Origin of the sequence: Kitasatospora sp. NPDC093679 (genome assembly GCF_040683455.1) — a bacterium.
Classification (GTDB): Bacteria; Actinomycetota; Actinomycetes; order Streptomycetales; family Streptomycetaceae; genus Kitasatospora; species Kitasatospora arboriphila.
In genome coordinates this window covers 1-54,587 of the sequence record NZ_JBFBDW010000054.1, presented here as the reverse complement: position 1 = coordinate 54,587, position 54,587 = coordinate 1, and the positions used below count along the sequence as shown (strand labels likewise).

56 protein-coding genes (1 of these 56 running past the window's edge) are annotated in these 54,587 nt (G+C 75.8%); 23 read left to right on the top strand and 33 right to left on the bottom strand.

Features of this window, described 5'->3' with window-relative positions:
- Positions 1-571, bottom strand: the 5' portion of a protein-coding gene (locus AB0O09_RS31660) for a DUF4239 domain-containing protein (protein WP_363547691.1). 266 nt of this gene lie to the left of the window's left edge; the window shows 571 of its 837 coding nt (coding positions 1-571); the start codon lies at positions 569-571; the stop codon falls past the left edge of the window.
- A 2-nt stretch (positions 572-573) separates the two neighbouring features.
- On the bottom strand, positions 574-1,041 hold the full coding sequence (locus tag AB0O09_RS31655; protein ID WP_363547688.1) for a carboxymuconolactone decarboxylase family protein: 468 nt from the start codon (positions 1,039-1,041) through the stop codon (positions 574-576).
- 331 nt (positions 1,042-1,372) lie between these two features.
- Here AB0O09_RS31655 and AB0O09_RS31650 point away from each other — a divergent pair, with 331 nt between their 5' ends.
- Positions 1,373-1,912 carry an EF-hand domain-containing protein gene (locus AB0O09_RS31650; protein WP_363547684.1) on the top strand — a complete coding sequence of 180 codons (540 nt, stop codon included), beginning with the start codon at positions 1,373-1,375 and terminating at the stop codon, positions 1,910-1,912.
- 90 nt (positions 1,913-2,002) lie between these two features.
- On the opposite strand, the gene AB0O09_RS31645 is transcribed toward AB0O09_RS31650, so the two are convergent.
- From AB0O09_RS31645 to AB0O09_RS31620, 6 genes are read right to left on the bottom strand one after another with little or no spacing between them, the layout of a single operon-like run.
- Complete coding sequence (locus tag AB0O09_RS31645) at positions 2,003-2,410, bottom strand: hypothetical protein (RefSeq protein WP_363547681.1); 408 nt, start codon at positions 2,408-2,410, stop codon at positions 2,003-2,005.
- Positions 2,407-3,339: a Gfo/Idh/MocA family oxidoreductase gene (locus AB0O09_RS31640; RefSeq protein WP_363547678.1), complete on the bottom strand. Its 933-nt coding sequence runs from the start codon at positions 3,337-3,339 to the stop codon at positions 2,407-2,409. Before AB0O09_RS31640 ends, AB0O09_RS31645 begins: the two co-directional genes overlap by 4 nt.
- A complete protein-coding gene (locus AB0O09_RS31635; RefSeq protein WP_363547675.1) occupies positions 3,336-4,520 on the bottom strand; it encodes an Ldh family oxidoreductase in 1,185 nt (394 codons plus the stop codon). Before AB0O09_RS31635 ends, AB0O09_RS31640 begins: the two co-directional genes overlap by 4 nt.
- Before the next feature lie 52 nt (positions 4,521-4,572).
- Positions 4,573-5,850: a M20/M25/M40 family metallo-hydrolase gene (locus AB0O09_RS31630; RefSeq protein WP_363547672.1), complete on the bottom strand. Its 1,278-nt coding sequence runs from the start codon at positions 5,848-5,850 to the stop codon at positions 4,573-4,575.
- Positions 5,847-6,824, bottom strand: a complete 978-nt coding sequence (locus AB0O09_RS31625) for a sugar phosphate isomerase/epimerase family protein (protein ID WP_363547669.1) — start codon at positions 6,822-6,824, stop codon at positions 5,847-5,849. Before AB0O09_RS31625 ends, AB0O09_RS31630 begins: the two co-directional genes overlap by 4 nt.
- A complete protein-coding gene (locus tag AB0O09_RS31620; protein ID WP_363547666.1) occupies positions 6,821-7,840 on the bottom strand; it encodes a hypothetical protein in 1,020 nt (339 codons plus the stop codon). Before AB0O09_RS31620 ends, AB0O09_RS31625 begins: the two co-directional genes overlap by 4 nt.
- A 221-nt stretch (positions 7,841-8,061) precedes the next feature.
- On the opposite strand from AB0O09_RS31620, the gene AB0O09_RS31615 reads away from it, so the two are divergent.
- On the top strand, positions 8,062-9,228 hold the full coding sequence (locus AB0O09_RS31615; RefSeq protein ID WP_363547663.1) for a DegT/DnrJ/EryC1/StrS family aminotransferase: 1,167 nt from the start codon (positions 8,062-8,064) through the stop codon (positions 9,226-9,228).
- Positions 9,225-10,355: a DegT/DnrJ/EryC1/StrS family aminotransferase gene (locus AB0O09_RS31610; protein ID WP_363547660.1), complete on the top strand. Its 1,131-nt coding sequence runs from the start codon at positions 9,225-9,227 to the stop codon at positions 10,353-10,355. The genes AB0O09_RS31615 and AB0O09_RS31610 overlap by 4 nt, the downstream gene beginning before the upstream one ends.
- Here AB0O09_RS31610 and AB0O09_RS31605 read toward each other — a convergent pair.
- The 7 genes from AB0O09_RS31605 to AB0O09_RS31575 form a co-directional block, all read right to left on the bottom strand.
- Positions 10,292-11,995: a fatty acid--CoA ligase family protein gene (locus AB0O09_RS31605; protein ID WP_363547657.1), complete on the bottom strand. Its 1,704-nt coding sequence runs from the start codon at positions 11,993-11,995 to the stop codon at positions 10,292-10,294. The two genes, AB0O09_RS31610 and AB0O09_RS31605, sit on opposite strands and share 64 nt — an antisense overlap.
- A 43-nt stretch (positions 11,996-12,038) precedes the next feature.
- Positions 12,039-13,625 (bottom strand): CoA transferase, encoded by a 1,587-nt coding sequence (locus tag AB0O09_RS31600; protein ID WP_363547654.1) that lies wholly within the window; start codon positions 13,623-13,625, stop codon positions 12,039-12,041.
- Positions 13,622-14,410 (bottom strand): methyltransferase domain-containing protein, encoded by a 789-nt coding sequence (locus AB0O09_RS31595; protein WP_363547651.1) that lies wholly within the window; start codon positions 14,408-14,410, stop codon positions 13,622-13,624. The genes AB0O09_RS31600 and AB0O09_RS31595 overlap by 4 nt, the downstream gene beginning before the upstream one ends.
- A gap of 81 nt (positions 14,411-14,491) precedes the next feature.
- Positions 14,492-15,853, bottom strand: coding sequence for an NAD(P)/FAD-dependent oxidoreductase (locus tag AB0O09_RS31590; RefSeq protein WP_363547650.1), 1,362 nt, complete (start codon positions 15,851-15,853; stop codon positions 14,492-14,494).
- Entirely contained in the window at positions 15,850-17,463 is a 1,614-nt protein-coding gene (locus AB0O09_RS31585; protein WP_363547646.1) for a class I adenylate-forming enzyme family protein, read from the bottom strand. Before AB0O09_RS31585 ends, AB0O09_RS31590 begins: the two co-directional genes overlap by 4 nt.
- Positions 17,460-18,437 (bottom strand): UbiA family prenyltransferase, encoded by a 978-nt coding sequence (locus AB0O09_RS31580; protein WP_363547643.1) that lies wholly within the window; start codon positions 18,435-18,437, stop codon positions 17,460-17,462. Before AB0O09_RS31580 ends, AB0O09_RS31585 begins: the two co-directional genes overlap by 4 nt.
- A gap of 219 nt (positions 18,438-18,656) precedes the next feature.
- Positions 18,657-18,959, bottom strand: a complete 303-nt coding sequence (locus AB0O09_RS31575) for a hypothetical protein (RefSeq protein ID WP_363547640.1) — start codon at positions 18,957-18,959, stop codon at positions 18,657-18,659.
- Positions 18,960-19,356: 397 nt separating this feature from the next.
- Between AB0O09_RS31575 and AB0O09_RS31570 the strand changes: the two genes are divergently transcribed.
- Positions 19,357-20,706 carry a DUF3533 domain-containing protein gene (locus AB0O09_RS31570; RefSeq protein ID WP_363547637.1) on the top strand — a complete coding sequence of 450 codons (1,350 nt, stop codon included), beginning with the start codon at positions 19,357-19,359 and terminating at the stop codon, positions 20,704-20,706.
- A 413-nt stretch (positions 20,707-21,119) separates the two neighbouring features.
- On the opposite strand, the gene AB0O09_RS31565 is transcribed toward AB0O09_RS31570, so the two are convergent.
- Positions 21,120-21,947: a TIGR04222 domain-containing membrane protein gene (locus AB0O09_RS31565; protein ID WP_363547634.1), complete on the bottom strand. Its 828-nt coding sequence runs from the start codon at positions 21,945-21,947 to the stop codon at positions 21,120-21,122.
- A gap of 191 nt (positions 21,948-22,138) precedes the next feature.
- Positions 22,139-23,536 carry a helix-turn-helix transcriptional regulator gene (locus tag AB0O09_RS31560; RefSeq protein ID WP_363547631.1) on the bottom strand — a complete coding sequence of 466 codons (1,398 nt, stop codon included), beginning with the start codon at positions 23,534-23,536 and terminating at the stop codon, positions 22,139-22,141.
- A gap of 346 nt (positions 23,537-23,882) precedes the next feature.
- Between AB0O09_RS31560 and AB0O09_RS31555 the strand changes: the two genes are divergently transcribed.
- The 3 genes from AB0O09_RS31555 (at position 23,883) to AB0O09_RS31545 (ending at position 28,335) form a co-directional block, all read left to right on the top strand.
- The gene (locus AB0O09_RS31555; protein ID WP_363547629.1) at positions 23,883-27,077 is read left to right on the top strand and encodes a M28 family peptidase; all 3,195 of its coding nucleotides are present in this window, start codon (positions 23,883-23,885) and stop codon (positions 27,075-27,077) included.
- A gap of 249 nt (positions 27,078-27,326) precedes the next feature.
- A complete protein-coding gene (locus tag AB0O09_RS31550) occupies positions 27,327-27,857 on the top strand; it encodes a protein phosphatase (protein ID WP_363547626.1) in 531 nt (176 codons plus the stop codon).
- Positions 27,858-28,029: 172 nt separating this feature from the next.
- Positions 28,030-28,335 carry a hypothetical protein gene (locus AB0O09_RS31545; RefSeq protein WP_363547623.1) on the top strand — a complete coding sequence of 102 codons (306 nt, stop codon included), beginning with the start codon at positions 28,030-28,032 and terminating at the stop codon, positions 28,333-28,335.
- A gap of 94 nt (positions 28,336-28,429) precedes the next feature.
- Here the strand turns inward: AB0O09_RS31545 and AB0O09_RS31540 are convergent, their stop codons facing one another.
- Positions 28,430-29,299, bottom strand: a complete 870-nt coding sequence (locus AB0O09_RS31540) for a hypothetical protein (RefSeq protein WP_363547620.1) — start codon at positions 29,297-29,299, stop codon at positions 28,430-28,432.
- 62 nt (positions 29,300-29,361) lie between these two features.
- Positions 29,362-30,288: an NAD-dependent protein deacetylase gene (locus tag AB0O09_RS31535; RefSeq protein ID WP_363547617.1), complete on the bottom strand. Its 927-nt coding sequence runs from the start codon at positions 30,286-30,288 to the stop codon at positions 29,362-29,364.
- A 338-nt stretch (positions 30,289-30,626) separates the two neighbouring features.
- Here AB0O09_RS31535 and AB0O09_RS31530 point away from each other — a divergent pair, with 338 nt between their 5' ends.
- Together AB0O09_RS31530 and AB0O09_RS31525 are read left to right on the top strand one after the other, a co-directional pair.
- Positions 30,627-31,604: a helix-turn-helix domain-containing protein gene (locus AB0O09_RS31530; protein WP_363547615.1), complete on the top strand. Its 978-nt coding sequence runs from the start codon at positions 30,627-30,629 to the stop codon at positions 31,602-31,604.
- A gap of 97 nt (positions 31,605-31,701) precedes the next feature.
- Positions 31,702-32,532 carry an MBL fold metallo-hydrolase gene (locus AB0O09_RS31525; protein WP_363547612.1) on the top strand — a complete coding sequence of 277 codons (831 nt, stop codon included), beginning with the start codon at positions 31,702-31,704 and terminating at the stop codon, positions 32,530-32,532.
- On the opposite strand, the gene AB0O09_RS31520 is transcribed toward AB0O09_RS31525, so the two are convergent.
- Positions 32,493-33,479: a helix-turn-helix domain-containing protein gene (locus tag AB0O09_RS31520; RefSeq protein WP_363547609.1), complete on the bottom strand. Its 987-nt coding sequence runs from the start codon at positions 33,477-33,479 to the stop codon at positions 32,493-32,495. The two genes, AB0O09_RS31525 and AB0O09_RS31520, sit on opposite strands and share 40 nt — an antisense overlap.
- 189 nt (positions 33,480-33,668) lie before the next feature.
- Between AB0O09_RS31520 and AB0O09_RS31515 the strand changes: the two genes are divergently transcribed.
- From AB0O09_RS31515 to AB0O09_RS31505, 3 genes are read left to right on the top strand one after another with little or no spacing between them, the layout of a single operon-like run.
- Positions 33,669-34,349 carry a DJ-1/PfpI family protein gene (locus tag AB0O09_RS31515; RefSeq protein ID WP_363547606.1) on the top strand — a complete coding sequence of 227 codons (681 nt, stop codon included), beginning with the start codon at positions 33,669-33,671 and terminating at the stop codon, positions 34,347-34,349.
- 40 nt (positions 34,350-34,389) lie between these two features.
- Positions 34,390-34,728 carry a hypothetical protein gene (locus AB0O09_RS31510; protein ID WP_363547603.1) on the top strand — a complete coding sequence of 113 codons (339 nt, stop codon included), beginning with the start codon at positions 34,390-34,392 and terminating at the stop codon, positions 34,726-34,728.
- Between the two features lie 56 nt (positions 34,729-34,784).
- On the top strand, positions 34,785-35,531 hold the full coding sequence (locus tag AB0O09_RS31505; protein WP_363547600.1) for a 2-phosphosulfolactate phosphatase: 747 nt from the start codon (positions 34,785-34,787) through the stop codon (positions 35,529-35,531).
- 46 nt (positions 35,532-35,577) lie between these two features.
- On the opposite strand, the gene AB0O09_RS31500 is transcribed toward AB0O09_RS31505, so the two are convergent.
- The gene (locus tag AB0O09_RS31500) at positions 35,578-36,348 is read right to left on the bottom strand and encodes a maleylpyruvate isomerase family mycothiol-dependent enzyme (RefSeq protein ID WP_363547597.1); all 771 of its coding nucleotides are present in this window, start codon (positions 36,346-36,348) and stop codon (positions 35,578-35,580) included.
- Positions 36,349-36,433: 85 nt separating this feature from the next.
- Positions 36,434-37,060, bottom strand: coding sequence for a DinB family protein (locus AB0O09_RS31495; RefSeq protein ID WP_363547594.1), 627 nt, complete (start codon positions 37,058-37,060; stop codon positions 36,434-36,436).
- Positions 37,061-37,166: 106 nt separating this feature from the next.
- Here AB0O09_RS31495 and AB0O09_RS31490 point away from each other — a divergent pair, with 106 nt between their 5' ends.
- The 3 genes from AB0O09_RS31490 (at position 37,167) to AB0O09_RS31480 (ending at position 40,073) form a co-directional block, all read left to right on the top strand.
- On the top strand, positions 37,167-38,909 hold the full coding sequence (locus AB0O09_RS31490) for an FUSC family protein (protein WP_363547591.1): 1,743 nt from the start codon (positions 37,167-37,169) through the stop codon (positions 38,907-38,909).
- On the top strand, positions 38,906-39,427 hold the full coding sequence (locus AB0O09_RS31485; protein ID WP_363547589.1) for a MarR family transcriptional regulator: 522 nt from the start codon (positions 38,906-38,908) through the stop codon (positions 39,425-39,427). The genes AB0O09_RS31490 and AB0O09_RS31485 overlap by 4 nt, the downstream gene beginning before the upstream one ends.
- Before the next feature lie 202 nt (positions 39,428-39,629).
- Positions 39,630-40,073: a hypothetical protein gene (locus tag AB0O09_RS31480; protein WP_363547587.1), complete on the top strand. Its 444-nt coding sequence runs from the start codon at positions 39,630-39,632 to the stop codon at positions 40,071-40,073.
- 36 nt (positions 40,074-40,109) lie between these two features.
- On the opposite strand, the gene AB0O09_RS31475 is transcribed toward AB0O09_RS31480, so the two are convergent.
- From AB0O09_RS31475 to AB0O09_RS31465, 3 genes are all read right to left on the bottom strand, one after another.
- Entirely contained in the window at positions 40,110-40,625 is a 516-nt protein-coding gene (locus tag AB0O09_RS31475; RefSeq protein ID WP_363547584.1) for a GNAT family N-acetyltransferase, read from the bottom strand.
- Positions 40,626-40,647: 22 nt separating this feature from the next.
- Positions 40,648-41,208, bottom strand: a complete 561-nt coding sequence (locus tag AB0O09_RS31470) for a GNAT family N-acetyltransferase (RefSeq protein ID WP_363547581.1) — start codon at positions 41,206-41,208, stop codon at positions 40,648-40,650.
- Between the two features lie 99 nt (positions 41,209-41,307).
- Complete coding sequence (locus AB0O09_RS31465) at positions 41,308-41,502, bottom strand: hypothetical protein (RefSeq protein WP_363547578.1); 195 nt, start codon at positions 41,500-41,502, stop codon at positions 41,308-41,310.
- A gap of 278 nt (positions 41,503-41,780) precedes the next feature.
- On the opposite strand from AB0O09_RS31465, the gene AB0O09_RS31460 reads away from it, so the two are divergent.
- Complete coding sequence (locus tag AB0O09_RS31460) at positions 41,781-42,191, top strand: YrdB family protein (protein ID WP_363547575.1); 411 nt, start codon at positions 41,781-41,783, stop codon at positions 42,189-42,191.
- Positions 42,192-42,206: 15 nt separating this feature from the next.
- Here AB0O09_RS31460 and AB0O09_RS31455 read toward each other — a convergent pair whose 3' ends face one another.
- Positions 42,207-42,503 carry an immunity 53 family protein gene (locus AB0O09_RS31455; protein WP_363547572.1) on the bottom strand — a complete coding sequence of 99 codons (297 nt, stop codon included), beginning with the start codon at positions 42,501-42,503 and terminating at the stop codon, positions 42,207-42,209.
- A gap of 258 nt (positions 42,504-42,761) precedes the next feature.
- Between AB0O09_RS31455 and AB0O09_RS31450 the strand changes: the two genes are divergently transcribed.
- From AB0O09_RS31450 to AB0O09_RS31440, 3 genes are all read left to right on the top strand, one after another.
- Positions 42,762-44,117, top strand: a complete 1,356-nt coding sequence (locus tag AB0O09_RS31450; protein WP_363547569.1) for a hydrolase — start codon at positions 42,762-42,764, stop codon at positions 44,115-44,117.
- An 84-nt stretch (positions 44,118-44,201) separates the two neighbouring features.
- Positions 44,202-44,789, top strand: a complete 588-nt coding sequence (locus tag AB0O09_RS31445; RefSeq protein WP_363547566.1) for a WHG domain-containing protein — start codon at positions 44,202-44,204, stop codon at positions 44,787-44,789.
- The gene (locus tag AB0O09_RS31440) at positions 44,786-45,664 is read left to right on the top strand and encodes an alpha/beta hydrolase (RefSeq protein WP_363547564.1); all 879 of its coding nucleotides are present in this window, start codon (positions 44,786-44,788) and stop codon (positions 45,662-45,664) included. The genes AB0O09_RS31445 and AB0O09_RS31440 overlap by 4 nt, the downstream gene beginning before the upstream one ends.
- Before the next feature lie 244 nt (positions 45,665-45,908).
- Here AB0O09_RS31440 and AB0O09_RS31435 read toward each other — a convergent pair whose 3' ends face one another.
- The gene (locus tag AB0O09_RS31435) at positions 45,909-46,892 is read right to left on the bottom strand and encodes an ROK family protein (protein ID WP_363547561.1); all 984 of its coding nucleotides are present in this window, start codon (positions 46,890-46,892) and stop codon (positions 45,909-45,911) included.
- A gap of 97 nt (positions 46,893-46,989) precedes the next feature.
- Between AB0O09_RS31435 and AB0O09_RS31430 the strand changes: the two genes are divergently transcribed.
- Both AB0O09_RS31430 and AB0O09_RS31425 read left to right on the top strand, forming a co-directional pair.
- Positions 46,990-48,018: a LacI family DNA-binding transcriptional regulator gene (locus tag AB0O09_RS31430; protein WP_363547558.1), complete on the top strand. Its 1,029-nt coding sequence runs from the start codon at positions 46,990-46,992 to the stop codon at positions 48,016-48,018.
- Between the two features lie 172 nt (positions 48,019-48,190).
- Positions 48,191-48,622: a GNAT family N-acetyltransferase gene (locus AB0O09_RS31425; protein WP_363547555.1), complete on the top strand. Its 432-nt coding sequence runs from the start codon at positions 48,191-48,193 to the stop codon at positions 48,620-48,622.
- 70 nt (positions 48,623-48,692) lie between these two features.
- Here AB0O09_RS31425 and AB0O09_RS31420 read toward each other — a convergent pair whose 3' ends face one another.
- Together AB0O09_RS31420 and AB0O09_RS31415 are read right to left on the bottom strand one after the other, a co-directional pair.
- On the bottom strand, positions 48,693-49,184 hold the full coding sequence (locus AB0O09_RS31420; RefSeq protein WP_363547553.1) for a diadenosine tetraphosphate hydrolase: 492 nt from the start codon (positions 49,182-49,184) through the stop codon (positions 48,693-48,695).
- 47 nt (positions 49,185-49,231) lie between these two features.
- Positions 49,232-49,999 (bottom strand): SDR family oxidoreductase, encoded by a 768-nt coding sequence (locus tag AB0O09_RS31415; protein WP_363547550.1) that lies wholly within the window; start codon positions 49,997-49,999, stop codon positions 49,232-49,234.
- A gap of 158 nt (positions 50,000-50,157) precedes the next feature.
- On the opposite strand from AB0O09_RS31415, the gene AB0O09_RS31410 reads away from it, so the two are divergent.
- The gene (locus AB0O09_RS31410) at positions 50,158-50,991 is read left to right on the top strand and encodes a helix-turn-helix transcriptional regulator (protein ID WP_363547549.1); all 834 of its coding nucleotides are present in this window, start codon (positions 50,158-50,160) and stop codon (positions 50,989-50,991) included.
- A gap of 178 nt (positions 50,992-51,169) precedes the next feature.
- On the opposite strand, the gene AB0O09_RS31405 is transcribed toward AB0O09_RS31410, so the two are convergent.
- The 3 genes from AB0O09_RS31405 to AB0O09_RS31395 form a co-directional block, all read right to left on the bottom strand.
- On the bottom strand, positions 51,170-51,682 hold the full coding sequence (locus AB0O09_RS31405; protein ID WP_363547547.1) for a universal stress protein: 513 nt from the start codon (positions 51,680-51,682) through the stop codon (positions 51,170-51,172).
- Between the two features lie 4 nt (positions 51,683-51,686).
- Complete coding sequence (locus tag AB0O09_RS31400; protein WP_363547544.1) at positions 51,687-52,937, bottom strand: SLC13 family permease; 1,251 nt, start codon at positions 52,935-52,937, stop codon at positions 51,687-51,689.
- Between the two features lie 234 nt (positions 52,938-53,171).
- The gene (locus AB0O09_RS31395; protein ID WP_363547542.1) at positions 53,172-53,372 is read right to left on the bottom strand and encodes a helix-hairpin-helix domain-containing protein; all 201 of its coding nucleotides are present in this window, start codon (positions 53,370-53,372) and stop codon (positions 53,172-53,174) included.
- Between the two features lie 145 nt (positions 53,373-53,517).
- On the opposite strand from AB0O09_RS31395, the gene AB0O09_RS31390 reads away from it, so the two are divergent.
- Entirely contained in the window at positions 53,518-53,817 is a 300-nt protein-coding gene (locus AB0O09_RS31390; protein ID WP_363547539.1) for a hypothetical protein, read from the top strand.
- Between the two features lie 86 nt (positions 53,818-53,903).
- On the opposite strand, the gene AB0O09_RS31385 is transcribed toward AB0O09_RS31390, so the two are convergent.
- The gene (locus tag AB0O09_RS31385; protein ID WP_363547536.1) at positions 53,904-54,431 is read right to left on the bottom strand and encodes a TIGR00725 family protein; all 528 of its coding nucleotides are present in this window, start codon (positions 54,429-54,431) and stop codon (positions 53,904-53,906) included.
- Between the last annotated feature and the right edge of the window lie 156 nt (positions 54,432-54,587).

The window sequence follows — 54,587 nt, the reverse complement described above, 5'->3', positions numbered from 1 at the left end:
GGAGCAGCGTCGGCAGTTGCTGGCCGCTCTGGGTGATCCTGGCCCGGCGTTGGCCGGCCACCTGGCCGACGCTGTCCACCGCCTGGTCGTAGAAGGTCTGTTCGGAGTGCGAGACCGGCTGGTAGGCCTGCAGCGACTGGTAGACCGCCTCCAGTTTGGCGGCGGTGCGGTTGTAGTCGCCCTGGCCGGACCGCATCAGCGGCCACTGCTGTTCGACCACGGCGTGCACGTAGCCGTCGACGGCGCGGTTCACCCGGTCCCGGTCGGCGGCCGGGAAGGCCTGGGCGTCGCGGACGATCTGTGCGGCGGCGGTGGCCTCCGAGGCGACCACGGTCTCCGCGTTCTCCAGCTGCGTCCACAGCGTCACGATGACGAAGGCCAGGATCACGCCGTAGATGGCGCCGAACATGCTGAGCACCACGCCCACCATGTCGTTGTGGTCCCCGCTCGCGGTCTGCGGGTAGCGGCGCCGGGTGAGGGCGCTGCCGAGCACGGCGAGCACCACGATGCCGCCGACCACGACGGCGCCGAGGGTGAACGTGGAGAGGTTGTTGAGCAGCCAGACCTCCACCGTCAGACTCCCGCGGCGGCCACCGGCCGGGAGGTCACGGCGATCCGGTTGTAGGTGTTCACCACGGTCGCGGCCCAGGCGACGAAGGCCGCCTCCGGCTCGGAGAGCACGGGACGCGCGGCGCGGTGCAGGGCGCGGCCCGCGTCGTGGTCGTGCACCAGGGTCACCGCCTCGGCCAGCGCCAGCGCGGCCCGCTCGCGCTCGGTGAACAGCTCGGACTCCCGCCAGACCACCAACTGGGCCAGCCGGTCGTCCTTCTCGCCCGCCCGGCGGGCGGCGTTGGTGTGCAGGTCCACGCAGTACACGCAGCCGTTGATCTGCGAGCAGCGCAGGCGGACGAGTTCCAGCAGGATCGGCTCCAGGCCGGCGGCCGCGGCGGCCTCCTCGACGGCGCCGTGCAGGGCGTTCACGGCGGCGAAGGCCTGCGGGCCGAGGCCGATCAGGGGCAGCGGGGGGAGTGCGTCGGTCACGGACCGAGAGTAAGCGCCGCAGCGGCTGCGGGAGCTGTCGGACCGTCAGTGATCACCCGGGCGGGCAGGGCGGTGCGGCGGCGTTGACCGGGTCGCCGATTCGAGCGGCCGGCCCGTGGTTGCGCGGGCGCCGGGCGGGATGGGCCGTCAACGAAGTTTCATGCTCACCCGGTTGGCGGTATGTGTGCGATCGGTCTTCCGCCGTGCCGGTAGTGTGACGTTCCGTGGCCGCACCGATACGTGCCGTCACTTCACAGATCAGCCGGGCGCCACCGCCGGCCCTGTCCCTGGGCCGGCAGCCCGTGCGAGACACCCCTTGGAGAACTCCGAGATGACCACTTCCGTGCAGCTCCAGCGTGCCCAGAAGCGCTTCGACCTCTGGGACGTCAACGGCGACGGCCGGATCGACCGCGCCGACTGGGACGCCGAGGCCCGGCGCATCCTGCAGGCCTTCGGAGAAGCCCCGGGCACCCCGGCCGCCCGTTCCCTGATGGATGCCTACCTCGGCATGTGGGGCTTCTTCGCCGACAAGGCCGGCATCGACGAGCAGACCGGCGCGCTCACCCCGGAGCAGTTCAACCACATCGCCGAGGAGCACATCTTCGAGAACGGCGGCGCGGGCTTCGGCCGGGTCGTCAGGCCGACCATCCAGGCGATCGTCGAGCTGGTCGACGTGGACGGCGACGGCCAGGTCAACCCGGCCGAGTTCAAGAGCTGGCTGGACGCGATCGGGGTCCAGGACGTGAACCCGCTCGAGGCCTTCGCCCAGATCGACACCAACGGCGACGGCCAGCTGTCCGTCGAGGAGCTCGTCCAGGCCGTCCGTGCCTACCACATGGGCGACATCGACGTGCCGCTGCTCGGCCGCTGACCCGCACCGCGGCCCGGGCCGGGGCGGCGCCCCCCGGCCCGGGCCGCGGCATGCCGTCCCGGGCTCCCGGGCTCCCGGGCCGGCGGCGCGTCAGGAACCGGACGGGACGAACCGGACGGGGAGCTCCGGCCGAAGGTCCAGCTTCGCACCGGTCAGCAGGTGGTCCGCGGCGATCAGGACGTTGTAGTGGTTGGGGAAGTGGCAGGCGTCGAAGCCGAGCACCGTGCCCACCCGGTGGTCCCCGACGAACACCTCGTCGCCGCGGTCCAGCACCCCGGCCGCCGCGATCTCCGCGAAGCCGAGGAAGCCGACCCGGTCGATCCGGGCGCCCGCCGCGGTGTCCCGCTGGTCGGTGGTCACCAACTCGTGCACCTCGCCCCGCCGGACGCACCGGCTGGCGAACGGTTCCAGGCTCATCCCGCGGTCCTCGCGGCTGTGCAGCAGCACCTTCACCAGCGTGCCGGTGACCGTCCGCTTCGGCCCGTCCTCGTGCGTCACCGCGCCTCCACCCGCTCGGCCCGGTAGGCGGCCTCGACCACCCGCAGGGCGTCCAGCCCGTCGGGCCCGCGCCCCGGACCGGCGGCGTCCGGCTCGCCGAGGACCAGCCCCGCGAACTCCGCGAGCACCCCCTCGTACTCGTGCCAGAGCGACTGCTTGAAGCCGGGATGCCCGGCCAGCATGTCCGCCCCGAGCACCGTGCCGTCCGCCAACTCCACCGCCACGTCCTTGCATTCACCGAGGAAGGACCAGTCCAGCTCGATCCGGGCGGTCACCCCCTCGGCGCCGGCGAGGGCGAGCACCGCCTGCCGGTCGACGCCCTGCGCGTCCCGGACGACGTCGGCGGACGCCAGCCGCATCGGCCCGGCCAGCAGTCGCACCAGGTCGTAGGCGTTCGGGCCGTTGTCGGCCACGCAGCCGCCGCCGCAGCGCTCCGGGTCCAGGTACCAGCGGTCCCGGCCGACGTGCTCCTCGATCCGCTCCAGGTACCGGACGGTCAGCGAGCGGACGGGCACCGCCTCCGGGATCCGGGCCCGCAGGCCGGTGACCGCGGCGTTGTACCGGCGGTGGAAGGCGGTGAAGAGCGGCACCCTGCGCTGCGCCGCGATCGCGGCCAACTCCTCGCCCTCGGAGGCCCGCAGGGCGAGCGGCTTCTCCACGCAGACCGGCAGCCCGGCGCGCAGCGCGTCCCGGCAGACCGTGGTGTGCAGGTCGTTGGGCACGGTGACCACCACCGCGTCCAGGCCGCCCGCGGCGAGCATCGCCCGGTGGTCGGTGTGGCAGCCGATCCGGCCGGCGAAGGGGCGCAGCAGCTCCCGGTCGAGGTCGCAGACGGCCGCCAGCCGGACGTCCGGCACCCGGTCGAGCGCCGCCAGGTAGAACCGGGAGATCACCCCGAGGCCGACCAGGCCGATCCGCAGCCCGCTCACCGCCCGACCTCCGCACCGGGGCCGGCGTCCGTGCCGATCCCGTCCTGCGCGCCGGGCCGGGCCCCGGTGGCCACCGGGCGGAGGCCGAACCGGTCGGCGATCCCGGCGAGTTCGCCGAGCAGGGCGGGGGAGAGCGGCACCCCGTCGCGGTGCGCCTCGGCCGTGCGCCGGGCCTCGTGCCAGCCCGGGTAGGCGACCGGGCCGGCGCCGTCGGCGGGCGGGCAGGCGAGCACCGTGGAGAACAGGGTGTGCGCGTCCAGCCCGGCCCGGGTACCGTCGCGCAGGGCGGCGGGGGCGATCGCCAGGGCGAACAGGCCGATGTCGTCGTCCCGTCCGGTCGGCCCGCCGTCGCCGTCCAGCGCCTCCGGCTCGGGGCCGAGACCGGCTCCGGGCAGCAGGGCGGCGAGCACCTCGACCATCAGGCCGAGTCCGAATCCCTTGTGCTCGCCGCCGGAGCCGGCACCGAGCCACAGCAGATGGGCGTCACCGCGGTCGAACGCGGCGGGGTCGGTCACCGGGCGGCCCTCCTCGTCGGCCAGCCATCCGGGCGGGATCGGCTCGCCGGCCCGGGCGGCCGCCCGGACACGTCCGGTCGGGACCGCGGTGGTGCTCATGTCGAGGACGTACGGCGGGAGTTCACCGGCCGGGGCGGCGACGCTCCACGGGTTGGTGCCGAGCAGTGCGACCGCGCCGCCCGGCGGGCGGGCGATCCGCTGGCGGCCGCAGTTGGAGGCGAGCAGGCCGATCATGCCGCGGCCGCAGACCCGGGCCGCGTGGTGGCCGGCGCAGCCGACGTGGGTGGCGCGGCGGACGGACACCAGGCCGATGCCGTACCGCTCGGCCCGTTCGGCGGCCAGGTCCATCGCGGCGCCGGCCTGCCACAGGCCGAGGGCGCGGCCGGCGTCGACCAGGACGGCGGCGCCGCGGTCGGCCAGCACCTGCGGTTCGGCGGCGGGATCGGCCCGCCCCTCTGCGAGCAGCGGCAGGTAGAGCCGGGAGAGGTTGGTCAGTCCGTGCGAGGTCAGGCCGGCGGCGTCGCCGTGGCAGAGCGCCTCGGCGGAGGCCAGCGCCCGGTCGGCGGGCAGGCCGTGGGCGGTGAACACCTCGGTGGTGAAGCGGATCAGGTCGGGGTACGGGACGCGGACGGTGGTCGGGGCGGGCGCGGACGCCACAGGGGTCACGGACTTGCTCCTGGTGTCGGGTGGTGGTCGGCCGGGGGCCCGGGGTGCCGGCTCAGCGGCGGGCGAAGGCGACGAGCAGCCGGGCGACGGCTGCGGCGAAGCCGTCCAGCTGGTCGAGGTCGGCGAACTCGCCCTCGGCGTGCGCCCGGTTGGTGCCGAGGTCGCCGGGGCCGAGCACGACGGTGAAGGCGTCCGGCAGGCCGGCCGCCCAGATGGCGTCGCAGGTGAAGGCCGGCTCGTGGGACGGCCAGCGGTCGATGCCGGCCTGCCGCAGCAGGGACTCCAGGCCCGGGTGGGCGCCGTCCAGGGTCGGCAGGCCGCGCTTCAGCCAGTCCAGACCGGTGACCTCGGCGCAGTCGGCGGCCGTCCGGGCGAACTCCGGCACGCCGGCGAACTCGCGGCGGAAGGCGGTGAGGCCGGAGCGGACGGCGCTCTCCACCGCGGCTTCCGTCCGCCGTCCCGAACCGGCGTCCTGGTAGGGGATGTTGAGCAGCAGCTCGCCGCGGCCGTAGACCCGGTTGTGCAGCGGCCCGGTACCGATCCCGGCGATGCAGACCCGCTCCCGGGGCGCCGCGGCGGTGCCGAGTTCGCGGGCCAGGTGCTGGGCGAGGTAGCCGAGCAGCACGGTGGCGTTGTGGCCGTCGCCGGGGCGGTCGTCGACGGCGTCCTCGCCGCGGACCCGCAGCCGGGCGGTGGCGGCGGCGGTGGCCCGGGGCAGGTAGCGCAGGCCGGTGGGCTCGCAGAACACGTTGAGCGCGCCGACGTGGCCCGCCTCGACCAGGACGCGGGTGCCGAAGGTGCCCATCGCGCCGCCCTCCTCGCCGGAGACGGCCTGCACCAGCACGCCCGTCCCGGTGCCGACCAGCGGCTCGGCGGCGCGGGCGGCGCGGATCCCGGCGAGCAGGGCGACCGCCGGGCCCTTGGCGTCGATCGCGCCGCGGCCGAGGAAGCGCCGGCCGTCGAAGGAGACCGGGCCGTGGCCGGTCACGGTGTCCAGGTGGACGTTGAACATCACGGTGCGCGCCCGGGGCAGCGGCGGGCCGAGGCGCAGCACCAGGTTGGGCTGGCAGGCGAGGAAGCCGTCCTGCGCGGCGGCGGCCCGGCGGACGGTGAGCGGGACGTCCGGCCGGTCCAGGTCGGCGGCCGCCGCCGGGCCGTGGTGCACGGTCTCCAGCCCGATCCGGGCCGCGGCGCAGGCGTAGTGCAGCTGCGCCTCGGCGAGCCGGGGCGGCGGTGCGCCGGGCCCGGTCTCCAGCGGGCCGGCGGTGGGCAGCTCCAGCAGGTCCAGCAGCAGGGCGTGGTCGGCGGGCAGCAGGCGGTCCTCGCTCATCGGGCGGCCGCCCCGCCGGGGAGGGACGCGGGGACGGCCCGGCGGCCGCCCGGGAGCGCCACCGCGGGGATGCCCCGCAGGCCGCCGGGGACGGCACGCCAGCCCGGGGCGGACGGCAGCTGCTGCTCCACCAGCCGGGCCAGGGCGCGCCCCGCGCGGACGAAGCCGCCGTCGGCCGTGCCGTCCGCGGCGGTGAGCCCCTCGTGCGGCCGGACATGCAGGTGCGGCTCCAGCGACCAGGCGCCGCTCCAGCCGTGGTCCAGCAGCAGCCGCAGGGTGTCGGCGACCCGGGCGGCGCCCTCGCCGGGCGGCACGTACCGCGTCCGATCCGCGCCGCCGACGGCGTCCTTGACGTGCACGTGAGCCACGTGGTCGGCGACCTCCAGCAGCATCCGGTGGCTGTCGTAGCCGTACGGGACGCCGTTGCCGGTGTCGAGGAGCAGCCGCAGGGCCGGGCTGTCCACGGTGGTGACCAGGTCGAGCATCCGCTCGGCCGAACCGCCCGCCCAGCCGCTGCAGTTCTCGTGCAGCAGGACGATGCCCAGGCCGTCGGCGAGTTCGGTGAGGGCCCGCATCCGCTGCAGCACCAGGCGGCGCCACTCGGGCTCCGGCAGGCCCGCGTTGGGGTAGGACATCACCCGGACGAACCGGGTGCCGAGGGCGGCGCAGCGCGGTCCGAGGGCGGTCAGCTCGTCGAGGTCGCGGTCGAAGGGGTCGGCGACGGTGCCCGCCCAGTTGCCGATCCGGGAGGCCGCGCCGACGACCCGCACCCCGCGCTCGGCGACCCGGTCGGCGATCCGCCGGACGGCGTCCTCGGGCAGGTCGGCGATCCACTGCCCGTCGACGGTGCGCAGCTCCAGGTGGTGCCAGCCGAGCCGGGCCAGGGCGGCGAGTTGGCCGGTCAGGTCGGCGGCGGCCTCGTCGCCGATGCCGGCGAAGCGGATCCGCGGTGCGGCGGCGACGGGGGCGCTCATCGGGCGACCGCCCGGGCCGGGACGGCGGGCCGGGCGGCGGCCTTGGCGCGGTCGAGCAGGCGGACCACCTCGGTGTTGACCGCGAGATCGGGGTGCGGCCCGCCGCCGCCCGCGGCGAAGTAGCGGTAGGCGCGGCGGACGAAGGCGGTCAGCGAGTCGTCGTGCAGCAGCTCGGTGGTCTCGCCGTCCCGGTCGATGGTGATCAGTTGGGCGTAGGAGTCGGCCTCGCTGCCGGGGTAGTGCCCGATCAGGGTGCCGCCGGCGAGTTCGAGGGTGACCCGGCGCTCGCGCACCGGGGAGGTCATGTCGGAGCGGATGCGCGTCCAGACCCCGGAGCGGTGCTCGACCTTGAGCCAGGCGCTGCCGAGCCGGGGCAGCACCCGGCCGTCGACCACCATGTCGGTGCCGCCCGCGCCGGTCACCTCGCCCGGCCCGGCCAGGGCGAGGCAGAGGCCGAGCGAGTGCGGCAGCTCGATGTCGAAGGCGGTCGGGTGGCCGTCGGCGGCGAGCGAGCGGGAGAAGCGGGGCTTGCGCTGGACGACGTGCACGGTGCGCAGCGGCCCGTACGCGCCGGTGGCGAGCACGGTGCGCAGCCGGTCGGTGAGCCGGCTGCCGAGCCACTGGGCGACCACCACCAGGTCGAGCCCGTGGCGGTCGCGGACGGCGAGCAGGTCGTCCAGGCCGCGGGCGTCGGTGGCCAGCGGCTTCTCGACCAGGATCCTGCGGAAGCCGAGCCGGCCGAGTCCGTCCAGCACGGCGGCCCGGCCGGTGGGCGGTGTGCACAGGTGCACCACGCAGTCGGCCGGGTCGAGCAGCCGGGCGGCCTCGGCCGGGGTCACCCGCCGCAGGTCGGCGGCGGGCGGCCAACTGCGCTGCGGGTCGGCGGCCAGCACCGGGGCCGCGGCGAACAGCCGGGCGGTGTCCGCGCCGGCGCGGAGTCTGCGGAGCACCGGCAGGTGCAGGCCGAGGCCCGCACGCCCCATGCCGACGAGCAATGTCCGGAGTCCGTCCGCCATGGTGAGCCGTCATTCCTTCCGAGCCTGGGCAGTGCGTCGCGGACATTCAATCAGCACACGGACGGTGGATTTGACCGTACGTCAAAGAATGTGCGCAGAAGGCCATTCGAAGGAGTGAAGTGCCCTGACCGGCCCGGTCGTCAGCCGTGGTCGTGGCGTAGATTGCCTGCCGCGCGCCCCGGTATTCCGGGTTCATGTCCGTACGATCTGATGAGAGTTTCATGGGCGAACACTCCGGGGTCTCCTTCTTCACGCAGGCGGAGGGTTTCGAGTCCCTCTGGCCGACCACCCGGCGCCATCTCGACGAGCTGATGGACCGGGGCAAGTACTCCCACGGCCCCAAGGTCGCCGAACTCGAGGCGGCCCTCGCCGCCTGGACGGGTGCCCGCCACGTGATCGGGGTCAACAGCGGCACCGACGCCCTCGTGCTGCTGCTGCGGGCCGCGGGGCTGCGGCCCGGGGACGAGGTGGTGGTGCCCGCCTACACCTTCGTCGCCTCCGCCTCCTCCGTGGTGCTGGCCGGCGGCCGCCCGGTCTTCGCCGACATCGACCCGGTCACCTACGGCCTCGACCCGGCGAGTGCCGAGGCCGTCGCCACCGACCGCACCACGGCGGTCATGCCCGTCCACCTCTTCCACCAACTCGCCGACCTGCGCGGCATCCTGGACGTCGCGGCGCGGCGCGGGCTGACCGTCGTGGAGGACAGCGCCGAGGCCTTCGGCATGCGCTGGGACGGCGTCCACGCCGGACTGCACGGCGCCGGCGGCGTGCTCTCGTTCTTCCCGACCAAGACCCTCGGCGCGATCGGCGACGCCGGCGCCGTCCTCACCGACGACCCAGGGATCGCCGAAGCCGTCTCCGCGATGCGCCACCACGGCCGCTCCGGGGCCGGCGTCGACGACTTCCCGGCCATCAACCGGCCCACCGACCTGCTCGGCGTCAACAGCAAGATGGACGACGTCCAGGCCGCCGTCCTGCTCGCCAAACTCACCCGCGCCGAACGGGACATCGCCCGCCGCGCGGCCCTCGCCGCCGGCTACACCGAACGCCTCGCCGGCACCCCCGGCCTGCACCGGCTGCCGACCACCGTCGACCGCGGCGTACCCACCGACCCGGTCTGGTACGTCTACCTGATCGAGACCGAGCGCCGCGACGCCCTCGCCGCCCACCTCGCCCGGTACGGCGTGCAGACCGAGACGTACTACCCGACCCCGCTCCACCTGCAGCCCTGCTTCGCCGCACTCGGCCACCGGCCCGGCGACTTCCCGCACGCCGAGGCCGCCTGCGAACGCGCCCTCGCCCTGCCGCTCCACCCGGACCTCACCGACGACGACCTGGACCGGGTCTGCGACCTCGTCCGCGACTTCCACCACGGAAGGCAGCCATGATCCCGTTCTTCCCGCCGGACCTCTTCGAGGAGGACCGCGAGCTGCTCCTCGACGTCGTCCACGAGGTCGCCACCGACCCCGCCCAGAAGTTCATCCTCGGCGAGCGCACCGCCCGCTTCGAGGACCTGCTCAAGGCCGGGCTGGGCGCCGCCGACGTGGTCGCCTGCGGCAGCGGCACCACCGCCCTCACCCTCACCCTGATGGCCATGGAGATCGGGCCCGGCGACGAGGTGGTCGTCCCGGCGTACGGCTGCGCCCCGCTCGCCAACACCGTCCTCGGCCTCGGCGCCGTCCCGGTGTTCGCCGACATCGACCCCGTCACGCTGGTGATGGACCCGGACGGCGCCGAGGCGCTCGTCACCCGGCGGACGAGGGTGCTGATGCCCGCCCACATGTTCTCGGTGATGGCCGACATGCCGCGGCTGCGCGTCCTCGCCGACCGGTACGGGCTGCGGCTGCTGGAGGACTCGGCCGTCGCCCAGGGCGCCGTCCTCGACGGCCGGCCGGCCGGCACCTGGGGCGACGCGGGCGTCTACTCCTTCGTCCAGGTGAAGTCCTTCGGCGGCCCGGGCGAGGGCGGCGCGATCGTCACCCGCAATCCCGAACTCGGCCGCACCGTGCGGATGCTGCGCAACCACGGCCAGGACGGCGTGCACCGCTTCCGGCACCACCGGATCGGCCTGAACAGCCGCTTCGACGAGGTGCTCGCGGCCTTCCAGATCCGCCGGCTGCCCGGCCTCGCCCGCCGGCTCGCCCGCCGCGCCGAGATCGCCGCCTACTACACCGAACGCTTCACCCCGCTCGCCGAGCAGGGCGTCACCCCGCCGCCGCCCGGCACCGACGGCCGCTGCTACTACGTCTACTCACTGCTCGCCGAGCGCCGGGACGAACTCAAGCGGCACCTCGCGGCGCACGGCGTGGACAGCCACGTCTACTACCCGCTGGCACTGCCGCACCAGCCGGCCTTCGCGCACTGCGCCCCCGAGGGGCGTCGCTGGCCGAACGCGGAACGGGCCGCCCGGCAGAGCCTGGCGATCCCGGTCTACCCGCATCTGACGGATGCTCAGGTCGAGGCGGTGGCCGACGCGGTCTGCGCCTTCGCCGCACTGGCGGCGCCCGTTCGCTGAGCACCGACGGGGAGCCGGGCGGCGGCCGCCAGCACCGAGAGCGCCCGCCGGTCCGGCTTCCCGGTACTGCCGACCGGGAGCCGCTCCAGCAGCAGCAGGTGTTCCGGCAGCTTGTACCGCTCCAACCCGCAGTCCTCCGCCAGGAAGCCGGTCAGGTCGGCCAGCGCGAGGCCGACCGCCGCAGCCCGCGGCACGACACAGGCGCACATCCGCTCGCCCAGGTCCTGATCGGGCACCGGCACGCACACCGCCTCGGCCACCGCCGGATGGCCGTCCAGCAGCCGTTCGACCTCGGCCGTGCCGATCGACACCCCGCCGCGGTTCACCATCTGCTTGATCCGCGACACCACCCGCAGCCGCCCGTCCGCGTCCAGCACGCCGAGGTCACCCGCCCGAACCCAGCCGCCGTCCACCCGCTGCCGGGCGTCCAGTGCGGGCGCCCCCACGTGGCAGAGCGGGCTCATCGGGCCGCGTGCCTGGATCTCGCCCGGCCGCCCGGCCGGCAGCGGACGTCCGTCCGGACCGCACACCCGGACCGCCGCCACCGCCGGGTCGGGCCGGCCCACCCGCAGCACGTCGCCGTCCGGATCCGTCCAGCAGGTGTGGCAGTTCATGCCGTCGCTCGACCCGTACACGTTGACCAGCGGCCGGCCGAACCGGGCCAGCGCCCCGCGCAGCACCGCCGGGGTGAGCATCGCCGAACTCGACACCACCGCCTGCAGCGAGGAGAGGTCCTCGGCCGGCTCCGGCGGCTGCTCGGCCATCCGGCGCAGCATGGTGGGGACGGCCGCGAGGTGCGTCGGCCGCAGCCGGGAGACCGCCCGCAGCGACCCGGCCGGGTCGAAGCCGTCCCGCAGCAGCACCGTCGCCCCGCAGCGCACCAGCGCCACGACGGCCAGCGAGCCGTACGCCGTCGCGGGGGAGACCAGCAGCAGCACCCGTGGCGGGGCGCCGTCCGCCGTCCGCAGCACCTCCTCGACGTAGCGGCCGCGGCCGCCGGCCAGGGCGTTGTGCGAGTAGGCGATCATCTTCGGCGCCGCCTCGGACCCGGAGGAGACCAGGATCCGGGCCGGCGCCTCCGGGTCCACCGCGACCGGCGACACCTCGCGGTCGAGCAGCGGTAGCGTCTCCACGTCCAGGACCCTTTGCAGGTACGGCAGTTCACCGCGGAGATCGGCGAGCAGAGTCAGTGGGCGGCCGCCCGACGGCAGTTCGCCCACGGTCAGCACGGTGTCCGCCCGGGAGGTGCCCAGCAGGGCGGCCAGGTCCCGCCGCCCGTGCCCCGGTACGCAGGGCAGCACCACCGCACCGAGCGCCGCGACCGCGAGGTCAGCCGCCAAGGAGCGGCGGTCGGACGGTAGTTGGGTGGCCACCACGGAGCCGGCGCCCACCCCGCGGGCCGCCAGCGCCGCCGCGAGGCCGCGCACCCGGCCGTCCAACTCCCGGTAGGAGAGCGCCCCCCGACCGTCCACCACCGCCGTCCGCCCCGGGTGCGCCGCGACCCGCTCCGCGAACAGCTCGTACAGCCCCCGGTCGGGGCAGAATCCGGCCTCCACCCAGGCCCGCCGAAGCTCGGCCGGGACCTGGTCGGGGAAGGCGACGCCGCCGGCCGAGACCCACGGCGTCCTCACGGTGGTCATGCAGGGCACTCCTCGGGAGAGAGTCGGGGACGGGCGGCGGCGGTCACGGGCGGAAGGTCCACGGCGGGCGGACGAGCGTGCAGCCGGCCCGCTCCAGGGCGGGGGCCAGACGCGGGTCGGCGGCCAGCGCGGCGAGGTCGGTGCAGACCGGTACCGAAGGCGCCGACCCGTCACCGCCGAGACGGCAGAGCAGTTGCGCCGCGGACAGCAGCGAGGACTCCACCCGCTGCGCCCGGCCGGTCCGTTCGCGGGCCTCCAGCGCGGCCACCGCGCCCTCCGCGCAGACCAGCCCGCCCAGCACGTCGCACAGCGTCATCAGGGACGGCCGTACCGGCTCGCCGGGCGGGGTGACCAGGGCGGCGAGGCCGGAGTACGCCTGGACGGGGTAGTCGGTGCCGAGCGGCAGGCCCGGCCCGTGCTCCGCCCCGCTGCCGGAGGCCTGCACATGGACGAGACCCGGGCGGACGGCGGTCAGCGCCTCCGCGTCCAGCCCGAGGGCGGGCACCTTGGCCGGGGCGAGGCTGTGCAGCAGCACGTCCGCCCCGGCCACCGCGCCGCGGACGGCGGCCCGGCCCGCCGGGCTGCGCAGGTCGGCCTCCAGCACCTCCTTGTGCCGGTTGAGCGCCGCGAACCGGGCCGAGACGGGGCCCGCCATCGGCGGTACGCCGCGCAGCGGGTCGCCGCCCGGCGGCTCCACCCGCACCACCCGGGCGCCGAGCAGCCCGAGGACGTGCCCGGCGAGCGGCCCCTGCACCCGGCGGGCCACCTCCACCACCGTCACCCCGTCCAGCGGGCCGCGGCCCGGCCCCGGCGGTCGCGCGGCACCGGCGGCGGCCCCGCCCGGCGTGAGCCGCCACGGCACGGCCCGGCCGGACCCGGGTACGGGCCGCGCGGCGACCGCGGTGGCGGTGACGCCGCACTCGGCGGCCAGCACGGCGAGCTGCCGGTAGGGCAGGGCGGCGGTGGCGGCGGCGAGGTCCGCCGGCAGCGGGCAGACCGCGGTGGCGTAGCGCAGTTGGAACGGCCGCCAGGCCCGGGCGACCGTCCGGCGGTCCGCGCCCAGCGCGGCCCAGAACCGCTGCCAGCCGTCGGCCTCCAGGGTCTCCAGTTCGAACCGCACCCCGTCCAGCGAGGTGAACGGCGGCCCGCCCGGACCGGCTCGCTCCTCGTCCCCGGCGCCTTCGTCCCCGGCGCCCTCGTCGGCGGTGGCCGCCGCCAGGTACTGGCCGACGGCGAGCAGCGCCGCCTGCGCGGCCGAGACCTCCACCGCCGAGTGCGCGGCACCCAGCCGGGCGGCCCGCAGCGCGGCCAGGGCGCCCGTGGCGGCGAGCACCCCGGCGGCGGCCGAGGCGAAGCCGACGCCCAGCGGCACGGGCCGGCCGTACCGGCGGCCGTGCACGTGCATCAGGCCGCAGGCGGCCTGGACGTCCGCCTCGCCGTGCAGCGGCAGCGCCACCGGCCCGGCCCAGGAGATCCGGCAGTCGATCCGGAGCGGGCCGTCCGCGAGGCCGAGGGTGCCGTCGGGGTGCCGTTCGGTGCGGTGGCCGAGGGCCCTCAGGTGTGCGGCGGCCAGGCCGAGGGCGGCCCGCGGCGGTGCGGAGGCGGCGAGTGCGCCGGTGGCGCTGCTCACGGGCGGCGGCCCTGGACGGTGTGCACCAGGTTGGAGCAGGCCCGGAAGTCCGGGTGCACCAGGACCTCCCGCAGCTCGGCGAGTTCGTCCTCGGTCAGCCCCGCGCGCAGCAGCGGCTCGCGCAGGTGGCGGGTGTTGTGGATCTGTAGTTGCAGCCCGGGCGAGCCCGGGGTCAGGGCGGTGACGTACGGGACGGCCTCCACACCGGCGAAGCCGGCCCGCCGCAGGGCGGCGGCGCACTCCCGGCCCCAGCCCTGGTGCGAGCCGCGTTCGCGGAACGCCTGCAACTTGGCGCGCTGGAACCGCTCGAAGAGCTCCTTGGCCCGGGCGCTCGGTGCGAGCAGCACGGGCGCGTACTCGGCGTCGAACTCCAGCAGGTGCAGTACCCCGCCGGGCCGCAGCGCGGCGAGCAGGCGGCGGAGCACGGCCTCCCGTTCGGGCAGGTGGGAGAGCACCAGCCGGGCGTGGATCAGGTCGAACTCGCCGTCGGGCAGCTCGTCGTGGACGATGTCGTGGCGCCGGACGTCCAGGTTGGGACGCTCCGGCAGGGGCAACGGCACCAGGTCGGTGGCGAGCACCCGGCCGGCGGGGCCGACCCGGTCGGCCAGCCAGACGGCGATGCTGCCGGCGCCGGTGCCGATGTCCAGGCAGTCCATCCCGGGGCGGACGCCGGCGCCGACCAGCCGCTCGACGGTGATCGGGTCGAGCCAGGCCGCCAGGCAGCGGTGCTGTTCGGCGGCGTGGCTGCCGGTGTTGTCGAAGAGGTAGGCGGGGGCGAGGGTCATCGGTCTCTCTCCGGTCCGTCGGCGTCGACGGACACTGGTCGGCTGCGGGCGACAGGGCGTGCGGGCGTGCGGGCGTGGGCGTCAGGGCACCGGGACGGGCCGGTCCGCCGCATGGGTGAGCACCCGGTGCGCGGCCAGCCGGCCGGATCGGACGGCGCCCTCGCTGCTCGGCCGGAGCATCACCCAGTCCCCGGCGTACTCGATCGCCCGGGTCGGCCGGGCCAGGAAGGCGGCCCGCTCCCGGACGGCGGCGGGTGCCGCCTGCGGCAGGCCGTGCCGGTACCGGTGCACCAGGGTGCGGACGGTGGCCGCCCGCAGGCCCGGGAGGAAACGCTCGGCCTCCGCGCAGGCGATCTCCACCACCCGCTCGTCCGGCTCCTCCAGCAGCTCCGGGCTCGTCCACGGCGAGACGAAGACGTTCGCCAGGCCGCGGCCCTCGGGTGCCCGGCCGCGGGCCTTGAGGTGGTCGAGGACGATCCCGGTGCAGACCAGGCTCTCACCGGCCGGGACGGAGATCGCGTAGCTGGGGCTGCGGGTCGGGCCGGGCAGCGGCCGGTCCAGCAGGCAGGCCACCTTGAGCATCGGCGCGTACGTGCTCGCGGCCACGAATCCGCGCTCCTCGGGCGGGAGTCCGGGATGCAGGGAGAGCGCGACGGGGGCCGGCACGGCCAGCACCGCCTGCCGGGCGGTGCACCGCGTGCCGTCGGCGAACTCCAGCCGCACGCCCCCGTCCTCCGGGCGGACGGCCGTCACCCGGGCGTCGAGGGCGACGTCGAGCCGGTCGGCGAGCGAGCGGGCCAGGGTGTCCATGCCGTCCCGGTAGGTCATCCAGCGGGCACCGGCGCCGCCGACCGAGAGCAGGGTGGCCACCATCGGCCCGATCGCCGAGGTGTCCGGCCGCCAGCCGAAGCAGTGGCTCGCCAGCGGTTGGAGCATTCCGTCGAGCAGTTCTTCGCGGCCGCCCGCGCAGTACTGACCGAGCGTCAGCTCGCCGCTGGGCGCGCTCTCCGGGTGGTCGGGGTCGAAGCCGCGCCAGCGCAGGGCCAGCTCGGTGGCGAAGCCGAGCCAGGCCAGCCGTCCGCGCCAGGAGAGCCCGGCACCCGTCAGCAGGCCCTTGGGGTGGCCGAGACGGGCGTGGGCGCGGCCGTGCCGCCAGAGGGCGAAGCCGCTCTCGACGACCGGCACCTCGGCCTCGGTGATGCCGACCGCCCGGATCAGTTCCCAGGTGGCCTCGTACCCGGCTCCGGCGATGGTCTCGGCGCCTTCGTCCACCAGGTAGCCGTCCACCCGGGTGGAGGCCATCCGGCCGCCGACCCGCCCGCTGCCCTCGAAGACCTTCACCTCGCGGCCGGCGGCCGCCAGGTGGTGGGCGGCGGCCAGCCCGGCGATGCCGGCGCCGACCACGGCGACGTCCAGCCCGGGGGTGCTCCCGACGGTGCTCATGTCCACCGTCCGCTGCCGAAGGCGGCCGTGCCGGCGAGGAGCCGTTCGCGCAGTTCGTGCCGCCGGACCTTCCCGGTGCCGGTGCGCGGGACGGCGTCCCGGTCGAGCACCACCGGCTCGGCGAGCGGCGGCAGGTCGTGGACGGCCCGCCGCCAGCGCTCGCCGTCGAGTGCGCCGTCGCCGGTGACCAGCACCGGCAGCGGGCGGCCGTCGGCGACGGCGAGTAGCACCGCCTCCTCGACCTCCGGCAGCCGGTCGTGGAGCACGTCCTCGACCTCGACGCAGCTCAGCCCCGGGACCATGTCCACCTCGCGGTCGAGCAGCAGCAGCCGCCCGTCCCGGGTGCGGACGCCGAGGTCGCCGGTGTTGAACCACGGCCCGGCCGCCTTCGCCTCCCAGCGGTCCGACTCGCCGAGGTAGCCGAGGCAGCGGGCGCCCGTCCGGGTCAGCACCAGGCCGGGCTCGCCGCGCCGGACGGGCGCCATGGTGGCGGGGTCGACCACCTTGAGGCGCACCCAGCCCGGCAGCGGCCGGCCGAGGTCCCGGGTGGTCGGGTGGCGCTGCTCGCTGTCCGCCAGCGCCCCGCGGGTGAGGAAGCGGAAGGTGAGCGGCCCCGTCTCGGTCTGCCCCCAGCCCTGCATCCAGAGCGGGCGGCGACGTTCGGAGGCGGACAGGAAGGTGCGGACGGTCGGCGGATGCATCGCGTCGAAGGTCGAGATGTACAGCCGTACGTCCCGGAACGGGTTCTGCGGCCCGGCCGCCAGCTGCTGCCAGCGGACGTAGGTGGACGGCAGCGCCTCCAGGATCGTCGGCGGATGGCTGCGCAGCAGCGCGGCGGCGGTCGACGGGTCGGAGTCCGGCAGGATCGCGAAGGTGCCGGGTGCCCGCCAGAACGCGCTGGCCGTCCAGGTGACGGCGCGGCCGTGGGCGAAGGAGATCGCGCTGGCGACGGTGTCCTGGCGGCGGGCGGAGAGCACCGGCCAGCGGCGGGCCTCGAAGGCGGCCAGCCGGCGGATCAGCGTGCGGGTGGAGTGCACCACCAGCTTGGGGACGCCGGTGGTGCCGGAGGTGTGGTTGACGGTCAGCGGCGCGTCGTCGGGGCGGCGGTGCACGGCGGGCACGGGGTGGCCGCGCAGGTCGTCGGGGGTGAGGGCGCCCTCGGCGGGGCCGTCCAGGCAGACGGTGCGGCGGACGAGCCGGGTGAGGTCGTGGCCGGCCGGGCGGGCGGTGCCCAGCACGTCCCGCTGGGTCACCAGGACGGCGGGCTCCAGCCGTTCCAGCAGCACGGCCAGGCCGTCCGGCGGCACCCGGTCGGAGAGCAGCGCCGGCACCGCGCCGATCCGGGCGGCGGCGCAGGCGAGCAGCACGTAGTCCCAGTGGTTGCGCTTCACCACCGCGACCCGGTCGCCGGGCCGCGCGCCCGCGGCGGCCAGCCAGGCGGCCGTGTCGCGGACGAGGTCGGCGAGCCGCTCCGTCGTCCAGCTGCTGCCGCCGTCCGGGGCGAGGTCGAGCGGACGGCCGAGTTCGACCCGGATCGGCGGCCGGCGCTCGGCCAGCACCTCGAACAGCGGGCCGAGGTCCAGCGGCAGGGGTTTCACCAGGGCGGTCACGACAGGCCCCCGGTGAGCAGACCGGCGGCGGACAGGTCGACGGCGACCAGCAGGGCGCAGCTCAGCCGGTGCAGGTGGATGCCGAGCCGCCGGGCGAGCAGGACCTGGCCCTCGACGAAGCCCCGGTGCCACTGGCGCACCCGCAGGACCAGCACCGGCGCCATCACCAGCGGGAACCACCAGGGTGCCACGCCCGCCACCGCGGAGCCGACCACCAGCGCCGCCTCCAGGGCCGAACAGCCCGCCACGAACAGGGCGTTGCCGCGCGGCGGGAGGAGCACGGCGGCCGTCCTGCGGCCGACCGCGCGGTCGCCCGGGATGTCGTTGGTGTTGGAGTAGACGCCGAAGAGCAGGGGGCCGAGGCCGAACACCAGCGCCTGCACGGCGACGAAGGCGTCGAAGCGGCCGGTCAGCAGCCCGTGCAGCGGCAGGACGAACAGCCAGCCCAGCGCGGCGAGGAAGAACTCCTGGAAGCCGTTGTAGCTGATCCGCAGCCACCACGAGTACTGGAAGCCGAAGACCGTCAGGGCGAGCACCCCGGCCACCGCCCAGAGCGGCCGCGCCGGGGCCAGGGCCAGCGCGGCCAGCCAGCAGAGGGCGCAGGCGGCGGTGGAGAGCCAGCCGAAGCGGATCGCCTGCGGCTCGGTGAGGGTGCCCGCGATCAGCGGCTTGCGGGCCAGCCGGCGGGCGGGCGCGTCCGGGCCGTAGTTGACCTCGTCGCTGCCGTCCCGGTAGCCGGTGACGTCGTCGAAGGTGCACATCGCGGCACTCATCGCGATCTCGCCGCCGAGGAAGAGCAGCAGCACGGCGAGGGACGTCGCGGCGGTCGCGGCCGAGCCACCCGGCAGCACCATGGCGGCGACCAGCGGGACGCTCAAGTAGTAGTCGTAGATGTCGAGTTTGGCCAGCCGGGCGTAGGCCCGCCAGGCGATCGGCGGTGACTCGGCGACGGCCGGTGCGGCGGCGTGCTCCACGGGATCGCTGTCCTCTCAACGGCGGCCGGGCCCGGGACGGAATGCCGCGGGGGCCGGAGAAACGGGCCGACCGCGCTGACGGTGCGCCAATCCGCCGTGGCGGACGGTGAGTCGGCGATCTCATGATGGCATACGGATACCGTTCGGATGCATTCCTATGATGAGCGCAGAAATGGGCGGTCCACGGTGTGTTCGTCTGCGGACCGCCCGTTGCGGGAATTACGCCGAGAAACTCCCGGCGCCACCCGGGACGTGCGTGCCGTAGCCGGGCTGGACGGTCAGGCCCGGCCCGAGGCAGAACGGATTGCCGTAGACCTTCACGGGGTGGTCGGTCCGGTTGGCCAGGACATGGGCCAGAGTGGGCAGTTGGTTGCACCCGGACGGGTCGGTGTACACGTCCAGCGGCTGGAACTCGGTGGAGAACACCACCACGGTGCCGGTCGCCGCCCGCGGGGCGGGGGCGGCGCCAGTGAGCGCCAGAGCCGCACCGGCGGCGGCCAGGGAGGCCAGGAATGCTCGCACAATCGTCCTTGCTGTCGATCGGTTCCCGCATTCTTCGCGGGCTCACCCCATCGATATCGTGCGCATACGTTTGAGTTCCATTCGCGGTGTCGGACAATCACCCGCCCGGCGGAGGGGATCGAATGCCCGTCCGGCCGTGCGGCCGCGGACCCCGGCAGCGCCCGCCGGCGGCGTCCGGTCGGGTGACACACGGTCCCCACCGATCGGCGGTCGCGGGCTGGGCGTCCCGGGCCGCGTACGGTCGTTCCGGACGGACCCCGCCCGGCGGTCCGGCGCGCCCCGGCAGTGGCACGGCAGTCACCCCTGCGATGGCCCCGGCAGAGGCGCCGGCCCGAGCGGGACCGTCCGCAGGGCGCCGACCCCGACGGCGCCGGCGGGACGAGCGCAGGAGGCACCCATGACACCGCCCACCCCGCCCGGCGCGGCCGAGCCGCCCGCAGCACCCGCGTCGCCGCCCCCGCCATCCCCGTCCGGCAACGGTGCGACGGCGCTCCAGGTGCTGCGCAACCCCAGGATCTGGATCCTCCCGACCGCGCTGACCGGCGTCGTCGCGCTGCTGCTGTCCCTGCTCTACATGGGCGGCATCCTCAACCCCCGGATCGACCTCCACCGGGTGCCGGTCGGCCTGGTCAGCGCCGACAAGGGCGCCACCGTCGACGGCAAGCAGCAGAACCTCGGCGCGAGCATCACCTCCTCCGTCGCCGCCGCACCCGACCCGGACGAACGGGTCAACTGGCAGGTCCTCAGCCCCGACGAGGCGCAGCGGAAACTCGCCTCCAACCAGTTGTACGGCGCCCTGCTGATCCCCGAGGACTTCACCGCCTCCGTCGTCGGGCTCGGCCAGCCGCCGACCGGCTCGCCCGCCCGTCCCACCGCCGTCGTCCTCACCAACCCCGGCTCCGGCAGCCTCGCCTCCTCCTTCGCCGCCTCGATCGCCACCGACGCCGCCCACCGCGCCTCGACCGACCTCGGCAAGCAGCTCACCGCCACCGCCGCACAGCGCGCCGCCCAGCAGGGCACCCAGGTCTCCAACCCGTCCGCCCTGCTGCTGGCCGACCCGATCACCGTCGAGACCCGGGTCGGGCACCCGATCGGCCCGCACAGCGGCCTCGGCCTCAGCGCCTTCTACTACACCCTGCTGCTGGTGCTCGCCGGCTTCCTCGGCGGCAACGTCATCGGCAACGGCGTCGACGTCGGACTCGGCTACACCGACAACGAACTCGGCCCGTGGCACACCCGCCGGCGCACGATCCCGATCACCCGCCGCCGCACCTGGGTGGTCAAGTCGGTGATGAGCGTCGGGATCTCGCTGCTCACCTCGGCCGTCATCATGCTGGCCACCGTCTCCATCCTCGGCATGGACGCCTCGCACCTGCCGCTGCTCTTCGTCTTCTCCTTCTGCGCCAGCGCCGCCGTCGGCCTCGGCGTGCAGGCGATCAACGCCACCTTCGGCGGGATCGGGCAGCTGGTCAGCATGTTCGTGTTCATCGTGCTGGCCCTGCCGTCCTCCGGGGCGACGATCCCGCTGCAGGCGCTGCCGGACTTCTACCGCTTCCTCGCCAGGTTCGAGCCGATGCGGCAGCTCAGCGACGGCGTGCGGGCGATCCTCTACTTCGACGCCCGGGCGGACGCCGGCCTCGCCCGCGCCTGGATCATGATCGGGGTCGGCACGGTGCTCGCCCTGCTGCTCGGCTGGGCGATGACCAGCTACTACGACCGCAAGGGCCTGCACCGGCTCGCGGCCTGACCTCACCCTGCCGGAGGTCTCGGTGGCCCGGTCCGGCCGAGGGCTCGCCGGGAGAGAGGCACGAAGTGCCCTGCCGGTCGAGGTGGTACAGGACGGCTGTCGGCGGCCGCGGGGGCGCCGGTTCCTCCTCGGCCGTGCCGGTGGGTCGGGTCACCCGGCGGCGGTCCGACAGCGGTGACCCGGTGGTCGCGTTCTTCCTGCTCCAGGTGGACCGGAGAGGTGCAGCCGCCGCCGACCAGGTGGTCGACCGGTGCGGTCGCGGTGGCGCGCACCAGCGGGCCTGCGGGCCGCCGGCCCCGTCGACAGGGGCTGCAGCGCCGGGTCCCACGGCAACCCGTCGATGTGGGGCGGTGGAGCGGCCGGACGGTCTGACCGTCCGGTGAATCGTCCGTCGCTGCGGTTGCCGAGGGTGGTCAGATCCCGAGTCCGGCCCAGTCGTTCATCTCCGGGGGAGGTGCCGGAGGGGGTGGTGCCAGTGCTTCTCGCAGGTCGTGGGGTTCTTCCTCCGGCGAGAGCAGGCCGCGGGCGCAGCGCCCGAGTCGTGCCGCGTCCGCGGGGTCGGCATTCGCCACTGCGGTGCGGGGGATCCATGGGACGGGAAGGGCGTCCAGGACCTGTCTGCCGTATTCGGTGATGCCGTCCGGAGGCAGGTCGAGGCGCCTCCGGGAGGCCAGACCGAGAACGGTGCTCCCGACCACGGCGGCGGCTGTTCCCACGGCGGCCCATGCCGGCTCGTGCGAGTACAGTGCGACGTCGACTGCGCCGAGCATGACGATCGGGATGCCGAAGGCGAGGCCGACGACCGCATTCCGGGCGGCGTGGACTGCGCGCAGCGCTCCGGGCGGGGTGATGAGCCCCTGTGCCCCGAGGTGCTCGCCCAGGGAGCGGATCGCAGCGGAGCGTGCGGCGCGCTCGGCGACTTTCCATGCCTCCGCGTCCGGTGAGCGCCGGAAGGCGGCCACGACCGCGGATTCCACCCCGTCGCGCGGCACGGGGTCGACCAGTTCGAGCCGTGAGCCGGTGACCGTCAGACGGCCGGACCACAGCATGCCGGTCAAGCAGACCTCGACCACCCGGGTGGGGCCGGCGCACATCCAGGCCACCTCGTACGGGCTCAGCCTCCGGTCCCGCGTGCGCACCGCCACGGACTGCCAGCGCAGCCACACCACCGTCCACTGCAGGTACGCGATGCTCCACCCGGTCACCGCAGCGAGCACGGCGACCACCGCGACCATCCACATGACGCCCCCTCCCGAACGCCCTTCCCCCGCCATCAGTGTGGGCCTGCCGGCCCGCTGTGCCCAGACCCGAGCCCCGCCGGCGTCGCGTCACCGGTGCGAACCGGCCGCCTGCGCGGACGGTCTGGCGGCGGGGGCGGCAGGCACGGCCTTCTTCCCCGGGCCCGTCGGCAGGGAAGGCCACCGGCAGTGGGTCAGGCCGTGTCGAGGGCGGCGAGCAGGTCGGGGTGGCGGGACCGGGGTGGGAGGGCGGCCAGGCGGTCGTGCAGGCCGCGGAGTTCGTGGCGGACGAGGGCGGGAAGGGCGGGGGTGTCGGCCAGGGCGGGGGAGAGCAGGGCGAGGGCCGCGTCCCGGTCGCCGGCGCAGAGATGGCAGTCGGCCAGGCGGACGGTGAACAGCAGCTGTGAGGACGGCAGTTGGCCCGGTCCGAGCAGGGCCAGGGCGGTGGCGGCCGCGGCGGCGGCGTGCCGGGCGGGCCGCGGGTCGCCGACGGCGGCGGCGACGTCGCGCAGGGCGGCGGCCGCACCGGCCTCCACCCGGAGCCGCATGGAGGCGATGGAGAGCCAGGCGGCGTCCGCCTCGTCGGGTTCGCCGATGTGGTCGAGGTGCAGCCGGGCGCGGGCGATGTGCCGGCCGGTCCCGCGGACGTCCCCGGCCAGTGCGTGGGCCCGGGCCCGGCCGATCCGGCCCATCGCGCCGGCCCAGTGGCGGTCGGGCGCGGCCCGGCCGATCGCCCGGGCGTAGCCGAGCGCGGAGTCGGCGTCGCCGTCGAGGCGGGCCAGGGTGCTCATGTCGCTCAGCGCGGCGACCTGGGTTGCGCGGTCGTCGGCCAGTTCGGACCAGGTGAGCGCCCGGTCGAAGCAGGCCATGGCGGTGGCCCGGCGGCCCTGCTGCATCCGCAGCACCCCGGCGGCGTGCGCGTACTCGGCGGCGAGCCGGGCCAGCGGTCTGCCCCGGGCGGCCGGCCCGGCGGCCAGCCGACCGAGGACGGCCCGCAGGACGTGTTCCACCGTCTCGGCCGCGCCCGCCCGGACGCCCTGTTCGCCGGCCCGCAGGTGTGCGGCGAGCAGGCCGGTGAGCGCGTGGACGGTGTCGGTGTCCGGTGGCGGCCCGCCCGGTCCGGCCGCGCAGAACGCCGCCTGGAGCACCGCCATGTCCTCGGCCGACGGCAGCGTGCAGCCCGCGGCCGCGTGCAGCGGGCAGAGCAGTCCGTAGTCCGGGAGGCGTTCCGGCGGCGGGTAGGCCGGGACGGGGCCGCCGCCGGACGGCGGCCGGGTGGGCGGCAGCGGTGGGCGGACGAGCACCGGCGGAAGCGGCGGCCCGGCCGGTTCCCGCTCGTGGGCGAGGCGGCACGCGGCGCTCAGTTCGCCACCCGCGCCGAGGAGTTCGTCGATCCGGTCGGCGAGACGGGGCGCGGTGCGGCGGCTGCCGTGCTCCAGGCGGCTGACCGCGGTGTGGTCGTAGCCGACGGCGGCGCCGAGCTGGGCCTGGGTGAGGCCGGCGGCCCGTCGCAGGCGCCGCAGACCGGCGCCGAACTCCTGCCAGGAGGCCGCTGACGGGTACGCGGAGGCGGAGGTGCGGCCGTCGTCCACGGGCAGTCCTCCCCCCACGGGATCCCTCGCGGGGCCGACTCCTCCCCGGCCCTCCGGACACCAGGACGGTACTGGACGGCCCGGCCGCCGTCCATGACGTGGTATCGACCAATCGGTCTCAACCACTGTGGGAAACACGCAGCTTGACGGAGTTTGCCAACTGCCGCACGCCGCAGCCGAATCCGTTGACCAGGGCATGGCGGCGTGTGAGGGTTCCGGCACCCGAGCGCGGACCCCGCAGGCCGTCCCCCGACAACGGCCCGCGGCGCGGCGCCGCCGGCCACCGCCGGCGACACCGCACGTACCTGTGTCCGCGGTCGAGGACCCCCACCTTCGAGGAGCCTCGATGAACCGCAGATTGCTGACGGCCGGGACGACCCTGGCCGTCCTGGCCGGCCTGCTCACCGCCACCGCGGTGGGCCCGGCCGCCGCCCGTCCCGGCCCGGCGGCCGACCCCGCCCCGCCGAACGCCCTGGCCGCCGCCGTCTCCGCCGCCGACCGCGCGGCCGCGGCCGGCCTGGACACCCTCGCCAAGGGGCCCGGCGAGAGCTACGAGCGGCACGCCGTCACCCCCTGGCTCGGCGGCCTCTACTCCGTGGCGTACGAACGCAGTTACCGCGGCTTGCCGGTGGTCGGCGGCGACGCCGTGGTGCTCTCCGACGGGCAGGGCCGGATCCGCGGCCAGCAGAACGCCGCACCCGGCGCGATCGGCGTGCCCACCACCACCCCCTCGGTGAGCGCCGCAGACGCCGAACGGACCGCCCGCACCCGGCTCACCGCCGTCGACGGCGCCGAACCGGCCCGCCTGGTCGTCAAGGTCACCGACGGCCGGGCCCGGCTCGCCTGGGAGTCCGTGCTCACCGGCCGGACGGCCACCGCGCCCAGCCGGCTGCACGTCTTCGTCGACGCCCGCACCGGCACCGTCCTCGACAGCCGGGACGACGTCCGCGCCGGCACCGCCAACAGCCGCTGGAACGGCCCCGCGCCCGTCACCATCAGCACCACCAACTCCGGCGGCTCGTACGCGCTGCGCGACCCGAACCGGCCCGGCCTCAGCTGCGCCGACCACGGCACCGGCCAGGTGTTCACCAAGTCCACCGACTCCTGGGGCACCGGCAGCCCGACCAGCAAGGAGACCGGCTGCGCCGACGTGATGTTCGCGGCGCAGAAGGAGTGGGACATGCTGCGGGACTGGCTGGGCCGCAACGGCCACAACGGCAACGGCGGCAGCTGGCCGGTCAAGGTCGGCCTGAACGACGTCAACGCCTACTGGGACGGCTCGTCGATCTCGATCGGCCACAACCAGGCCAACGAGTGGATCGCCTCGATGGACGTGGTGGGCCACGAGTTCGGCCACGGCATCGACCAGTACACGCCCGGCGGCGCCAACAACGAGGCCGGCCTCGGCGAGGGCACCGGCGACATCATGGGCGCGCTCACCGAGGCGTACGCCAACGAGCCCGCCCCGTACGACTCCCCGGACTACACCGTCGGCGAGACGATCAACCTGGTCGGCAGCGGGCCCATCCGGGTGATGTACAACCCCTCGCAGGTGGGCGGCAACCCCAACTGCTACTCGGCGTCGATCCCGAACACCGAGGAGCACGCGGCGGCCGGCCCGCTGAACCACTGGTTCTACCTGCTCGCCGAGGGGTCCAACCCCGGTGGCGGCAAGCCGTCCAGCCCGACCTGCAACAGCTCCTCCGTCACCGGCATCGGCATCCGCGACGCCGGCCGGATCTTCTACGGCGGCATGCTGCTCAAGACCAGCGGCATGACCTACAAGCGGTACCGGACGGCGACCCTGACCGCCGCCAAGAACCTCGACCCGGGCTGCACCTTCTTCACCCGCACCAAGGCCGCCTGGGACGCCGTCAGCGTCCCGGCCCAGAGCGGCGACCCGACCTGCACGCCGTCGGGCACCAACGACTTCTCGCTCTCCGTCGGCCCGGCCTCCGGCAGCGTCCAGCCCGGCGGCTCCACCACGGCCACGGTGGCCACCGCGGTGACCTCGGGCAGCGCGCAGACGGTGGGCCTCAGCGCCTCCGGCGCGCCGAACGGCGTCACCGTCGGCTTCAACCCCTCCTCGGTGCAGGCGGGTTCCTCCGTCACCATGACCGTCTCGGCAGGTGCCTCCGCGCCCGCCGGGACGTACACCCTGACCGTCACCGGCACCGGCAGCGCCGTGCACACCGCGCAGTACACGCTCACCGTGGGCGGCGGCGGCAACCCCGGCGGCGGCGCACCCGACATCGACGTCGCCAAGGTGCAGGCCCACCTCGCCCAGCTGAACACCGTCGCCAACCAGAACGGCGGCAACCGCCGGGCCGGCAGCGCCGGACACGGCCAGTCCGTCGCCTACCTCAAGGGCAAGCTGCAGGCGGCGGGCTACACCGTCACCGAGCAGACCTGCACCAGCTGCAGCTACACCTCCGACAACCTGATCGCCGACTGGCCGGGCGGCCCCGCCGACCAGGTCACCATGTTCGGCGCCCACCTGGACAGCGTCGCCGCCGGGCCCGGCATCAACGACAACGGCTCCGGCTCCGCCGTCCTGCTGGAGAACGCCCTGGTGCTCGCCCAGCAGAACCCGACCCTCACCCGGCACGTCCGGTTCGCCTGGTGGACGGGCGAGGAGCAGGGCCTGCAGGGCTCCAACCACTACGTCTCCCAGCTGAGTCCGACCCAGCGTGCGGCGATCAAGGCGTACTACAACTTCGACATGGTCGGCTCGCCCAACGCCGGCTACTTCGTCAACAACCTCACCTCGGCCGCCGCCGCCCCGCTGAAGGCGTACTGGGACTCGCTGGGGCTGCAGCCCGAGGAGAACACCGAGGGCCAGGGCCGCTCCGACGACTACTCCTTCCAGCAGGCCGGCATCCCCACCTCCGGCTACGCGGCCGGCGCCAGTGCGGTCAAGACGGCCGCCCAGGCGGCCAAGTGGGGCGGCACCGCGAACCGGGCGTACGACTCCTGCTACCACCAGTCCTGCGACACCACCGGCAACATCGGCGCCACCGCGCTCGACCGCAGCGCCGACGGCGTCGCCTCCGCACTGTGGAAGACCTCGGTCGGCGGGACGGTGCCCGGCGACGACTTCTCGCTCGCGGTGAACCCGGCGAGCGGCAGCGTGGAGGCCGGCGGCTCGACCACCGCGACCGTCGCCACCGCCGTCACCTCCGGCAGCGCCCGCACGGTCGCGCTGACCGCCACCGGCCTGCCGAGCGGTGTCACGGTGAGCTTCAGCCCCTCGTCCGTGCAGTCCGGCGCCTCGGCGGTGATGACCGTCTCGGCGGCCGCCGGCACCGCGGCCGGCACGTACTCGATCACCGTCACCGGCAGCGGCCCGGCCACCCACAGCACCACCTACTCCCTGGTGGTCGGCAGCGGGCCCGGCACCGGCACCTGGGCGGCCGGCACCGTCTACCGGGCCGGCGACACCGTCACCTACGCCGGACTGAGCTACGTCTGCCTGCAGGGCCACCAGGCCCAGACCGGCTGGGAGCCGCCGATCGTCCCGGCGCTCTGGCAGCGCGTCTGAGAACCGGGACCGTGCCGCGGGACGCCGCCCGGCGCCCCGCGGCACGGCCGTCCACCGGATGCCGCCCGGCACCGGCCTCCGGCGGGACACCGGAGCCGGGCGGGACGGCCCGACGGACGGCCAGGGGGGAGGGCGGCAGGGGACCCGGGGGTGCAGGGGCCCCTGCCGCCCGCACCCGTCACCGGCACCGCCACCACGCGGGGAACACGCTGCGGGCGGCTGCCGTTGGACCGCCGGAGAGGGGTGTGGGTGAGGACACGTCAGAAGGACCGCGACGTCCCGGGGCCGCGGACGCCGTGGGACGAGATCATGCCCGGCCTGTGGATGGGCGGGCACCACTGGACGGACACCACGGGCGAGTTGCAACTCGCCGTCGTGGGAGGCGAGTTCGACCTGGTGGTGAGCCTGTACACCGCGCCGGGCCACGGGCCGGCACCCGGCGTCGAGCACCTGGTGGCCGAGATCCCCGACGCCCCGCTGACCGCCGGGCAGCTCGCGGACGTCCGGCAGCTCGCCCGGGCCACCGCGTCGGCCGTCCGCGACGGCCGCACCGTCCTCGTCCGGTGCCGCTCGGGCTACAACCGCTCCGGCCTCGTGGTCGCGCAGGCCCTGGTCGAGCTCGGGACGGAGCCCGCGGCGGCCGTCGAGCTCGTCCGGCGGCGGCGCTCCCCGTGGGCCCTGCACAACCGCGTCTTCGAGGACTACCTCGCCGTGGGCCTGGACGTCGCCGCGCTGCTCACCGGCCTGGACGCCCCTCCAGACCACCCGCTACGCGGATGACCCGGTCGGCGCCGCCGACCTTGCCGCTCTCGTCGGGGTGCTCAACCGCCGTCGACGCGGGAGCGTTCGGCCAAGAGCAACGACAACCTCCCGGATCGACTGAGACGCTGCAGGTCACAAGGCTGCGGCGGTGGTCCGGGGACGCGTGCACCGGCCGGTATTCTTGCGCCTCATGTCAGTCAACATCGAACTCGGATTCACCGTCACCGGCCTTGCCGACGAGGCCCAGGCGAAGGACGTCGCCCGCGCCATCGGCGAACTGCTGGACGCCGAGGGCATCGAGGACCAGGTCGGCTACGGCGTGGTCCTCGACAAGGGGGAGTACCTCGTCACCGGTGAGTCGGAGTTCGCCCTGATCATCACCCGCTTCTACGCCTGGGGCCCGACCTTCGAGACCGCCTTCGCCCGGACGGTCGCCGAGGTCGCCCCCACGGCAAAGGCCGCCGTCGAGTGGGGCTATCCGGACGAGGACCACTGATGACCGTGTCCACCGCGAACCGGTGGCAGAGCTCGTCGTCACCGTCGGCGGCCGCATCCGTCCCGGAGGCCTGACCGGTCGACGCGCTCCCGGCTCAGCCCGGAGCGTGCAGGGCCAGCGTCCAGGTGTGCACGGTGTGCCGCTGGTGGTCGGCGGGGTCGCGTTCGGCGACGATCGCGGTGAGGCGGTCGCCCTCGCGGCGCAGGGTGCTGATGTACCGGTGCCGGTCGTCCGCGGGGACGGTCGTCAGCTCGGCCAGCACCGTGTGCTCCAGCCCGCGGCCGACGGCCCGCACCACCCCGTCGTCGATCACCAGCACGGTGCCGTCCTCCAGCACCACCGGCCGCGGCACCGTCGGGTCGGTGAGCGCCGGGCCCGCCTCCACGACCCCGCCGGGGAGCAGCCGGACGACCCGGCTGCGGGTCGGGATGCGGCGGTCCTGCTCCACCACCCGGATCCCGCTGCCGGTGACGAAGTGCCCGTAGCTGCGCCAGGCGTCGACCTCGGTGCCCTCCCGGTCGTACTCCCAGGTGTCGAAGTGGCCGTAGCCCTCCAGGCCCAGGAAGAACCGGCCGCCGCGCAGCACCGCGCCGCGCTCGCCGCGGAGTTCGGCGACCAGCCGGCCGTCCGCCAGGTCGAGCAGCAGGGCCGGGCCGAGGAAGCCCCACGGTGTGTAGGCGAGCGAGTCGGTGGTGACGAGCACCCGCCCCCGCGAGACGTACGCCGCGTTGGGGCGGGCCTCGCAGCGGTGCACCCAGCGGGTCCGGCCGGTGTCGTCGGTGCAGCGCACCTCGCCCTGGGCACCGTGGACGCTCAGCCCGCCCCGCCGGGCCAGCGGTCCGTCCGCACGTGGCCCCGGGTCGTACGGCGGCCGGCCGACCGCCGTGACGCGGTCGAGGACGGTGGCGCGCCAAACTGCGGACGGTGCCTGTCCGTCGGGGCCGCTGCGCTCGGAGGTCGGCATGGCGGCGATGGTAGCAACGGCCCTGCCCGGGGCAGGAGACGGCCGGTGGCCGGCCGCCGCGCTCAGGGTGCCGGGTCCGGCTGCCCGAGTCGCGCCGCGAGGCCGGCCAGGGTCTCGCCGAGCGGCGCCGCCACCCTGGCCGCGGCGAACTCGTCGCCCCGGGTGGCCCCCTGGTTCACGATGGCGACCGGCTTGCCGGTGCGGGCCGCGTGGCGGACGAACCGCAGCCCGGACAGGACGGTCAGCGAGGAGCCGAGGACGAGCAGCGCCCGCGCCGCGTCGACCAGGTCGTAGCACTGCTGGACGCGCGGCTTGGGGACGCCCTCGCCGAAGAACACCACGTCCGGCTTGAGCACGCCGCCGCAGGCCGCGCACGGGGCGATGCGGAAGGCGTGCACCAGCTCGTCGGGCAGGTCGACGTCGCCGTCCGGGTTGATCCGCGAGCCGGTGTCCCGGAAGCCGGTGTTCAGCTCGGTCAGGCGGCGGTCCAGCTCGCGACGGGTGCTCGTCCGGCGGCAGTCCAGGCAGACCACGCGGTCGAGGGCGCCGTGCAGCTCGACGGCGTCGACCGTGCCCGCCGCCCGGTGCAGCCCGTCCACGTTCTGCGTGATCACGCCCGTGACGTGGCCCGAGCGGCGCAGCTCCTCGACCGCGCGGTGGCCCGCATTGGGCAGCGCACCGGCGATGGTCCGCCAGCCGACGTGGCTGCGCGCCCAGTACCGCCGCCGGCCGTCCTCGCTCGCGGTGAACTCCTGGTACGTCATCGGCGTGCGCGGCCGGGCCCGCCCGGTCTCCCCGCGGTAGTCGGGGATGCCCGACTCGGTGGACAGCCCGGCGCCGCTGAGCACGGCCACCCCGCCGCCGGCGAGCAGCCGTCCGACCTCGCGCAGGCCGTCGGCCGTCGCCGTTTCGTCGGCCGGCTGCGGCCCGTCCGCGGGCGGCCGGGACCCGCCGGCCGCCGTGTCCCCGGTCATCGGTCGGATGCGCATGCCCCCGAGGATAGATCGCCCGCCCGCGGACCGCGGCCGACCGGCCCGGGAGGGCCGCGGCCGGAGTGCTGCCCCGCCGGTCGGCCCGCAGGTCGGCCCGCGGGCGGGACGCCCGGGAAGCCGAGCTCCGCCCGGCCCGTGCCCTTTCCCTCACCGCCAACGGCACCGGAGGCGGCGGCGGGGCACCGGCGGCACCCGGCCCAACCAGGTGTGGCCGCTGCGCTGACCGGCGCACCGGCCCGCCGCCCCCGCCCGGTGGCCCGGGCCGGGGACGGATGGCCGGATCCGCCAGAGACCCGTCATTGCGGACACCACCCGCGCCCGGCGAGGATCGGGTCATGTCCCAACCGCACCGCGTGGTGGTCACCGCCTTCCCCGGCATCGAGATCCTCGACGCCGCAGGGCCGGCCGAGGTGTTCTCCGTCGCCACCCGCCTCCTCGGCGGCACCCGGCCCGGCTACCGGGTGGAGATCGCCGCGGCCGAACCCGGGCCGGTCACGACCTCCAGCGGCGTCCGCCTGCACGCCGACCTGACGCTCGACCGGGTCGGCGGCGGCATCGACACCCTGCTGGTCGCCGGCGCCGTCGACACCGCCGACGGCCCGCCCGTCGCCCGGGTCGACCCCGCCGTCACCGACTGGCTGCGCGCCACCGCCTGCCGGGCCGCCCGGATCGGCGGCATCTGCGCCGGCGCCCACCTGCTCGCCGCGGCCGGTCTGCTGGCGGGCCGGCCGGCGACCACGCACTGGCTCACCGCCGCCCAACTCGCCGCCGAACACCCGGAGACCGAGGTCGACGCCGACCCGATCTTCGTCCGCTCCGGCCACCTCTGGACCTGCGCCGGCATCACCGCAGGCATGGACCTCGCCCTCGCCATGGTCGCCGAGGACCACGGCCAGGCCCTCGCCCTGGCCACCGCCCGCACCATGGTGATGTACGTCAAACGCCCCGGCGGACAGAGCCAGTTCAGCGTTCCGCTGTCCGCCCCGCCGCCGCCCGACGACCGGTTCGGCCCGCTGCTGCGGGTGATCGCCGAACAGCCCGCCGCCGACCTCTCCACCGAGGCGCTGGCCGCGCGGGCCGGGCTCAGCGTGCGGCACTTCTCCCGGCTGTTCGCCCGGCACACCGGCCGCACCCCCGCCGCCTACGTGGAAGGCACCCGGCTGGAACGGGCCCGCCGACTGCTGGAGGAGAGCGACCGGGCCCTCGCCGACGTCGCCCGGGCCAGCGGTCTGGGCTCCGTCGAGACCCTGCACCGGGCCTTCCGCCGCGGCCTCAACACCACCCCGGCGGACTACCGCCGCCGCTTCCGCTGACCGACTCCTCCTCCTGCCCCTCGCGACCTCGCGTGGGGCCTCCTCGGCCTGCCCGCGCACGGCGCCGGCCGCCGCCCCCTCCCCCTGGAGAACACCCGTGTCCCGTACCACCGTCACGCCGATCCCCGTGCTCGGCCGGCACGCCGTCAACGCCTACCTGCTCACCGGGCGGCGCCCGGTGCTCGTCGACGCCGGGATCCCCGGCAGCGGGGAGCGGATCCGCCGGCACCTGGAGCGGCTCGGCGTCGATCCGGGCGACCTCGCGCTGATCGTCATCACCCACGGCCACATCGACCACTTCGGCTCCGCGGCCGAACTCCACCGCCTCACCGGCGCGCCGATCGCCGCCCACGCGGCCGACCTCGGGCCGTACCGCACCGGGCGGGTCCGCGAACCCTACCTGCCCACCGGGCCGATGGGCCGTCTGATGAGCCGCGGCCGCCGGCTCCGCGTCCGCACCGAGCCCTTCGAACCGCGGGTCCTGCTGCGCGGCGAGACCCCGCTGGACGAGTTCGGCATCACCGCCCGGGCGGTGCCCACCCCCGGCCACACCGCCGGCTCCGTCTCCGTGCTCACCGACCACGGCGACCTGGTGGCGGGCGACCTGGTCGCCAACTCCTTCATGGGACTGATCCCCGGCCGGCCGGCCAACCCGCCGTTCCACGACGACCCGCTCGGCAACCTCGACAGCCTGGACGCGATGCTCGCCCGCGACCCGGTCCGGCTGCACGTCGGCCACGGCACCCCGCTGGACCCGGACCGCGTCCGCCGCTGGGCCGCCCGCGAGCGCACCCGACTGCTCCGCCGGGCCGCCGCCGGACGGCTCACCACCCGCGCCGACCTGCCGGACGGCGCCGACGCGGCGACCGTCGACGAGGCGCCCGCCGACTACTCGGACCTCTCCCGTCCGGGTGCCTCCGACGGGTGACGGAGCCGCGGCCGGACGGTGCTCCGGTAGGTCCGCGGACTCATCCCGGTGCTCCGCTTGAACCGGTCCCGGAAGGCGGTGGCCGAGCCGAAGCCGACCTGGGCGCCGATCCGCTCGACCGGGTGCGGGGTGGTCTCCAACAGGTGCTGCGCCCGGCGGATCCGGGCCACGTGCAGCCACTGCAACGGGGTGGTGCCGGTCTGCTCCCGGAACCGGCGGATCAGCGTACGGGTGCTGACACCCGCGCGGGCGGCGATCCCGTCGAGCGTGAGGTCGCGGTCGAGGTTCTGCCGCAGCCAGCCGAGCAGCGGCTCCAGCGCGGCCCCGCCCGGCGCCGGATCGTGGTCGAGCGGGATGAACTGGGCCTGCCCGCCCTCCCGTTCGAGCGGGACGACGGAGAGCCGTGCGGCCTCCGCGGCCACCGCGGAGCCGTGGTCGCGCCGGACCATGTGCAGGCACAGGTCCAGCCCGGCGGCGGCGCCCGCACTGGTCAGGATCTGCCCGTTGTCCACGTAGAGCACGTCCGGGTCGACCGTGACCGCCGGATGCTCGGCGGCCAGCCGTCCCGCCGCGGCCCAGTGCGTGGTCGCGCGCAGCCCGTCCAGCAGCCCGGCGCCCGCCAGGACGAAGGCTCCCGAGCAGATCGACGCGATCCGGGTGCCGCGCGCCGCCGCCTCCCGCAGCGCCGCCAGGACGGCGGGCGTCGGCGCCGGGTGCGGGCCGTCGGTGCCCGGCACCACCACCGTGTCCGCCGAAACGAGCTCCGCCAACCCCCACGGCGCCCGCAGCGCGAAGGATCCGGCATCCGTCTCCGGCTCCTCCGCGCAGACCAGCACGCGGTAGCCGGGGCCGCCGCCGGGCAGCCGGGCCCGGCCGAAGACCTCCACCGGGGTCGCCAGGTCGAAGGGGACCACCCGGGGGAGCGCGAGGACGGCGATGGTGTGCACGGTCGGCAATCTACCCGCCCGCCACAGGCCGACCGCCACCCCGTTCCCGCAGGTCCGCGCGGTGGCACGGTGGTGTCGCTATCCCGTTGAAACCTGTCGCCGGAGCCCCTGTGGCCCTCCGCCGCCCGTGGATAGCGTCGGGGTGTCGCCGGCCGCGCCACCACCCCTCCCACCTGCTGAAGGACGCCCATGCATGCCCAGATCGTGCTCTTCGACGGCTTCGACCCGCTCGACGTCGTCGCCCCCTACGAGGTGCTGCACGCCGGCGGGACCGCCTCCGCCGGGGCGGTGACCGTCGAACTCGTCTCCGCCGAGGGCCCCCGCGAGGTGGTCGGCGGGACGGGCGGGCTCGCGCTGCGCGCCACCGCCGTGCTCGACCCGGACCGCCCCGGCCTGGTCCTCGTCCCCGGCGCCTCCGGCCGGATCGGCGAGGCCGAGGAGCCCGGGCACGCCGCAGACCCGGGCACAGCCGATGCGCCCGTCCCCGTGCTGCTCGGCCGCACCCTGAACACCGCCCTGCCGGGCCTGCTGGCCCGGGCCGTCGACAACCCGAGGACGACCGTCGCCACGGTGTGCGGCGGCTCGCTCGTCCTCGCCGTGGCCGGACTGCTGGAGGGCCGCTGCGCCACCACCCACCACCTGGGCCTCGACCTGCTGGACGCCACCGGTGTGCACGCCGTCCGCGCCCGGGTCGTCGACGACGGCGACCTGGTCAGCGGCGCCGGGGTCACCTCCGGCCTCGACCTGGCGCTGTACCTGCTGGAACGCGAGGTCGGACCGCAGATCGCGCACGCCGTCGAGGAGTTGTTCGCCCACGAGCGCCGCGGCACGGTCTGGCGGAGCGACGGCCCCGCCCCGGCCGCCTTCTGACCGAACTCGCCACAATCCGTTGAACGAGGAGCACACCACCATGTCCGTCACGCCCGTCGAAGGCACCTGGGACCTCGCCATCGCCACGCCCGTCGGCCGGATCACCGCGGTGATCGAACTCCACCGGTGGGACGGCCTCCTCCTCGGCACCGCCCGCGGCGCCGAGGAGGAGGTCCCGCTCGACGCCGTCACCCTGGACGGCGACCGGCTCGGCTGGCGGCAGTCCGTCACCCGGCCGTTCCGCCTCAACCTGGCGTTCGACGTCACGGTGGACGGCGACGCCCTGGCCGGCACCTCCCGCGCCGGCCGGCTGCCCGCCTCCAAGGTCACCGGCCGCAGGCGGACCGGGCCCGCCGACACCGACGCGGCCCGGGGCTGAACCGCGGCCCGGTAATCTCCTGGCGCGTCGGGTCGGGCGGGCACGATCATGGCGGGATGGACGCTCGTTTCCTCGGCATCGCCGAGTTGGCCGAAGTCCCGTCCGTGGCGGTCGTGGTCGACGTCATGCGGGCCTACACGGTGGCAGGCTGGGTCTTCGCCCGGGGGGCGGAGAGGATCGTGCTCGCCGAGTCGCTGGACGAGGCCCTGGCGCTGAAGGAGCGTCACCCGGACTGGGTGGCGCTCAAGGACGGTCCGCCGATGCCCGGGTTCGAGCTGGTGAATTCGCCGGGTCGGCTGCGGTCCGCCGACCTCGGGGGACGGACGGTCGTGCAGAAGACCACCGCGGGGACGGTCGGCGCCCTGGCGGTGAAGGATGCGTCGCTGGTGCTGTGCGCCGGCTTCGTGGTGGCGGAGGCGACGGCCCGGCTGCTGCGCGCACGCGGGTGCGACAGCGTCACGTTCGTGGTCACGGGCGAGGACGGGCACGCCGACGAGGACCTGGCGTGCGCCCAGTACATCGCTCGCAGGGCCGCCGGGGACGACACGGATGCAGCCGAGTTCCTCCGCCGTGCCGGATCCTCGCGCGCCGCCGCCGAGTTGGCGGAGGGGGTGCGGGAGGGATCCCATGCCGATGACGTCGCGCTCTGCCTGGAACTCGACCGGTTCCCCTTCGCCATGGTGGCGACCCCGGAGGACTCGCTCATGGTCCTGCGGCCGTGGGCGCACCACGAGGGGCGCGTGGCACTGCGCGATCCGGATGCGGGCCACCGGACGGACGGGGCTCGGCCCGTGCTGCCGTGACACCCACTCCCGGATCGCGCGGTGCCCCCGGCAGGACCGGGCCGTGCTACCGCTCCGGGTCCCACTCCACGAGTCGGCCGAAGACACCCCGATCGTCCTCGGTCTTCAGGGAGTTCAGCGGGATGCGGTCGTAGAGTGCGAGGACCAGGTCGTCGGCCGGGCCCTCGATCGAGGCATCGGTCGGCTCCGCGTCGGGTGCGGGCAGGCCGACGACGCGGGAGCCGTCGGCGGAGAGCCGTTGGCGCCAGGCGCGGCCCTCGGTGGTGCGGTAGTCGACGACGGCGGCCTCGTGCGGCCAGCTCTCGGTCGTCGTGCAGATGGTGGAGAGGAACTCCTCGACACCGTCGAGGGCGAGCTCGTCCGGCACCGGCTGCGGGGCGCCCGCGGCGAGCTGGGCGTCGTAGGTGTGCACCGTGATCTCGTGGAGCTGGCGCCGGGCGGCGGCGGCGCAGGTCTGCGGGGACTGTGACTTGCCCCACCACGTCCAGCAGCCGCGGTCCGGGCCGGCCTCGCGCAGCGCGTCGAGCAGCTCCTGCGTCGATGCGGCCGACCAGGCGAGCAGCGCCTCGCGCTCGCGGGGTGCGGTCGGCTCGCTCCGCGGGACGGCCTTGCCGGTGGCGCCAGGGCCTGCGGCGATGGTGGCGGCCCAGGCGCGGCGTCCCTCGCCCAGGTGCTGCGCCAGGTCGAACAGCGTCCACTCGGGGCAGGTCGGCACCTGCACGTCGAGGCTGGGCGCGGCCGCGAGCGCGGCCCGGAAGGCGGTCGACCGCTCGTCCATCAGTCGCAGCAGGTCGTCGAAGTCGAGAGCGTTGTACACGCCGGTTGTCTATCACTCCGCTCCGGTATCCGGACACTGGTTTTGGCGGCCGGCACGGCCTCCGGCAGGGGCCGGTGAACGGGCGTCAGCCCGCGATCGGCGAGGGACGTCCGTCCGAGGCCGGGTCGGGCAGGCCGGCGGCCTCGCGCGCGGCCTGCTCGATGCGGTCCCGGTGGCCCTTCCACCAGGCGTCGTCGCCCTCCGGGAGGTTGCCGTCCTGCGCCCGCAGCCCGCGGCCGCCGTCGACGAGTTCGCGGACGATGTCGGCGTGCCCGGCGTGGCGGTCGGTCTCGGCGATGGCGTGGACGAGGATGCGGTGCAGGGTCACTTCGGCGCGGCGGCCCCAGCCGACCCGGCCGGTCGCGTCGAGCGGCAGGGAGCGGACGGTCTCGTCGGAGTGCGCCCACACCCGGTGGTAGAGCCCGACGATCTCCTCGCGGGACTCCTGCGGGGTGGCCCACAGGTCGGCGTTCGGCTCGGCCCGGCCGGCGATCCACAGCGGCGCGGCCTCGAAGGGGCGTCCGAAGGTCTCGCCGAAGTACACCGCCTCCGCGGCGGTCACGTGCTTGACCAGTCCTAGCAGGTTGGTGCCGGAGGGCGTGAGCGGGCGCCGGACGTCGTACTCCGACAGTCCGTCGAGCTTCCACAGCAGCGCGTCGCGTGCGTCCTGCAGATAGAGGTGCAGGTCGGCCTTGGCGTCGAATGCGGTCATGTCGACCAGTCTGCGGACGGTGTCCGCGACGTCCACGGAATTTCCGGCCGGGCCCTCGGGGGGAGGCAAATTATTTTACTGGTGTAATACCTGTTATCCTTAATGGGTGGGTTCTGCAACTGTCACTCCTGGTCTCCGTCTCCGCAGCCTTCCGGTGCGGGAGGCGCTGCGGCTCGGGCGCCCGTCCGACCGGTGGTTCAAACCGGCGCTGAGCGTCGCCGCGGCGTCCGCCCTGCCCAACCTCGTGCTCTGCACGCTGGGCCGCCTCGACCTGGTCGCCTACACCATGGCCGGATCGCTGTGCGCGCTCTACGGCCACGACCTGCCGTACGCGCGCCGCGCCACCACCCTCGCCCGGGTGGTGCTCGGCATGTTCGCGGGCGTCGCGGTCGCCCTGACGGCCGCCTCGCTCACCCGCTCCGCGGTGGTGCTGATCGCCGTCGGAGCCGTCCTCGCCGCCGTGCAGAAGGCGGTGGCCGATGCGAGCGGGATCGGCCCGCCCGGCAACGTGATCTTCACCTTCGTCATGGCCGGCGCGCTGTTCGCCCCGCAGGAGATCGGCCGGGTCCCCGGCCACCTCGCCCTCACCCTGGCGGCCGGAGCCTTCGCCTGGCTGGTGGCGATGGCACCCGCCCTGCGCCGCGCCGACGGCCCCGAACGCCGCGCCACCGCCCGCGCCCTCACCGCCGCCGCGGCCCACGCGGCCGCCCCGGGCCCGCAGACCCGCCACGCCGCCACCACCGCGCTCCGCGCCGCCCGGCACTGCCTCCGCCTCGCCGGCGCCCCGACCGCGGACCGCCGGACCCTCCACCGGCTGCTCCGCCGGGCCGAGGCCACCCTTGCCGGCCCTGGCCCTGGCCCTGGCCCTGGCCACGGTTCCGGCCCCGGCGGGGGCTCCGCGAGCGAGCAGCTCCACGCCTGGGCCGCCGCCGTCCGCGGGCACGGCCCGCTCCCCGTCCCGCCCACCGTCCACGGCCGGCCCGAGACGGACCTGCCCGAAGCGGACCTGCCCGATACGCACCTGCCCGATGCGCACCCCCGTGACGCGGCGCCGCAGGCCCGCGTGCCCCGCCCGCGCCTGCTGCGCAGCCTCGCCCCCGGTGCCGCGCACGCCCCTGCCGCACTGCGCACCCTGCTCGGCTGCGCCCTGGCCGGGTACGCCACGCTCCTGCTGGGCGTCGACCGGCCGTACTGGGCGATCGTCACCGCCGCCTCCATCCACCAGGCCAACATCGTGCTGACCTGGAACCGCACCCTTCAGCGCACCCTCGGCAACCTGCTCGGCGTCGCGGTCTTCGCCGCCGCCGTCCCGCTGATCCGGACCGGGCCCGTCGCCCTGGTGCTGTGCCTGCTCGTCCTCAACTTCGCCGCCGAAGCGCTGATCAGTCGCAACTACTGGCTCGGCACGGTCGCGGTCACCCCCATGGCGCTGCTGCTGGTGGAGTTCACCGGCGACCACCCGGCCGGCCGGCTGATCGGCGACCGCGTCCTCGACACCCTGATCGGCGCGGCCGTCGGCTTCGCCGCCGCGCTCGCCGTCACCAACCACCGCACGACCGACCGGGTCCGGCACGCCCTGCACGCCACCGGCCGCGCCCGCGCCCACGCCGAACGGACCCTCGCCGACCCGGCCGCCGAGCCTGCGGCCGTGCACGCCGCCTCCCGCCGGCTCGCGCACAGCCTGGCCGACCTGCGCGACGCCCGGGACACCGCCGCCGGCGAATGGCGTCGCCGCACCCTGCCCGAGCAGGCGCTGCGCGCCGCCGAGGAGGCCGGACACCGTACCCTCGCGGAGACGGCCCAACGGCGGGGCGGCCTCCACCCCGCCCCGGAGAGCGGAGCGGCGTGAACCAGGACAGCGGTGCGAACGACGTCGTCGCGGCGGTACGGCGGCAGTGGCGGGCCGTCCACCCGGACCTCGACACCGAGCCGATGGAACTCGTCGGCCGGATCAACCGCTGCGCCGCCCTGCTCCAGCAGGCCGAGGACGCCCCGCTGCGCTCCGCCGGGCTGACCCGCGGCGAGTTCGACCTGCTCGGCGCCGTCCGGCGCACCGACCGCGAACTCACCCCCGGCGAACTCGCCCGGGAGACCTTCGCCTCCGGTGCCGCCGTCACCAAACGGCTGCGCGCCCTCCAGGACCGCGGGCTGATCGACCGTCGCACCGACACCCGGGACCGCCGGATCGGCTACATCCGGCTCACCGACGAGGGCCGTGCGCTCGTCGACCGGCTGCTGCCCCGGCAACTCGCCTACGAGCGGGCGCTCCTCGCCGGCCTGGACGAACCCACCCGCCGCCTCCTCGGCGCCGGCCTCGCCGACCTCCTCCTCCAACTCGAGGGCCGCCTCGGCACCTTGCGGGGCTGATCCGGGCGGCGCACCCCCAGGACGGGCGGCGCACCCCCAGGACGGGCGGCGCGTCCCGGGGACGGGCCGGACATCCCCGGGGGCAGGCCGCGTCCGTGCCACGTCCCGCCGGCCGGCTCGGCCGAACCGGCCACCGGTGTCCGTCCCCTCCGCCATGCTGGAGCGCAGCATCAGCAGGTGCCGCACACCACCGGGGGGACACATGCCTTTTCTCGAGGAACGGGAGCCCGGCCGTGCCGGGCACGCCTGGCTGGCGATCGCCGCCGCGACGCTCACGCTGGTCGGCCTCTACCTCTGGCCGTGGTGGTCGGACGGCACCACCTTCCTGGAGTACCGGGACGACCTCGGGCAGCGGGGCACCCGCGGCGCGTGGTGGAACGCGGTCTGGCTGGGCTGGTTCCGGTTCGGCTTCGCGCTGCAGACCGTCGCGGTGCTCGTGCTGCCGTTCGCCGTGGTCCGCCGGGACGGCTGGCACTGGCTCTCCGCCGCGGCGGTGCTCGGCGCCGGCTGGCAGCTCGTCGGGGTGCTCGGCAGCACGGTCTTCCACACCAGCCCGGCTCCGTTCCTCGGCCCGCTCGCGGGCCTCCTCGCCGCCGTCGCCTGGCTCGCCGGTCGCGCCCCGCGCCGCCGGACGAGCAGCGCGTGAGACCCGTCCGCGGGCGGCGACCGGCGTGGGTGACGATCAGCCCGACTCCCACCTGACCTCGCCGTCCTGCACATGACCGGTGGGCGCGAGCCCGACGGCGGCGGCGACCGCGGCGGACGCCCGGTGCCCGGGGTGGACGTGGGCGACGAACCGCTCCACCCCGGCGGCCGTGAGCGCGGCGACCAGGCCCCGCGCCGCCTCGGTCGCGATGCCGCGACGCTGCCACCCGGTGCCGACCACCCAGGCGATCTCCGCGGTGCACCGGCCGTCGCCGTCGCCGTGGGTGGTCACCGTCGCCTGGACCGTCCCGGTGAGACGGTCGGCCGCGTCCAGCCGGACCACCCAGTTCGCCCAGATCCGACCGGGATCGGGGGAACCGGCGACCAACCGCTCGTACCGGCTGCGGAGTTCGTCGGGGCCAAGCGGACGGCCGCCGGTGAAGGCGTGCAGCGCGGGGTCGTCCAGCACCTCCGCCATCTCCTCGGCGTGGGCGGCCTCCAGCGGCAGGAGGGTCAGCCGGGGCGTCCGGACGGTCCCGGGAACGGTGAACACCGCAGTACCTCCTGAACGTCCGTCAGAGATCGCCGGCGACCAGCGCGTGCAGGTGCTGGTCGTGCCAGCCGTCGGCATGGCGGAGGGCGCTGCGCATGGTGCCCTCGACGGTGTAGCCGGCCTTGTCGGCCACCCGGCAGGACGCCGGGTTGGCGGTGGAGTGGCACAGGGTCAGCCGGTGCAGGCCGAGTTCGTCCAGGGCCCACCGGCCGGCCCGGCGCACCGCCTCGACGACCAGACCGCCGCCGCGGGCGTGCGGCAGCACCCAGTAGACGATCTCGGCGCTGCCCGCCGCCAGGTCGACGTCGTTCCAGCCGACCAGGCCGAGGACCTCGCCACCGGGGCGGGCCATCGCCCAGATCGCCGCCTCCTCGGCCTGCCAGCGCTGCTGCATGCGGGCGATCCTGCGGCGGGCGTCCTCCGCCGTGGGAACGGCGAGCAGGTTCCACTGCCGGATCGCCGCGTCCCGGCCCGCCGCGACCAGGGAACCGGCGTCCTCCGGGTGCCACGGCCGCAGTTCGAGCCCGGCGGAGACGGCCAGCACCGGCTGCGCCACGGCGGCCATCCGGCCCTCGGGAACCACGGGGGCACCACGGCGGGCACCGCCGCGGGAACGGCGGGCGGGGGCGGGTCGGCGATCATCGACGCATCCTGCCACACCCGGTGTCGCGGCGCGGTGGGCTCAGGCCGGCACCAGGTCCTGCGGCGCGGCCTCCCACTCGATCCCGCCGCCCATCGGACGGACGAAGATCCGGCGGCGCAGGAGCCGCCCGGTCTCGGTGTCCCGCTCGACCAACTGGCCGGATATGGTGCCGCAGCGGCCGTCCCGCCGGTCGCGGACCGCCCGGCCCAGATGTGGGTGGGGCGGACTGCTCACCGAGACACCCATCGCCACGCGCACACCTCCGTCCGCCGCCGGCGCGACGCTGCGCCGACGTTCGCGGCCGATCATCCCGGCAGCTCCGCGGACCGACACGGGCCTTCACGCGATGTCCGCAAGCCCTGCCGATCTCCCGCTCGCACCCCGACATGACGGAGCGTCACCGTGCCCGGTGAGGCCGCCGAACGGGACGGCACCCGCTCCGGCGGCCCGCGTGCCATGCTGGGGCGGCCGCGCAGCCGGCGGCGGGGAGCACGGCGGGGGAGGGCCCGGGCATGGTGCGCAAGACACGGGACGGATCGGCCGAGGTGGTGGCCGGACCGGCCGGCCGGCCGTGGTTCACGGCCAACGAACTGCTGGCCTTCCTGCTGGAGTTGGCGGCCCTGGTGCTGCTGGCGTGGTGGGGGTTCGCGGAGGGCGGCGGCATGGCGGGGCGGGTGCTGCTGGGTCTCGGGCTGCCCGCGGCGGCCGTGGTCCTGTGGGGTCTGTTCGCGGCACCCCGGGCCCGCTACCGACCGGCCCTGCCCTGGGTGCTGCTGGTGAAGGCGCTGGTCCTCGGCGGCGGCGCGGCCGCCCTGTACGGCCTCGGCCACCCCACGGCCGCGTACGTCCTCGCGGGCGTCATCGTGCTGAACACCACCCTCGCCGAGACCTCCCGCCGCCGCTCCACCGGGACGCCGGGATGAGGTCCGTGGGGTCCGTCAGGAGGCGCTTCCGGTCGCCCAGTCGCGGAACGGCGCGAGGGCCTCGGCGAGGTCGGCGGGGCCGCACCTGACGTGGAAGGCCTTCTCGGAGGTCCACGCCCACAGCCAGTCGTGCGTGCTGCGGTTGACGTCCTGACGGGCGAATTCGCGGTCCTCCAGGTCGGTCTCCTCCAGGTCGATGGTGACGGTCCAGCCGGGATTGTCGAGAGTGGCGATCTTCACGCCCCACTCGTGCTCCCGGTCCTCGTTGCACTGGTCGGCGTACCAGCTCTGCAGCCAGTCGAGGACCTGCATCGAATCGCTCGTGCCCGCAGATGCCACTGCTCCGGCTACGGGGGCTCGTCCGGTCCTCGGGCGGCCCGATCGGTGGCATCACGCGGATCTCACGGGACGGTTCAGGACGCCGTGCGGCGTCGGCCGGAGCCCGCTCCGGGGGCTTTCCCCACCCCGCATCCGGGGGTGTACGGGATGTCATGAGGCCCTCGTGCGGGAGAGTCTGAGGGAACGGCAGGTGTACGACCTACCGTTCCGATCAGACGGGAGCCCCCGGCCATGCCCCTGAGCACCTCGACCACCCGCTCGTCCGCCGCCCGGACGGCCACCACGGCCTGCCGCCGTCTGCTGCGGGCCACCGCGCTCGCCGTGCTGACCGCGACCGCCTCGGCGGCGGCCCTCGCGCCGGCCGCTGCGGTCGGTGCTCCGGCGGCGGACGGCCTGCCCCGAGCGCGGCTGGTGCTGCCCGCGCCGAGCGGCCCGTACCCGGTCGGCACCGTGTCGCTGCACCTGGTGGACCCGGCCAGGACCGAGCCGTGGACCGGGTCCGGTCCGCGCGAGGTGATGGTGACCGTCCGCTACCCGGCCCGGGACGCCGGGCACTACCCGACCGCCCCGCAGATGCCGGCCGCGGCGGCGGCCGTCTTCGAGACGATGTACCGCAACGGTGGTGGCCTGCCGATGGACCGGGTGGCCTGGGCGCAGACCCGCACCCACGCGCACGAGGGCGCCCCCGCGGACCTCCGCGGCGGTCCGCGCCCGGTGGTGCTGTACTCGCCCGGCGGCGGTGATCCGGCCGCGTTCGGCACCACCCTGGGCGACGACCTCGCCTCGCGCGGGTACGTCGTGGTGACGGTCGACCACACCTACGAGGCGCCGGCCGTGGAGTTCCCCGGCGGCCGGGTGGCGGCGAGCCGGATGGACGCCGAGGTCGCCGCCGTCCAGGACCCGGACCCGGTGAAGGCGGAGGCGAAGCTCACCGCGCTGCTGCGCAAGCTCGTCGACGTCCGGGTCGCGGACACCCGTTTCGTGCTGGACCAGGTCGGCGCGCTCGCGGCCGGCCGCAACCCGGACGCCGAGCACCGGCGGCTGCCGCAGGGCCTCGGCGCGGTGCTCGACCCGGGCCGCATCGGCATGTTCGGCCAGTCGGCCGGCGGCTTCACCGCCCTGCAGACGATGCACGACGACCCGCGGATCGCGGCCGGCGAGAACCTGGACGGCGTGATCGGCTACGTCGGCGACGACCACGACCCGGCGCACCCGTCGACCGTCGCCACCGACGGCCTCGACCGGCCCTTCCTGCTGATGGGCAGCGAGGGCAACGACCACCGCACCAACCCGTCCTGGGGCGCGCTCTGGCAGCACAGCACCGGCTGGCACCGCGACCTCACCCTGACCGGCGCGGCGCACGGCAGCTACACCGACCTGGAGTCGATCGTGCCGCAGCTCGCCCGGCAGCTGGACCTGCCGCCCGGCACCGCCGCCGACCTGATCGGCACGGTCGACCCGGAGCGGGCCGTCGCCGCCGAGCGGGCCTGCACCGCGGCCTTCTTCGACCGGACCCTGCGCCACCGGGACGGCGGGCTGCTCGACCGGCCCACCGCCCGGTTCCCCGAGCTGCGCCCGGTGGACTGACCTGCGCCCGGAGAAAATGCCCACCGCCCGCTTCCTCGGGATGCTAGCTTAAAACCTAGAGTTCCTAGGAAAGGCGGTCGGGCGATGGTGCGTGCCGGACTCACGACGGCGAAGCTCACCGAGGCGGCCGCGGAGATGGCCGACGAGGTCGGACTCGACCGCGTCACCGTCTCCGCGCTCGCCCGGCACTTCGGCGTCAAGGACGCCAGCCTGTACTCCCACATCAAGAACCTGCGGGAGCTGCGCGTCCGGATCGCCCTGCTCGGCGGCGCGGAGATGACCGACCGCATCGCCGCCGCCGTGGCCGGCCGGGCCGGCAAGGACGCCCTGGTCGCCTTCGCCGACGCCTACCGGCAGTACGCCCTCGCCCACCCCGGCCGCTACGCCGCCACCCAACTGCAGTTCACCCCCGAGGAGATCACCGACTCGGCCGTCGTCCGCCGCAGCGCCGAGCTCACCTACGGCATGCTCCGCGCCTACGGCCTCGCCGAGCCCGACCTCACCGACGCCGCCCGGCTGCTGCGCGCCGCCTTCCACGGCTACATCCACCTCGAACTCGGCGGCGGCTTCGGCCACGCCCGCACCGTCCAGGAATCCTGGGACCGCTCGCTCGACGCACTCCACGTCCTGCTCGAGAACTGGCCCGCCCGACCCGACCGGAGCCCCCGATGACCACCGCCACCACCACCCGGACGGGCACCCTCGCCGTCCCCGGCGCCACCCTCCACCACGAAGTCCGCGGCAGCGGTCCCGTCCTGCTGCTCCTTCCCGGCGGCGCCGGCGACGCCGGAATGTACGCGGGCATGTACGCCGAACTCGCCGCCCGGTACACCGTCGTCTCCTACGACCCGCGCGGCCTCTCCCGCAGCCCCCTCGACGGGCCGCTCACCGACCAGCGGGTGGACGTCTGGAGCGACGACGCCCGCCGCCTGATCGAGCACCTCTCGCCCGACGGCACGGCCGACGTGCTCGGCTGCAGCTCGGGCGCGATCGTCGCCGTCGACCTGCTCGCCCGGCACCCCGGGCGGGTGCGCCGCGTCGTCGCCCACGAGCCGCCCCTGCTGGAGCTCCTCGACGACCCGGCCCCGCACAAGGCCCTCTTCGCCGAAGTCCGCGACACCTACCGGACGGAGGGCATCGCCGCCGCCATGGCCCGGTTCGGCGAGGGCCTGGGGGACGGGCAGCCCGGGCACGCCCCCGACCGCAGCCCGGAGGCCGCCGCCGAGCAGGCCACCGAACTGCCGCCCGAGATCCAGGAGATGGCGCCGCGGATGCACGCCAACCTGCCCGTCTTCCTCGACCGGATGCTCTACCCCTTCGCCACCACCCCGCCCGACCTGGCCGCCCTGCGCCGGGTCGCCGACAGGCTCGTCCCCGCCGTCGGACGCGACTCCCGCCATCAACTCCCGCTCCACGGCCCGGCCTCACGCCTCGCCGCCCTCCTCCACCGCGACCTCGCCGAGTTCCCCGGCGGCCACCTCGGCGCCGTCGAACACCCCGCCGCCTTCGCCCACCGGCTCCTCGCCCTCCTCGCCGCGGCGGACTGAGCTCAACGCCCGCGCCGGACCGGCCGGACCGGCGGAGCCGGCGGGCCGGGGAACGACTGGACGGCGGTCTGGACATGCCCGCCTTCCTGGCCCACTTCGACCTCGCGCCGGCCGAGTCCGCCCGGCTCGCCGACCACCACGCCCGCCGCCTGCCGGCCCTGCTCTGCTAGACCAGGCCCGGACGCTCTGACCAGGCCCGACCGGTCTGTTCAGGCCCGACCGGGCCGACCGGGACGCGGTGGCCTCAGGAGGCCGACAGCTCGTCGAGGGCCAGGGCGGCGGCGCCGACCAGCCCCGCGTCGGTGCCGAGGTGGGCGGGCAGGACGGTGAGTCCGGCGGTGAACGGCAGGGCGGCGTAGGTGTGCAGGTGGCGGCGGAGCGGGTCGAAGAGGACGTCCCCGGCCCTGGCGACGCCGCCGCCGATCACGGCCGCCTCGATCTCCACCAGCGTGGCGGTCGCGGCGATGCCGGCGGCCAGCGCCCGGGCGGCGCGGTCGAAGGAGGCGAGCGCGATCGGGTCGCCGGCCCGGGCGGCCTCGGCGACGGCGGACGCGGAGGTGTCGGGCCCCGTCGGCCGCCAGCCGTCCCGGACGGCTCGGGCGGCGATCGCGGTGCCGCTGGCCAGGATCTCGAGGCAGCCGCGCGAGCCGCACGGGCAGGGATCGCCGTCCAGGTCGACGCTGATGTGGCCGAGGTGGCCGGCGTTGCCGGTCCGCCCGTGGTGGACGCTGCCGCCCAGGACGAGCCCGGCGCCGACGCCGGTGGAGACGACCAGGCAGAGCGCGTCGGCGTACGGGCGGGCGGCGCCGTAGCGGTGTTCGGCCGCCGTCATCGCCACCGCGTCGCCGCCGAGCACCACCGGCAGCCCCCGGACGGCCGGGTGCGCACCCGCTGCGGCGACGATCGGGAAGCCGCGCCAGGCGGCGATGTTGACCGGGCTGACGGTGCCCGCGGAGGTGTCGACCGGGCCGGCGCTGCCGATGCCGAGGGACCGCACCCCGGCCCACAGCGGGTGCGCGGAGAGCTCGTCGAGGACGCGGTGGACGGCGCCGAGGACGGTGTCCGCGTCCTCGCGGGCCGGGGTGGGCCGCTGGACCTGGTGCAGCAGCCGGCCGGAGGGGTCGACGAGTCCGCCGGCGATCTTCGTCCCGCCGATGTCGAGGGCGGCGACGAGGCCGGGGGCGTCGGTTCCGGGTGCGGCCTGGCCGGCCGTCCTGGCGCTGCTCATGGTGGTGCTCCGGGGCAGGTGCGGCGGTACGGGGGTCGATTCTGGCCGAGCCTGACAACGTTGTCCAGCGTCGTCGGGGTCCGTATGCTGCGTGGTCATGAAGAGCCGACCTGCCGCCAGGCCCACCATGAAGGACGTCGCGGCCGCGGCGGGCGTCGGACTGAAGACCGTCTCCCGGGTCGTGAACGAGGAGTCCGGCGTCAGCCCCGCGACGGCGGCCCGGGTGCGGACGGCGATCGCCGAACTCGGCTTCCGCCGCAACGACAGCGCCCGGCTGCTGCGCACCGGCTCCACCGCCAGTGTCGGCCTGGTGCTGGAGGACATCGGCGACCCGTTCTCCTCGGCGCTCTCCCGCGGGGTGGAGGCCGTCGCCCGCGAGCACGGCTGTCTGCTGTTCGCCGGTTCCAGCGCCGAGGACCCGGACCGCGAACGGGCGTTGGCCCTGGCCCTGTGCGCCCGCCGGGTGGACGGGCTGCTGGTGGTGCCCGCGGGCGGCGACCACGGCTACCTGCTGCCCGAAACCGCCTCCGGTCTCGCGGTGGTCTTCCTGGACCGACCCGGCGCCGGGATCGAGGCCGACGCGGTGCTCAGCGACAACGCCGGCGGCGCCCGCGCGGGCACCGCCCATCTGATCGCGCACGGGCACCGCCGGATCGGCTTCGTCGGGGACCTGCCGCACATCCACACCTGCGCGGAGCGGCTGCGCGGCTACCGCGAGGCGATGGGGACGGCCGGACTGCCGGTCGACGAACGGTGGATCGCGACCGGCCCGACCGACCCCGTGACGGTCGGCCGGGCCGTGCGGCGCCTGTTGACCGACGGGCCGGACGGGCGGGCCGAGCCGGTCACCGCACTCTTCACCGCGAACAACCGGGTCACCCTCGCGGCCCTCCGGGCCCTGGCCGGGCTGCCCGCCCGGCCCGCCGTGGTCGGCTTCGACGACCTCGAACTCGCCGCCCTGCTCAGCCCCGGTCTCACCGTGGTCGCACAGGACCCGGAGACGCTCGGCCGGACGGCCGCCCGCCTGCTCTTCGACCGGCTCGGCCGGGACACCTCCCCGCCGCGACGCGTCGAACTGCCCACCCGACTGATCGTCCGCGGCTCGGGCGAGCTCCCGCCCGCCTGACCGGAGGACCACTGACCGGGGGACCACTGACCGAAGGAGCACCGGCCGAAGGAGCACCGGCCGAAGGAGCACCGGCCGAAGGAGCACGACCCCGGTCGAACCGGTCCGGCGGCCGGGTGCCCGCGGACAATCCGGTGGCCCGTGGGCGGCCCGGCCTGCTTGGATGCGGGCCATGAGCACCGATCTGCCCACCGGTTACGAGCTGTCCACCGACCCCGAGCGCCTGGACCGGGCGCTGGTCCACCGATGGCTGTCCGAGGACGCCTACTGGGCGCTCGGCCGTCCGCGGGAGAAGCAGGAGCGGGCGATCGACGGGTCGCTCAACTTCGGTGTGTACGAGAGCGCTTCGGGTGCCCAGGTGGGTTACGCCCGGGTGGTGACGGACGGCGCCACCTTCGGCTGGCTCTGCGACGTCTACGTCGCCCCCGACGCGCGCGGCCGGGGCCTCGGCACCGCCCTGACCGCCGCCGTCCGCGACCACCTCGCCCCGTTCGGGCTGCGCCGCATCATGCTGGCCACCGCCGACGCCCACGAGGTGTACGCCAAGGTGGGTTTCGCGCCCCTCGACAACCCCGGCAAGTGGATGGCCCTGGGCGCGCAGTGAGCCCGCCGGCCCACCGCGAAGCCGACCCCACCGCGAAGCCGACCCCACCGCACCGGAGAGGCCCGGCGGCTCAGCGGCCGTCGGCGTCCGAGGCGGCCAGCCGGTCCAGTTCGCCGGCGATGGCGGCGCGGAGCGGGTCGTGCTGCGGGCCGAGGGCGGTGTCCGCACCCGTCCAGCTCTCCTCGGGGTGGAGCCAGACCGGCATCCGGACGAGGTCGGCCGGCTCCCACTCGTACCGCGGCCAGACGTGGGCGTGCAGGTAGCCGTCGGTGTTGCCGAGGATCTCCAGGTTCACCCGGCGGAAGGCGGGGTCGAGGCGGCGGCAGGCCAGTTCGACGGCCTCGCCGAGCCGCTCCATGTCGGAGAGGAAGGCGATCCGTCGTCCACGCGGCAGCTCCGACAGCCGCTGCACGCCCGGCTCGTCCGTCAGGAGCAGCGAGTACCCCGGCAGGAACTGCACGTCCCCGATCACCGCGAAGCCCGCCCCGAGGCGCCGCAGCACCGAGGGGTTCTCGCCGCGCAGGGCGCTGCCGATCCGGTCCGAACGCCAGTCCTCAGTCATCCCCAGACCCTATCCCGCCGTGATCACCGGTCGGCGGCCGGCACCGCTCAGGCCTGACGGGTCGGCAGCACCACCAGGTGGCGGAGGTTCACGTGCCGCGGGCGGCTGACGGTGAATCCGATCACGTCGGCGACCTCCTCGGCGGAGAGCGGCCCGATCGCGTCGAACATCGCGCCGAGCTGGCCGTCGAGGCCGAGCGAGGGGTTGTCGATGTGCGCGCCGAGCTCGGTGTCGGTCAGGCCGGGCTCCACGGTGGAGACCCGGACGTCGCGCGGGCCGAACTCGCTGCGCAGCGAGGTCGCCAGGTGGGTGAGCGCCGCCTTGGTGGCGCTGTAGACGGCGTAGTTGGGGAAGGAGACGTGGGAGGCGATCGAGGAGACGGCCACCAGGTCCGCGGTGCGTCCTTCGGCGGCGGTGGCCACCAGGTCGCCGGTGAAGGCGCGGACCACCCGCAGCACACCGGTGACGTTGGTGTCGATCATCCGGGTCCACTCGTCGATCCGGCCGTCGTCCACCGGGTTGGGCAGCATCACGCCGGCGGCGGCGACCAGCAGGTCGACCCGGCCGAGTCCGGCAGCGACCAGCTCGGCGGCCCCGTCCACCGACCGCTGGTCGGTGACGTCGGCCGGCACGGCGAGCGCCCGGCCACCGGCGGCCCCGATCTCCGCGGCCAGCTCCTTCAGCCGGTCCTCGCGGCGGGAGAGCAGCGCCACCGCGGCGCCGTTCGCGGCGAGCAGCTTCGCGGTGGCGGCGCCCATGCCGCTCGCGGCACCGGTGACGACGGCGACACGGCCGGAGAGGGAGGAGTAGGACATGGCGGGCTCCTGGGAGGGGATCAGCGGCGGTCGTCCCGCCGTCGTTTCCTTGACGTCCCCGAGCCTGCCGCTCCCGGCCGCGTCCACCCAGGGCCGTGGTTTTCCTGGGTCTGCCAGGACCACCCTCGACGGCCCCGGAGGATCCGTAGGGTCGGGGCATGAGCAACAGTGACCGCGACGGACTCGGCGCCTTCCTCCGCGCCCGCCGCGCCATGGTCCGGCCGGAGTCGCTCGGCCTCCCGGAGCACGGACGGCGCCGGCGGGTGCCCGGGCTGCGCCGCGAGGAGGTGGCGCAGCTGGCCGGGGTCAGCGTGGACTACTACGTGCGGCTGGAGCAGGGCCGCGGCGGCGGCACCTCCACCGAGGTGCTGGACGCGGTGGCCCGGGTGCTGCGGTTGGACGCCACCGAGCGGGCCCACCTGCACCGGCTGGCCCGGCCGCCCCGGGAGGACGCCGTCGCGGCGGCCCCGGCGGAGGTCCGCGACGGGGTGCGGCTCGTCCTCGACATGCTGGCCGGCCCGGCCTTCGTGCTCGGCCGGTGCATGGACGTGCTGGCGTGGAACGCCCCGGCGGAGGCGCTGCTCGGGCTGTCGGACCTCCCGGAGGGCGAGCGCAACATGGCCCGGCACGCCTTCCTCGACCCGCGGGCCCGCGCCTTCTACCCGGCCTGGGAACAGGTCGCCGCGGAGACCGTCGCCCACCTGCGGCTGGACGCGGCCCGCCACCCCGCCGACCGGCGGGCGGCCGCGTTCGTCGACGAGCTGTCGGCACGCAGCCCGGAGTTCCGGCGGCTCTGGGACGGGCACGCGGTGGCCGAGAAGACCCACGGGCGGAAACTGCTGCGGCACCCGACGGCCGGTCTGCTGGACCTCGGCTACGAGACGCTGGCCCTGCCGGGCGACCCCGGCCTGCTGCTGGTCGTCTACACGGCCGAGCCGGGCTCGCCGGAGGCCGAACGGCTCGCCGCCCTCCCGGCCGCCGTCCCGCTCTGACCCGCCCGGACCGACACGGCCCGGTGCAGCAGGCCCCGCACAGCACAGCGCGCCCCGCCGTGCTCGGGGGTTCACGGCGGGACGCTGGACCTTCAGCATGGCCCCGTCCGAGCCCCGCTGCCACCGAGCACCGCCGAACAGGCGTCACCGGATCGCGGCCGACCCCGGGGCCGCGGCCTCACCGCCGGTCCGGCTCCGGCGGGAGCGTCGCCGTGCCCGGCGCGGCACCGGGCCAGACCAGCAGGACGGGGCAGGGCGCGTGGTCCACCACGAACCGGGCGGCCGGTCCGAGGCTGCGCGGTCCGAGGTGGGTGCGGTCGCCGTCCCGGGCCAGCACCAGCAGGTCCGCGCCCTCCGCGGCGGCCACCACCTCCCGCTCGGTCCGCCCGGCCCGTTCGACCTGGTGGCAGGGACGCCCCAGGCGCTCCGCCGCGGCGTCCAGCAGCCCGTGCCCGGCCGCGTCCGCGAGCTCCTCCAGCCTGCTGCCGGGGTCGCTGCCCCAGCCGTCGGCGTGGTCGCCGCGCGGATGCCGACGGCCCATCAGCCCGGCGAAGGCGCCGTGCGCGGCGCCGGGCACGTCGCGGTCGCTCACGTGCAGCAGCACGACCTCCGCGCCCGGCGGGGCGTGCACCCGGGCCGCGTCGACGCAGGCACGCCACGTGCCCTCGGCCACCCACACCACGACCGCCACGGCCTCACCCTCCGACGACCTGCAGGGAGCCCCACAGTGCCACGACCGACAGGAGCAGGGAAGCAGGCACCGTGAGCAGTCCGAGCCGGGTGAACTCGCCGAGGTCCACCTCCCCTTCGTGGGCGTGCACGATGCGCCGCCACAGCAGGGTCGCGAGCGAGCCCGCGTAGGTCAGGTTGGGCCCGATGTTGACGCCCAGCAGGACGGCCAGCACCGCCCCGGCCCCGGACGGGGCGGTGAGCGGCAGCAGCACCAGTACCGCCGGCAGGTTGTTGATCACGTTCGCCAGGACGGCCGCCAGCGCGGCGATCCCCAGCAGGGCCGCGAACCCCTGGCCGGTGGGCACCAGGTGGCCGAGCGCGTCCGCCAGTCCGTTGTCCACCACGGCGCGCACCACCAGGCCGAGCGCCAGGACGAAGGCCAGGAACGGGACGCTGGTCGCCCGCACCACGGTGAGCACGGTGGTCCTCCGCCGGGCCAGCGCATGCGCGGCGAGGACCAGTGCTCCGGCGCAGGCCACCCACGCCGGGTCCACCCCGAGTGCCGAGGCGGGCACGAATCCGGCCAGCGTGCAGGCGACGGTGGCCAGTGCGAACCGCGGCATCCGGGGCACCTCGTCGGCCGCCGCGGCGTCGGCCCCGGCGTCGAGGTCGGCGGCGAAGAAGCGCCGCAGCACCACGTACTCGACACCGATCGCCACCAGCCAGGGCAGCAGCATCAGCGCACCGAAGCGGACGAAGCCGAGGCCGCTCGCGGTGAACGCGAGCAGGTTGGTCAGGTTGGAGACCGGCAGCAGCAGCGAGGCGGTGTTCGACAGGTGGGTGCAGGCGTAGACGTGCGGCTTGGGCCGGGCGCCGAGCCGGGCCGCGGTGGCGAACACCACCGGAGTCAGCAGGACGACCGTCGCGTCCAGGCTGAGCACCGCCGTGATCGCCGAGGCGACCGCGAACACCTGGACCAGCAGGTGGCGGGGCCGGCCGGCGGCCGTCCGCGCCATCCAGGCCCCGCAGGCCCGGAACAGCCCCTCGTCGGCGCAGAGCCGGGCGAGCACCAGCACCGCGGCGAGGAACCCGATCACCGGGCCCAGACGCGCCGCCTCCTCGCGGGCGTGGTCCAGGGAGAGCGCACCCGTGCCGACCGCGATCGCGGCGGCGGGCACCGCCACCACCGCCTCCGGCCAGCCGAACGGCCGGACCACCGCACAGACCAGCACCACCACCAGCAGGCCGACCGACAACACCTCGGACGACGACATGTTCCGCTTCCGCTCCTCACCGACACCGCGCCGCACACCGGGCGGCCGCACCGGCGCACCCTGCGGCACCCCGGGGCCGGACCGGGGCGGACCACCGACGACTCCGGTCACGATCGAACCAGAGTGGTGCGGCGGTCCGCGCACCGGCTCCGGCAGGTCCTCGCCGACCGTTCGGGCGAACCGAGCAGGTCGGGCAGGCGGGTCGGTGCGGGTCCGGGCGCGGCCGACGCCGGGTCAGCCGAGCGACTTGCCGCGCTCCGCCAGGGCCGCCCGGAGCCGTTCCAGGGCCTTGGGGCCCATGCCGTGGAGCTTCTTCAGCTCGGCGACCGGCACCCCGGCCAGGTCGTCGAGGCGGGTGTAGCCGGCGCCGGTCAGCGCGCGGGTGGCGGGGGCGCCGATGTTCCGGGGGAGGTCGCCCTGCGGCGGATCGGTCATGCCGCCGATCCTGCCGCATCCCGCACCGGCGTCGCGACCCGGTGCCGGAACCCGGCGTGTCGTCGGTTCCCGACCGCCGGGCGGACGGGTACCACGAGGGGGAGGGCGGTCGGTCGGGGCCGCCCCCGCACCGGAGGGAGACGGCATGGACAGCGCCCTGGCAGGGATCGTCGACGCACTGAAGGCGGTGGAGAAGCAGGCCCGGGACACCGCGCTCGCCAAGGCCCGCACCCACCGCGAGCCGGTGCCGCTCGCCGACCAGCCGCACCTGCTGGGCGCGCTGGCCGCCGCCGTCGAGGCGCTCCGGGACGTGGCGGGGACCTTCCCCGACCGGATGCACACCCCGGACGGCAGAACCACGCTCCGCACCGCCACCGAGCGGCTGGGCGTTGCGGCGGGCGTCCTGCGGGACGCCGAGCGGCACGCCGCCGCGGGCGGCATCTGACCTGCCGGCAGCGCGACGGCAGCGCGACGACGGCGCATCCCGGGTCGCCCCGGGGCAGTGACGGTGTTCCGGTCGGCGCCTGCCGGTCACGACCCCGGGGGTGTCCGTCCGTCGGCACGTCCGGGCCGTGTTGCCAGCGCCAGGGACACCGCCTCCTCCGGGGTGGCCGCCCGGACGGGGCCGGTGCCGGGCGGGGCGTCCGGGAGGGCCCAGCCCGCCAGCGACACGACCGGCGTGCCGATGCGCAGGGCGAGGGCGGTCTCGCTGAGCGTGCCCCAGCTGCCGCCGACCGCGATCAGGGCGTCGCAGGCCCGCACCAGCAGCCCGTTCCGCAGTTCGCCGAGGCCGGTGGCCAGGGCCACCGTCAGATGCGGGTTCCCCCGGGCGCGGTCGGCGCCCGGCAGCAGCCCGACCGTGAGTCCGCCGCGGCTGCGCGCTCCGGCCGCGGCCGCCTCCATCACGCCGCCGAGTCCGCCGCAGAGCAGCACCGCACCGTGCCCGGCCAGCAGTTCGCCGACCCGGCGGGCGAGCGCGCACTCGTGCGGGCCCGCCCCGCCCGGGCCGATCACCCCCACGTACGGCGGGCCGGCCGCGGGTGGGTCCTGCGACGTCATGGCGGCCTCCGGGCCGGGTGCGGGTACTGGGCGACACCGGCAGTATCGGGCGCCGGCCGGGAATCCGGGCCGGTCCCGGCGCCGTCGGAGTGACCCTCCGGTGCGGCGCGGTGGGGGGGCGCCCCCACCGGGGCGCGCCCCCCCCCCCCGCGGCCC

Coding starts and splice junctions, on each gene's coding strand:
- AB0O09_RS31650 (WP_363547684.1), top strand. CDS start 1,373: ATGACCACTTCCGTGCAGCTCCAGCGTGCCCAGAAGCGCTTCGACCTC.
- AB0O09_RS31630 (WP_363547672.1), bottom strand. CDS start 5,850: ATGAGCGAGGACCGCCTGCTGCCCGCCGACCACGCCCTGCTGCTGGAC.
- AB0O09_RS31625 (WP_363547669.1), bottom strand. CDS start 6,824: ATGAGCGCCCCCGTCGCCGCCGCACCGCGGATCCGCTTCGCCGGCATC.
- AB0O09_RS31620 (WP_363547666.1), bottom strand. CDS start 7,840: ATGGCGGACGGACTCCGGACATTGCTCGTCGGCATGGGGCGTGCGGGC.
- AB0O09_RS31615 (WP_363547663.1), top strand. CDS start 8,062: ATGGGCGAACACTCCGGGGTCTCCTTCTTCACGCAGGCGGAGGGTTTC.
- AB0O09_RS31610 (WP_363547660.1), top strand. CDS start 9,225: ATGATCCCGTTCTTCCCGCCGGACCTCTTCGAGGAGGACCGCGAGCTG.
- AB0O09_RS31605 (WP_363547657.1), bottom strand. CDS start 11,995: ATGACCACCGTGAGGACGCCGTGGGTCTCGGCCGGCGGCGTCGCCTTC.
- AB0O09_RS31595 (WP_363547651.1), bottom strand. CDS start 14,410: ATGACCCTCGCCCCCGCCTACCTCTTCGACAACACCGGCAGCCACGCC.
- AB0O09_RS31590 (WP_363547650.1), bottom strand. CDS start 15,853: ATGAGCACCGTCGGGAGCACCCCCGGGCTGGACGTCGCCGTGGTCGGC.
- AB0O09_RS31570 (WP_363547637.1), top strand. CDS start 19,357: ATGACACCGCCCACCCCGCCCGGCGCGGCCGAGCCGCCCGCAGCACCC.
- AB0O09_RS31565 (WP_363547634.1), bottom strand. CDS start 21,947: ATGTGGATGGTCGCGGTGGTCGCCGTGCTCGCTGCGGTGACCGGGTGG.
- AB0O09_RS31555 (WP_363547629.1), top strand. CDS start 23,883: ATGAACCGCAGATTGCTGACGGCCGGGACGACCCTGGCCGTCCTGGCC.
- AB0O09_RS31545 (WP_363547623.1), top strand. CDS start 28,030: ATGTCAGTCAACATCGAACTCGGATTCACCGTCACCGGCCTTGCCGAC.
- AB0O09_RS31540 (WP_363547620.1), bottom strand. CDS start 29,299: ATGCCGACCTCCGAGCGCAGCGGCCCCGACGGACAGGCACCGTCCGCA.
- AB0O09_RS31535 (WP_363547617.1), bottom strand. CDS start 30,288: ATGCGCATCCGACCGATGACCGGGGACACGGCGGCCGGCGGGTCCCGG.
- AB0O09_RS31530 (WP_363547615.1), top strand. CDS start 30,627: ATGTCCCAACCGCACCGCGTGGTGGTCACCGCCTTCCCCGGCATCGAG.
- AB0O09_RS31515 (WP_363547606.1), top strand. CDS start 33,669: ATGCATGCCCAGATCGTGCTCTTCGACGGCTTCGACCCGCTCGACGTC.
- AB0O09_RS31510 (WP_363547603.1), top strand. CDS start 34,390: ATGTCCGTCACGCCCGTCGAAGGCACCTGGGACCTCGCCATCGCCACG.
- AB0O09_RS31505 (WP_363547600.1), top strand. CDS start 34,785: ATGGACGCTCGTTTCCTCGGCATCGCCGAGTTGGCCGAAGTCCCGTCC.
- AB0O09_RS31495 (WP_363547594.1), bottom strand. CDS start 37,060: ATGACCGCATTCGACGCCAAGGCCGACCTGCACCTCTATCTGCAGGAC.
- AB0O09_RS31480 (WP_363547587.1), top strand. CDS start 39,630: ATGCCTTTTCTCGAGGAACGGGAGCCCGGCCGTGCCGGGCACGCCTGG.
- AB0O09_RS31460 (WP_363547575.1), top strand. CDS start 41,781: ATGGTGCGCAAGACACGGGACGGATCGGCCGAGGTGGTGGCCGGACCG.
- AB0O09_RS31455 (WP_363547572.1), bottom strand. CDS start 42,503: ATGCAGGTCCTCGACTGGCTGCAGAGCTGGTACGCCGACCAGTGCAAC.
- AB0O09_RS31450 (WP_363547569.1), top strand. CDS start 42,762: ATGCCCCTGAGCACCTCGACCACCCGCTCGTCCGCCGCCCGGACGGCC.
- AB0O09_RS31445 (WP_363547566.1), top strand. CDS start 44,202: ATGGTGCGTGCCGGACTCACGACGGCGAAGCTCACCGAGGCGGCCGCG.
- AB0O09_RS31440 (WP_363547564.1), top strand. CDS start 44,786: ATGACCACCGCCACCACCACCCGGACGGGCACCCTCGCCGTCCCCGGC.
- AB0O09_RS31435 (WP_363547561.1), bottom strand. CDS start 46,892: ATGAGCAGCGCCAGGACGGCCGGCCAGGCCGCACCCGGAACCGACGCC.
- AB0O09_RS31430 (WP_363547558.1), top strand. CDS start 46,990: ATGAAGAGCCGACCTGCCGCCAGGCCCACCATGAAGGACGTCGCGGCC.
- AB0O09_RS31425 (WP_363547555.1), top strand. CDS start 48,191: ATGAGCACCGATCTGCCCACCGGTTACGAGCTGTCCACCGACCCCGAG.
- AB0O09_RS31420 (WP_363547553.1), bottom strand. CDS start 49,184: ATGACTGAGGACTGGCGTTCGGACCGGATCGGCAGCGCCCTGCGCGGC.
- AB0O09_RS31415 (WP_363547550.1), bottom strand. CDS start 49,999: ATGTCCTACTCCTCCCTCTCCGGCCGTGTCGCCGTCGTCACCGGTGCC.
- AB0O09_RS31410 (WP_363547549.1), top strand. CDS start 50,158: ATGAGCAACAGTGACCGCGACGGACTCGGCGCCTTCCTCCGCGCCCGC.
- AB0O09_RS31400 (WP_363547544.1), bottom strand. CDS start 52,937: ATGTCGTCGTCCGAGGTGTTGTCGGTCGGCCTGCTGGTGGTGGTGCTG.
- AB0O09_RS31395 (WP_363547542.1), bottom strand. CDS start 53,372: ATGACCGATCCGCCGCAGGGCGACCTCCCCCGGAACATCGGCGCCCCC.
- AB0O09_RS31390 (WP_363547539.1), top strand. CDS start 53,518: ATGGACAGCGCCCTGGCAGGGATCGTCGACGCACTGAAGGCGGTGGAG.
- AB0O09_RS31385 (WP_363547536.1), bottom strand. CDS start 54,431: ATGACGTCGCAGGACCCACCCGCGGCCGGCCCGCCGTACGTGGGGGTG.